The following is a 56509-nucleotide window of genomic DNA, read 5'->3' as shown; positions in this document are numbered from 1 at the left end:
GATTTTCTAAACAAACGTGTGGAACAGCAACAATTTTTATGAAAATGTAATAAAAGCTAAGGATGAACCACATGTGATAATGTCTTTTCATGCTGGTTCATCCTTAGCTTTTCCGTTTAGTTATTGGTAATTGAAAATCCATACTTCTCTAATTCGCTATAAACATTTTTGAGTTTTGGGTTTCCTTCACCTACAATGGTTCCATTAATGACGACAACTGGATAGAATAAGTCTTCCTCAATCACTCGATGAGAGAATTCTTGCTTATCTTTATCTTCCGGTGGATTATAAATATCAACGTACGTAACCTGAAAGGTTTCACCTGGAAACTTACGGCCTAAGGCAGCTTCTAGCCATTCATACGTATCTTTAGAAGAAGGTAAATTTACACAGCTTGCACAAATCACATCAGCTCCGTAAATACAAATTTCAACTTGTGGTGTATGCATTCCGATTCCCCCTTATTCTCATTATACATGAATGAATGAGTTTGAATAGAATCTATGAAAAGAATAAATGTTTTATCCTTGATCCTTGGCTTATCAGTGTTTTCAATTATGATAAAACAAAGAGGGTAACATTAACAGGGATAGATGAATAGATTTTTTTAGAAAGACAGTTTATAATAAATATAAAGAAAGGAGTCGAGATACATGTCAGAAATCGAAATGAAAGAACAAGTACAAGAAGTATTAGATAAACTTCGTCCATTCTTATTACGTGATGGTGGAGATTGTGAATTAGTAGATATCGAAGATGGGATTGTAAAATTACGCTTATTAGGTGCTTGTGGTAGTTGCCCAAGTTCAACAATTACGTTAAAAGCGGGTATTGAACGTGCACTCTTAGAAGAAGTGCCAGGCGTTGTAGAAGTAGAACAAGTATTCTAATTTAAACCATCATTTCGTTTTATAGAATAAAAGAGGCTCATCCTGTGGATAGCCTCTTTTTATTTATCCGTTATGATATTTGTACATCCAAAGAATACCAGATTTTAGTAGTCTAGCCACACGTCCTGTAATGGCTCTGTCGTTTACAAGTCCGAATCCATGTTTCTTACCAAGAGAGCCTAATACACCTTTTAATTTAATGGTTGGAAGTTCTTCAGGAAGAGGCTCATTGTTCCAGCGATTCATTAGAATCTGTACAATTTGTTCTGCTTGTCCTTCTGCTAATTGAGCACTTGGTGCATGTGGCAAACTTGCGCAGTCTCCTACTACATAGACATGCTCATCGTTTGGTAAATTGTGATGCTTTGTTAAAATAACACGCCCTTGAGCGTCTTTTTCAACATCTAAATCACGAACAATTTTATTTGGTTGAATCCCTGCGGTCCATACAATTACATCGCTATGAACGGGCTCATCATGATTATAAAGTATATTTTCTTCAACTCTTGTAATGTTTGCTTTATTAATTACTTCAATGCCGTGGGATGTAAACCAGCTTTGAACATAGTTACTTAAGCGTTCAGGGAAGGCTGATAAAATTAAGTTACCACGATCAAATAGTTTGACCTTTAGATCTGGACGGCTTTCATGTAGTTCGCTTGCTAGTTCTACACCACTTAACCCTGCACCAACAATCGAAACGGTTGCATGAGCAGGCAGATTATTTAGCATTTGATAAGTTCGTCTTGAAGCATCAATGGTTTGAATGCTATACGTATATTCTGGGGCACCTGGAACGTTGTGATATTTATCTTCACAACCTAGACCGATAACTAGGTCATCATACAGGATAGAGTCTTGGTTCTCTAGATGTACTCTCTTTTCAGCTAAATCAATATGTGTTACACAGCCATAACGAATGGATAATTGAGGGTGTTCAGGGAAAGCTACACGTACGTGCTGATCTGAAATAGTACCAGCCGCTAATGCATAGAATTCAGTTTTAAGAGAATGATAAGGAGCCTTATCGATAAGTGTTACTTGGATATCACTAGGTAATTGACTTGGAAAAAGTCTATGTAAGATACGCATTCCACCGTATCCACCGCCGAGAATAACAAGGTTCTTCATACTGGATTTCTCCTTTAGCTTCGTACTTTTATTTTTCTCTCTCGTTTTACAAATAGAAAGAACTTCATGTAGAGAAGCTTATGTTCTTATGTAAGCACTTTCTATGAAGTAGCATATTTTATTAAAATAGTATTTTATGATGACATGATTGGTGATTATGTACCTAAAAGTATAACTAAATTAGTGAGAAATCACAATATGTTTCAACATAATTTCGACATAAACTTATGAAAGCGTAGCCAATTTTTCTATTTGACGTTTATGATGAAACAAGTTAGATTAAACTTAAGTAGCGAGGTGAGAAATGTGATTAAGCCAATTATAGAGTTTTGTATTAGTAACTTAGCCAGTGGTTCACAAAAGGCATTAGAAGCATTAGAAAAAGATTCTAATTTAGATATTATTGAGTACGGATGTCTTGGTTATTGTGGTAAATGTGCGCAATCACTTTTTGCATTAGTCAATGGTGAAATTGTGATGGGAGAAACACCTGATGAGCTTGTCGATAACATTTATCTTCATTTAGAAGAAAATCCGATGTTTTAATATCGGCTCATTTTAGACAAGCCATTTTTATATGGATAAATAGATTGGTTATTTTATATGATAAATAAAGCGACTGAATAAAAGGAATCGTTCACTTTTACTTAGTCGCTTTTATTATGCTCTTTTTTTGTTTTGTTCTCTTATTTCGTACCAACGATCTCGAGTCATTGAAACAGTCTGTTGATCTTCATGTTTACTATATTTCTGAATAATTTCGGAAAAGTAAAGAGCAGCTTTTTGCTTATTACCTTGACACATAGAAAGTTCGCCAATTAAATAAAGGACTTTTACGATGCTCATTTTACTGTGAATAAAATCATCTGTACTATAAGAAGCTTCATAATAGTTAAGAGCATGTTCTAAAAAATGCATTTCTATTTGATGTTCATTATTCATACGGTAAAGCCAAGACAAACGAAGGAGTAATCCTGCAGTTGTTATGTGTTTTTCTTTTTTGATGAGTGCGCAAAAAAGAGCGAGCTTATATGTTTTGATTGCGTCCTCAATTGTACGTTCTTGTCCATAGTCTTGATGAACCCATTGTTCATGAACTTTTTCTTTCATCATTTGTGCTGTATTTAACGGAAAAGAGGGAGAGAAATCTTCAGTAGAAGAGTAACCACACATTGGGCATACATGAATATGATAAAGAAGTGGATTCAGCTGTTCATCAGCATAATGAGTGAAAAAATCAGTATCTATGTTTACAACTTTAATAAATCGTGACCTAACTTTCTTCGTTGTGTAAGTAGATGTGCACAATGAACAAGTTACCTTTTTATCATATAAAGGCGTTAAATGTTCCATTTTATATCTCCTTTCATGGAGTTTTGCTCTAAAATAAGGTCTTTGTAACTATATTATACATGATTTATAGTTATATTTTCACATTGGAGTCAAAATAAATATCTTGTATCTGTTCTTAGTTGCAAGAGAGCGGAGTTTGATAGGTAGTAGAAAATAAAAAAACTCCTCGATATAACGTAATCAAGGAGTCAAAAACGGGGGATGTTATCATTGTGTACTTCTGTAAATAAATTTATACTATACGTAATAAAATTTTAGAAAAAAGTTATAAAGTGAATAGGTGATAAAATGAGAAGCTTTCAATTTACCAAGATGCATGGTTTAGGAAATAGCTATATTTATGTAAATATGTTTAAAGAAGAGATTCAGGAAGAAGATTTGGCACCTTTAGCGGTGAAAGTTGCAACAATGTATACAGGTATCGGGTCAGATGGATTAATTTTAATTTGTCCGTCAGATACAGCTGATGTAAAGATGCGCGTATTTAATAATGATGGTTCTGAAGCGAAGAATTGTGGAAATGGTTTGAGATGTGTTGCGAAATATGCATATGAGCATAATCTAGTAAAAAATAAAACGTTTTCGATTGAAACATTGTCTGGAATTGTGCAAGCCGAAGTCCATATTGAGAGTGATACTGTTCATCAAGTAACAGTAGATATGGGGCAACCACATTTGTCACGTCATGCCCTTCCGATGATAGGAGAAGATCAAGAAAAGGTGATAGCAGAAAAAGCAGTATTCGCTGATGAAATCTATGAGATTACGACAGTTTCAATGGGAAACCCCCATGTCATCTTTTATGTGAATGATATTAAAGAAGCCCCTTTACTGACTCTCGGTCCAATTGTAGAGAAAGACCCACGTTTTCCAGAAGGTGTAAATGTAGAGTTTGTTGAAGTGGTAAATGAACAAGAGTTGCATTTTCGTGTGTGGGAAAGAGGGTCAGGTGTCACACAAGCATGTGGAACAGGAGCATGTGCAGCTGTTGTTGCGTCAGTTTTAAATGAGTATACAAAGCGTGATACACCAACAGTTGTTCATTTAGCTGGAGGCGATTTGAAGATTACGTGGAGAAGTGAAGGAAATGTGTTAATGACAGGTCCTGCCGAAACGATTTGTACAGGTGAATACTACTATTGATTGAAACACATTGTTTGTGACTTTTTTTATTTATGAGTATACTAAAATAATAAGAAGGAGGTTGATCATATGAGTGAAGCTATCCTAACGATTACAGAAGCGGCAAGCTTTCAAATAAAAGATATGATGAAAGAACATGGAGAAGAGCAAGCCTATCTTCGTGTAACAATTAAAGGGGGCGGCTGTAGTGGATTGTCTTATGGAATGGGCTTTGACCAAGAGGCAAAAGAAGAAGATACACTGTTTGAACAGCATGGAATTAAGGTTTTAGTTGATAAAGAGAGTGCTCCTATTTTACGGGGAGTAAAAATTGATTATAAACAATCGATGCTAGGTGGGGGTTTTACGATTGATAACCCAAACGCCATCGCTAACTGTGGATGTGGTTCTTCCTTCCGTACAGCAACAAATGCAGGAACACCGGAAGATTGTTAATAAATAATAAGCGGATGAGCTAGAAAGAGACGAAAAGATCTTATTTTACTCATCTTCTAGCATCCCTTGCCGGTCATCTGTTATGCTCAGATTTTATCGGCAAGGGATGTTGTATATAAACATTCTTTATTTCGTTTTACTCACGAATGTCCCAGTTTCTTTTTTCATTAAACATTATTGAAAGCGTTTTTATATAGTGGTAAAATTAGGAATAGAAAACGTTTACAGGGAGAGCTGATTGGATATGGCGGTTACCATTAAGGATGTAGCAAAGCAAGCAAGTGTATCTGTTGCAACGGTATCTCGAATTCTAAATAATCTGCCGGGCTATTCAGAAGAAACAAAGCAAAAGGTGGTTAAGGTAATCGATGAACTAGGCTATCAGCCAAATGCCATTGCACGAGGCCTTATTAACAAGAAAACAAAGACGATAGGTGTACTATTCCCACATGTTTCAGATTTGTTTGCAAGTGAAATTTTAGCAGGCATAGATGATGTGGCACATGAGCTTGATTACAGTGTCATCATTTGTAAGACAGATAAAGATGGAATTCGTACAATGAAATATTTACAAACACTACGCGAGAAACAAGTCGATGGCATCATCATTGTGAGTGAATATATGACAGACGAGTATTATGAACTGCTCAATAAGATGAACATTCCAGTTGTGCTTGTAGCTACAAAATCCAATTACGATATTCCGTATATTAAAGTAGATGATTATCAAGCAGCTTATGAAGCTGTTACATATCTTATTAACAAAGGTCACCAACATATCGGGATGATTTCTGGTACTGAAAATGACCACATGTCTACAATTCCTCGCGTGAATGGCTATGAGCAAGCATTACAAGATGCAGGTCTCCACGTATCAGACGGTGCAATCGCTTATGGAGATTTTGGATTTCAAAGTGGAATACATTGTATGGACACACTACTTCGTCAAAATCAATCATTGACCGCTGTTTTTTGTGCTAGTGATGAAATGGCGATTGGTGCTTTATCATGTTTGTATAAGTATGGTATTAAAGTGCCAGAAGAAATGTCTGTAGTTGGTTATGATAATACAGCTACAGCGAAAAAAGCGATTCCACCATTGACGACGATCGAACAACCATTATACAAAATGGGGAGACGAGCATTTGAAATGTTAGTAAAAGGGGAAGTGAAAATGAATACGATCTATCCACATCGTATCATTGAACGTCATACGGTTGCAGAGCAACGTCATGTAAGGTTGGTACACAAATAAAAAGAAGATTGGTCGAGGAATATCCCTTGTGACCAATCTTTTTTTAGTTAATTAAACATAGATGTACTATGCATTGGTTGTAATCGTGCTTTAGGATCAATGTAAGCTTTCGCGTTGTTAACGGCTGTTGGTCCTTCACCAAATCCTGCAACAATTAGTTTAACTTTTCCATCATATGTGCAAATGTCACCGGCAGCATAAATACCTGGTACATTTGTCTCTTGTTTTGTATTCACAACAATTGAGTTTTTCTCAATTTCAAGGCCCCATTCTTTAATCGGCCCTAACGATGATACGAACCCAAAATTGACTATGACATCATCTACTTCGATAATTTCTTTTTCCTCATCTTTCGTATTCTCTAACACCACTTGTGTAATCCGGTCTTCACCCACTAGTTCAACTGGGATGTATGGTGTTTTTATTTCAACAGAGGAGTTCTTTAAGTTTTCAACACTATGTTCGTGAGCGCGGAACTTATCTCGACGGTGTGTAATGATCACTTTTTCAGCAATTGGTTCAAGCATTAATGCCCAATCAACAGCTGAATCTCCACCACCACAGACTAGCACTTTTTTACCTTTGAATTTATTCATGTCATCTACAAAGTAGTGAAGATTTGATTTTTCAAACGAAGTGGCATTGTCTAGCTCCATCTTTCTTGGTTGAAATGCACCGTTTCCAGCGGTAATAATAATTGTTTTTGAATAATGAACTTCTTCGTTCGTTGTTAGTTTAAAGACACCATCAGCTTGTTTTTCAACTTTTTCTACAGCTTGCTCTAAAGATACAGTAGGGTTAAATTGCTTCATTTGTTCCTTTAAATTATCAACCAGTTCTTGAGCACGAATTTTTGGAAAACCTGCTACATCATAAATGTATTTCTCTGGATAAAGAGCAGAGAGCTGACCGCCAAGCTGTGGTAGACTTTCAATAATCTTAACGCTTGCTTGTCTCATCCCTCCATAAAAAGCTGTAAACAGCCCTGTAGGACCTCCTCCAATAATGGTAATATCATATACTTTTTTATCTTCTCTCAACATGATCACCTCTATAATTATGTATAGGATAGTTTATTACTTTATGATAGCATAAGGCAATTTAAACGTTTAGGATTCAAAATTGTTCTTCTCTTCATTAGGTTTTTCGATAAGGAATCATTTAACCCTGCAAGAAAACAAAGAAATTTTGTAATGTGAATGAAAATTTCAAACGTTTTAAATCCCGGAAATAGGGCTTGAAAAAGTTTGTAAAAAAGAATATGATGTTTGATAGACATATTGTTAATTTTTTATGACATTTTTCTAACAAAAGTATGTACTTTTATGGAAAAGTACGTGAAGTAGTTCACAAACTTGTTGTAGATAAATTTGTGTTATGCGATGGATAGGAGCATAAGTTCATGCTCACACTAAATAAAAAGATATTTCCGCAATTATTATTGTTTTTATACTTATAATCCTTCGCAACTATAAATTAAGAAAAGGTGGATGACATCGTAATGAGAAAGCCAAAGGTTGTTGTTCTTGGTGCTGGATACGGCGGCATCATGACTACTGTAAACTTACAAAAGAAACTAGGTGTAAGTGAAGCTGATATTACACTTGTAAATAAAAATGATTACCACTATGAAACAACATGGTTACATGAAGTTTCAGCAGGAACACTACATCACGATCGTTCTCGCGTTCCGGTAAAGAACCTAATTAACGCAAGTAAAGTTAATTTTGTACAAGATACGGTTGTTGACATTAAAACAGAAGAAAAGCGTGTTATTTTAGAAAATAGTGAATTAGAGTACGATTACTTAGTGGTTGCATTAGGGTATGAATCTGAAACATTTGGTATCAAAGGTTTAAAAGAGCATGCATTCTCTATCGCTAATATTAACTCTGCACGTCAAATTCGCGAGCATATTGATTATGTATTTGCAACGTATAACAACGAAACAGAAAAACGTGATGAGTTATTAACAATCGTTGTTGGTGGAGCTGGATTCACAGGTATCGAGCTTGTAGGTGAATTAGCAAACCGTGTTCCACAACTTTGCAAAGAGTTTGATATTCCTCGTGAAAAAGTACGCGTAATCTGTGTAGAAGCAGCTCCAACAGCATTACCTGGTTTTGATCCAGAGCTAGTTGAATATGCGGTTACACAACTTGAGCGTAAAGGAATTGAATTTAAAATTGGTACAGCAATTAAAGAAGCAACAGAAGAAGGAATTATTGTTGCGAAAGATGACCAAGTAGAAGAAATCAAATCAGCAACAGTCATTTGGGCTGCAGGTGTACGTGGAAGTCACTTGATTGAAAAAGCAGGATTTGAAAACATGCGCGGTCGTGTAAAAGTAGATCCTCAATTGCGTGCTCCAGGAATGGACAACGTGTTTATCGTTGGAGATTGCTCATTAATGATTAATCCAGAAACTGAGCGTCCATATCCACCAACAGCGCAAATTGCAATGCAACAAGGTGAAACATGTGCACATAACTTAGCAGTACTAGTACGTGGACAAGGTGAAATGCAAGAGTTTAAGCCAGACTTAAAAGGAACAGTATGTTCATTAGGTCATGACGATGCAATTGGTGTTGTATTTGGTCGCAAACTATTTGGATCAAGTGCATCATTCATGAAAAAAGTAGTCGATAACCGTGCACTTTACCTACAAGGTGGCGCAGGTCTAGTGATGAAAAAAGGGAAATTTAATTTCTTTTAATAAATAGTTAAAAGACAGCAGGAGAAATCCTGCTGTCTTTTTTTATGTTTTGGTTTAGTATGATATATTCGATATGAAGGGGATGAAAGAAGATGACAAACAAAAGAGGAAATGTATGGCTAGCAGTAGCTGGAATAGTGAAAGACTCAGCTAACCGTTATCTTGTTGTAAAAAAGAAATACGGGGGATTAAAGGGAAAGTGGTCGTTTCCAGCAGGGTTTGTAAATGAAGGTGAAACGATGGATGAGGCAGTGATAAGAGAAGTATATGAAGAAACAGGAATTACAGGGGAGGTTTTAGGTGTCGTAGGATTACGCTCCGGTGTGATTAAAGAAGAAGTTAGTGATAACATGGTGTTATTCTTAATAGAAGCTGTGACAGAAGAGGTTGTCATTCAAGAGAAAGAGTTATCTCACGTGACATTTATGAGTAAAGAAGAATTGAAGCAAGATCCGGACTCATCTTTACTGATACATCAAATGATCGATCATGAGTTAACGGTCTTACCTGTACATAACAATCTAGATCCTGGAAAGCACTTCGGTTATACATCGTATAAAGTGTTTTATTAACTAAAAAAAGGTTCGGGCATAGGTAATCACCTTAAAAGTAGAGCGTGTAGATAATAAAGCTTGCAAAGATAGCTTGCAAAGATAGCTTGTAAAGCGAATAAGCAATCCACTTATTTGTTCACTTGATTTATATTGACGGTTTTTTCCGCTTTCAGTACACTTAAAATTGTGTGTATATAGGGGGTGAAAGCCGTGCAAATGAGTGTACCTGTTTTATTAATCTCAATTCTATTGTTTTTCGTCTTGTTTTTTGGTATCGGTTTCTTATTGAATATGTTGTTGCGTATGTCGTGGATCATGGCCATTATTTATCCAATTATCTTTGTGTTTATCATTGATGACATAAGGTTTATTGAATATTTCACAAACCCATCATCGTCATTTTCTCACCTTGGAGATCGACTAGTCTCAATTGCAGCAGCAGATTTAATGATTTTGCTTTCTGGATTAGCAGGAGCTGTGATGTCTGGAATTGTCATCCGTTTGTTACGTGCAAGAGGATATCGTATGTTCTGAAAAAATATCTTGTTTGTAGTAAACAACTATTTTTTACTGAGCCTTCTATCGCTAAAATCCACTTCTACATGGGTGTTAGTGATGGGAGGCTTTTTCTCTCACGAATAATTTGCTTCATTGTTGGAAACAAATAGATTCGTGAGAGGAGTTGTTAAATCGCCAATGATAACTAAGGTGATAAAAAGAATCACAATGAGTATTTTGTTTGTTGGTGCTTTGTTAACGACATATGAATCCGTGTCAGGTGTAGAAGCAAAAACAGTGCTTTCATTCTTTTATAATCGATCTGTTCATTACTGGAATGGACTACCCATGCATGAAGTAGAACGTACAGCTACTGTTGCAGCTGTCGATGTAAATGAAAGTGTGACCACATTAGAAGAGGCTTATGATTGGTCAAAATACCCTGCTCATGACGTGTTAGCAACAGGTTATACGGCTGGATATGAGTCAACCGGAAAGAAGCCGGGCCATCCGGAATACGGGATTACGTATTCGGGAGTAAAAGTGAAACGAGACTTGTATTCAACGATTGCGGCAGATCTGAACGTTTTCCCAATTGGGACGATTCTATTTATTCCAGGCTACGGGTACGGTGTGGTAGCAGATAAAGGTGGAGCGATAAAAGGAAATCGTCTGGATTTATATTATGAAACCGTTCGTGATGTGTATGAAAGATGGGGCAAAAAAGAATTGAAAGTATATGTGGTGAAAAAAGGGAATGGCGCGTTAACAGAAGAAGAGTTAACGATGCTTAATGAAGACGAAGCTCAGCAAGTATTCCGTCAGCAGCTGAAATAAATATTCTTTTTATAAAAATTCGTGTGATTTAACAAAGAGAAGGTACACTGTGCTAAGTTGCACCATGTTCACACAGTTGTACCTTGCCTTGCATTTAACTATACCAAATGAAATGAACAAGAAAGGCCACAATGATTCCTGTTATGGCGCCAAAGAAAACTTCAATTGGTTGGTGCCCTAATAGCTCTTTTAGTTTTTCTTGTTTTTCTCGTTCTTCTTGTGTAGGCCACATTTTTGCTTCTTCGACAACTCGATTGAAGTCTTCAACTAATTGATTTAATACTGTTGCTTGCTCTCCTGCATGACGTCTCACACCGGTGGCATCAAACATAACGATCACAGCAAAAATCGTTGAGATGGCGAATAAAGGAGAAGATAGCCCTTCTACAAGTCCAATTCCAGTTGTGAGTGATGTAACAGCTGCGGAATGTGAACTTGGCATGCCTCCCGTACTAAAGACCAATCCCCAATTCGCTTTACGCGTCGCAATAAACTCAATGGGTACTTTGACGACTTGTGCAAATACAATTGCAAGTAACGCACTCCAAAGTGGAAAATTATGAAACAGTTCCATATTCTTTTACACCTCTTTATCTATATAAGCTCAACTAAACTAGTCGATAACCTCTAAAATGAAAAGAATTTTACAGAGCGATTTAAGATTTTTGATTTTACTTATAGGGGACTCATCTACATGGAGGGCGTCAATCACTTTACGAGGAGTTGTCTAGAAAAGAAGACATAACAGCGTACTTGTTATGTCTATTTTCTATGTCAGTTTATATATGTAAGATTATTCTAGAATTTGTTATGATAAATATATCCCCTTTTTTTAGCATATAGTGATTAACGGCGATTGTCTAGGAGGAAATCGACATGTCTTTGTATCCGCTCGAATATTATGAGTTTTTTGTGAAATTCAACGAAGGAGACTATTATACATGTCATGATTTATTAGAAGAAATATGGATGATAGACAAGCAAAATTTATTTTTAAAAGGGTTGCTTCAAATGACAGTGGCATTGTATCACTATGGATATGGAAACGTAAAGGGCGCACGTACGATGATGCAAGCAGCGATAGCATACTTAAAGCCTTATGAACCTATTCATTGGGGGATTAACATTGAAGAGCTACAATCATTTATGAAAAATTGCCTGCATCTGATACCATCACAGGTGGATCGAGTACCATATGAAGAGGTTTACACGCTACCGGATTTACCTAATCTTATTTTATATATCAAAGATTGAGGAGGACTTGTATGTTTTCAGTAATTACAAAATACGAAATGAATCAACCATCAGAAGCTTTAGTGTTAGGTGTTTTTAATGAAAATCAACCGTTAAATGGATTAATAGGTGAACTTGATCGTCAGTTTAATGGCCAGCTTCTATCTCTCATTAAAGAAGGAGATTTGTCTGTTAAACCAAAGAAAATATCAAAAATACATACATTTGGCAAAGTAGGAGCAAAACGCTTATATTTTGTAGGCTTAGGAAAGAAACAACAACTAACAGGAGAAGGTCTACAAGAAGCATTTGGTCAGCTATTTAAAACAATAAAAGAAGATAAATTAAAAGAAGTAACTGTTGCATTAGATACATTTCTAACAAAAGATATGAATGCTGAGCAAATCGCACATCTACTAGCCGAGGCACAACCACTCGCTACATACCAATTTGCAGATTATAAAAAGAAATCGAACGAACCAGAGAAGTGTCTCGAAAGTGTGCAAGTGTTCACACAAGAAAATGAGGAAACCATGTTAGAACATTTAACGACAGGATACATCTATGGTACAGCGACAAATTCAGCGCGCACATTGGTGAATTTACCTGGTAATATGTTAACGGCAACAGACATGGCTAATTATGCGGTAGAACTTGCGAAAAAGTATGAGTTTGAATATGAAATTCTAGACAAAGAAGAAATGGAGAAACTCGGAATGGGTGCTTTTTTAGCGGTCAATAAAGGGTCAGTTGAGCCTCCTAAAATGATTGTGCTAAAGTACCAAGGTAAAGAGCAATGGGAAGATGTTATCGGTCTAGTGGGAAAAGGGATTACATTTGATACAGGCGGATACTCTATTAAGCCAAAAGACGGCATTGTTGGAATGAAAACAGATATGGGAGGAGCTGCATCTGTACTTGGAGCAATGGAGATTATTGGTGAGCTCCGTCCAGCGCAAAATGTGATTGCAGTAATTCCATCTACAGACAATATGATTAGTGGGGATGCATTAAAGCCAGATGACGTGATTACAGCGATGAGTGGCAAGACAATTGAAGTGCTAAATACAGATGCAGAAGGGCGTTTAGCACTTGCTGATGCCATTACGTATGCAAAACATCATGGTGCACAGTACCTTGTTGATGTCGCAACATTAACAGGGGGAGTCATTATTGCTCTTGGTACACACACAACAGGGGCGATGACAAATCATGAGTCGCTTTTTGAACAACTATTAGAAGCGAGCCATGAAGCAGGAGAATCTATTTGGCGTTTACCAATTACAGAAAAAGATAAAAAGCGTGTTCGTAATAGTCAAGTAGCAGATTTAAATAATTCACCTGGTCGTGAAGGGCACGCAATTATGGCGGGTACGTTCATTGGAGAATTTGCAGAAGATACACCGTGGGTACACTTAGATATCGCGGGAACAGCAACGACTTCATCGGCTCATGAGTTGGGGCCAGCAGGAGCAACAGGTGTAATGGTTCGCACCTTAGCGGACTTTGTAAATAGATTTGAGAAGTAATTTTTGTGTAGGCTTTTATTAGATACATACACGTTAAAACATCCCTTGATCGAACGTGATGACAAGGGATGTTTTATTGTTATGAATTTAACGTTTCGTGACAACACGGTACCATCCACCCTTTTTTTCGTTAAAACCTTGAAAGCGAGCGGGTTGTAAATAGTGAAAGGTCGAATACTTTTGAGCTTCTTCTAAAATGACACGCTTTAACTCTTCATGAGGTGTCATACATGCATAATTAAAGGGTGAATCAATGACGTTATAGCTCATTTTGGTTTGTCCTATCTTTTTGAAGTTGTCCTGTTCTGCTCCCAATTTAATTACATCAATATGATTTATTTTGTGTGAGCTACGCTGGACTGCGGCAAGAATACCGATACGATGAAAAATGTCTAAACTTTTAGGTTGTAATAGTTCACCTTTATATGAATGAGACGTTCCTTTTAGCTGTTCAGCAACGCATACATCTATTCCACACTTAGCTAATTTTAGAGCAACAGTAAGTCCGCCAATTCCGCCACCGTTTATTAAGATATTTGTTTTCAAACAATCACCACCTATGTATTTTCCGCATTTTTTATCTTCAAACTTGTAAGCTCTCTTTTTAACAGGTATGTTACTTGGATTTACCATTGACATTTTTAGATTTCATACTATAATGAGTTTATTGATTTAATTCTCTAATGATTTAGCACAATAAAGTATTTTGGGGGTTTCATTATGAATGCAGTTGTCATCGCTGTGCTTGTCATGTTAGTGCTTAGCTTATTACGAGTGAATGTTGTCTTTTCACTTGCCATTGGCGCACTAGCAGGAGGGCTTACAGGTGGTTTAGGATTAGATAAGACAGTAGAAGTGTATACAAGTGGTTTAGGAAATAGCGCTTCGGTTGCGTTGAGCTATGCTTTGCTAGGCGGATTTGCTGTAGCTGTATCCAAAACAGGGCTACCTGATGCGGTAGTAAAGTTCGCTCTAAACATTGTACGTAAAAAAGGTGACACAAAGAGACAAGCATTATCAAAAGTACTTGTGATTTTAATTGTGTTAATTATTTCTTGTTTCTCTCAAAACTTAATTCCAGTTCATATTGCATTTATTCCATTATTAATTCCACCGTTATTAAAAGTATTTAATGAACTGCAATTTGATCGCCGTTTAATTGCTGTGGTTATTTCATTTGGACTTATTACACCTTATATGTTTCTACCATATGGGTTTGGAAGTATTTATCATGACATCGTACGAGGAAACATGGAACAAAATGGTTTAACTGTTTCGTCAAGTGATATTCCAGTAGCGATGGCTTTACCAGCATTAGGAATGTTAATTGGTTTATTAGTAGCCATTTTTATTTCATATCGAAAGCCTCGTGTATATGAAAACATTGAAATTGCAAATCAAGAAGAAGGACAAGACTATACAACGAGAGGTATCTTGTTTTCTTTAGCGGCAATCGTTGTAGCCCTTGTTGTTCAAATTCAATTAGATTCCATGATTTTTGGAGCATTGGCTGGTATTGTCGTTGTGTATTTTAGCGGCTCAATTAAATGGACTGAAGCAGATAGCCTCTTAACAGGTGGTATGCGAATGATGGCATTTATCGGGTTTGTAATGATTTCAGCAGCAGGTTTTGCGAGCGTTGTTCAAGAAACAGGTCATGTTGAGACATTAGTAGCAAATGCGGCTGATTTTATCGGTGGTAGCAAGTTATTAGGAGCACTTGCTATGTTATTAGTAGGGTTACTTATTACGATGGGGATCGGTTCGTCCTTTTCAACAATTCCAATTATCGCTACAATTTTCGTACCATTATGCATGCAATTAGGAATGAGTCCTTTAGCAACGATTGCAATTATCGGAACAGCAGGTGCACTAGGAGATGCAGGTTCGCCAGCATCAGATAGTACACTAGGGCCAACGTCAGGATTAAACGTAGATGGACAACACAATCATATTTGGGAAACGTGTGTGCCAACATTTTTACACTACAACATCCCATTAATTATTTTTGGCTGGTTAGCTGCAATTATTTTATAATCAAACATGGACTCTAGAAAGAATATTTTTTTCTAGAGTCCATGTTTTTATTTTTGTTCAAGACTATTCGCTGTGCCACTGCATTGACCTAATGCACTTTCAACAGCTTGCAACGATTGTTCAATTTGTTGGCGGTTTCCTTGCTCTTCTACTGTTTGTAATGCATTTTGTAAGCAAGACTTTGCTTCGTTTAATGCTGTACAAGAATCTTGAACGTAACCTCTAGCATTTTTTTGCATGGTAATTCCTCCTTTAATTAGTCGATTTTAGTATGGATTGTTCTCCATAAATTATGAGTAGAAGAAATAATAAATATATAAAACGCAAAAAAGGAACTGTTGAAGAAATAATCAGTTCCTTTTTATCCTAATTGTTGATAAGGAAGCACTTGTAATGCAGCTTCGACTTTTGTATCTAAGTCTTTTATCTTTTTTATCGCTAGTTCATGTTCAATTTGTCGATAGTGGTGGTTACCACCAGGCTCTTCGTCTGCTTCATCTGCTAATCTTACGACTGTTTGTAGAGGACGTTTTTGAAGTTCACCGTCAGGAAGATAAGAGTCTGTATGAAGTAAGATAGCTAAAGCAATTTCTTTTGCGTGTTGTGGGTTCTCACCAAGTCTAATTAATAACTTGTGAGCGCGCTCGGCACCTTTAATCGCATGAATATCATTTTTCTTGTATTTTTCGTAATCCCACTTTCCGTTTGTATACCATTCGTAGTGACCAATGTCGTGTAATAAAGCGGCTTTTGTAGCTAAATCTGGATTTACATTAAATTGCTTGGAGAGACGAAGGGCGTGGTATGCAACTGAAATAGCATGAGCTAAACCAGATCTTGTTAAATATTTTTGAGCAATTGGATGTGTGAAAATCTCAAATAATGTAACATTTCTCATCGTATATACCCTCCTATAAAAATAACGTAAAAGATATATTTCAAACAACACTATCATATTTGTACAGTAAAAACAACAAAGGTGTAACAAGTTTTTACATGATAATCAAATCTACCTAACTTATAGTATTCTTGAAAAGTAAAAAAGGACCGTCCAACTTTTTTAAACATCAACGCTTGTCAAAGGTTTGTTTCTTATAGAAGAGGACTTTTTTACAGGTTAATTTAACGTACATGTTAAGCTTACCATCTAATGGCCAATGTGATATGGCAGCAATCTAACTCGCCATTCTTATATACGAAGAGAATACGAATGTTATCTGGGGTAAAGGAAGCTTCTATGTCAGATTGTACGCCAGTTGATTTAATTAGTTTTTCAACTTCTTTTGTATTTGAATGTTGAGCTGCATCTTTTATCTTGTAAGCTAGACCTTGTTTTGTATTCATTTTGTTTATAAATAGTCTGACGTCATCTAATACTTGAGGCATCGTTGCCAGAGATTGTTTAAAAATAGATATGTCTACAGGAGGAAAAGGATTTCTAGTCGTGTACAAAAGAGAAGGGGGATAGCAATACAGAGGGTACGTATATGTAAAGGGGAAAGAAGGGTACGCGTGTTTTTTCATAGTGTTATGTGCTCCTTTTTATTAAAAATAGATTACTCTATGTATATCTAACTTACTCTTAATTATTCGGAGTTTGGTCAATTGTCTATGAAGGGATTTTGCACCAAAAAGAAGAACTAAAACTGGTAGTGAAAATAAGGAAACTTAAAGGAGGAAGGAAATGGAATTGAAAAATACATTAATGGAAGCGTTAGGGATTGAAGTGACGCATATGAGTAGTGAGCGAGTAGAGGCGACAATGCCAGTAGATGAGCGAACGAGGCAACCTTTTGGGTTACTGCATGGAGGAGCTTCCGTTGCACTAGCCGAAACTGTAGCTAGTATTGGTGGGGTTGCCTCTATTAATCAAGATTCTCAAGCATGTGTGGGTTTAGAGATTAACGCCAATCATCTTCGTGCTAAAAAAGATGGCTTTGTGACAGCTATTGCTACACCTCTGCACAAAGGAAAAAAAACAATGGTTTGGGAAGTAAAGATTGTAGATGAACAACAAAAGTTAGTTTGCATTTCTCGCTGTACATTAGCGGTTATAGATAAAGATAAATAAGTGTAAAAAGGGGACGCTCGTCTAGAAATAGGCTGTTTGATTTAGGTCATGACAACTGTTGGAGAAAAAATCGAATATCAATGGACAGATAGAAGAGGGATTGTATGTGTGAAGGACGCTAGCCTTCCACTTTAACGGTTTCCCTCTTTTTATAATGATACTGGAAGAAAAAATGGACTAAAAATTCAAAGAAAAATTTTAGAAGTAAGGCAATCATACCAAACATTTAGACACGCTTTTGAATAAAGTAGTATAAGAAAAAATTTTTATTGTATAATAAAAGAATATTTAGAATATTTTAATGTGTATGTAAAAAAGAGGCCTACAGTAGTAGATGTCATGATATAATAAAAGTAGTGAATACGTACGATTAAATAGGAAAGAGGTGAAAAAATGGACACCAATCAACAGTATTTGTTTATTGATTTTGAATTTACGATGCCCGAATCCAAGGGGAATCCAAAAGGTTTCTATCCTGAAATTATTGAAGTAGGACTTGTACTAGTTGTTAATCAAGAAATACGCGCTCGCTTTTCTTCCTTTGTAAAACCTACGCAATTTCCAACGTTAACTGAACGCTGCAAAACCTTTTTAAGCATCCAACAAGATCAAGTTGATGAAGGAATTACCTTTTTAGAATTAATGGAACAAATGTCTCAATATGAAAAGGAGACATCGAGTACCATTATTACATGGGGCAATATGGATATGAAAGTATTAAAACATAGCTGTCAAAAGAATAACGTTCCCTTTCCATTCGCAGGAAAACAAATTGACTTATCAATGGAATATAAACGATTCTTTGGCGATCAAAACCAAACAGGATTATGGAAAGCTGTTCAAGAGTATGGGAAGGAAGGAACAGGAAAGCACCATTGTGCATTAGATGATGCACTTACAACCTATAATATCTTTAAGTTAGTTGAAAATGACAAAAGATACTTAGCGAAGCCAGCTCCTACTACAATTGGAGATCGAATTGATTTCTCGAAAGTATTAAATAAATTTGCGTTATAAAAGCCAAATCACTAATGAGTGAATTTGGCTTTTGTATTTAAGACCGAAAATAGTCAGCTTTTAAGTTCTCTAATTGTTGTTTACTTTTTGCTGCATAATCACTTCCATCATCCTTCAATGAGTTATAAAGTGTTTCAAGCGATTCTTTTAAGGAAGTTTGATAATCAGGTACTGCTTCTGTATAAAGTTTAACCATTTGTTTCGGGATGTTTGCTTGCTCACGAAACGCTAACGCACGGCGTTCATGAAACAAAGGGACGTCTGTTTGCTTTGGGTTATGTAAGTCTCCTTGTTGAGGGTGCGTCAATACAGCTTTTACACGCACGACATAATGGTGATCACGAATATTTGTGATGTCTCCAACATACTTCCCCGTTTTATAGATTGCTGTCACACAATCTCCTATGTTTAATTCAAGTCTGTTCATTATCTTGTCACTCCTTCATTGTTCGATATAATGATAGTATAAAGGATATAGTAGGTTGTTCCATAATGAAAGGGTGTACAAGTTGATAAATATGTTTGTTTTACAGTTGTTTTTATACTTTCCGGAAGATAAGTCAGAGTATCTCCCTGCATCAATTACAATGGCTGTTTTTATTATAGCAGCGATCGTCACATGGAGATTAATCATTAACGTATCAAAAAAGGAAGCTCAAAAAGCGAAAGAATTCGAAGAACAATTAAAATTAAAGAATGAAAATCATAAGCTATAATCAATGGATTAAGCAGTTTTCTCAACGTTTAAAACGAGGTTTGCATGGACAACCTATGTTGAGAAAACTGTTTTTTTTGTTAGGAGTATAAAGAGAAATGAATGATAACAGGTTCAAAATAATGGAGGTTGCGATGAAAAGAATAGTCATCAGTAGTTGTATCCCTTTTTTATTTTTAACAGGGTGCATGGAGCAAGAGGTCACCAAGAAAGATGTTGAAATACATAATGATGTAGGAGATACGGTGGGCACTGTAACCGTAGAAGAAGAATCAGATGGGGTGAAGTTAGACTTTAAGATGGACGGATTACCACCAGGCGAACATAGTGTTCATATTCATGAAAAAGGAAACTGTGACTTTCCTGATTTTAAAACTGCAGGTAACCACTTTAATCCTGATAAGAAGCCACATGGTTTGCTTCATCCAGAGGGAGCTCATGCAGGGGATCTACCAAATATGATTGTGGAAGATGATGGAACGTTTGCTGGTAGTTTAACGGCTCCTGGCGTCACAATGAAAGAAGGAAAAATGACATTAATGAAACGTATGGAAGGTTCATCTATTGTTATAACAGAGAAAAAAGATGATGGAATGACACAGCCATCTGGAGATTCGGGTAAAAGAATTGCATGTGGTATTATCTCGAAAAACAAAGAAGAAGAGAAAAAAGAGGGCAAGTCTGGAAAAGAAGGACAAAATAAGCCAGGAAAAGAAGAGTGATAAATAACAAAAAGGTCGCTACGACAATGATTAATAAGTCGTAGCGATCTTTTTACTTGTTATTGCAAGGCAGTTTTTATACGATGTAAGCCATCAAGAAGCGTAGAACGTGGACAAGCGATGTTTAGACGAATAAAGCCACTACCGTTTTCTCCATACTTTGTACCTAGTTCTACCGCTACTTTTCCTTTTTTAAGAAGGAGATCATTCATTTGTTCATCTGTCAGGTTAAGATTTCGACAATCAATCCACATTAAATATGTTCCTTCAGGCTTAATGACGTCAAGGCTTGGCAGGTTTTCTTCTATAAATGTTTCAACTAGTGTAACATTTTCTTTTAAGTATAAAAGTAATTCATTCAACCAGGACTCTCCATACCGATAAGCAGCTTCCATTGCGACAATTCCAAAGGTGTTAAGGGTGAAGAAGCCTTGCTTTTGTTGTTGTTTATTATATGCCTCTCTCAGCTCTTCATTTGGAATAATGATAGCGGAGGCTTGCAAGCCAGGAATGTTAAAGGTTTTACTAGGTGCAACACAAGTAATGATACGATCAGACACCTCTTCACTCAAGGAAGAAATCGGTATATGTTGATAAGGTGGATAAATAAGGTCCGAGTGAATTTCATCAGATAGTAAAAGGACATTATGCTTTGTACAAAGCTTAGTGATCTTTGTCAATTCTTCTTTTGTCCATACTCGACCAACTGGGTTATGAGGATTGCAAAGAATCATCAATGTAACGTTGTTGGCGAGTTTTTGTTCTAAATCAGCAAAGTCTATTTCATAGTGCCCATCCTTTAAGAAAAGTGAGTTTTCAACAACTTGTCGTTCATTCAACTTTACCATCTCAAAAAAGGGAGTGTATACTGGAGATTGAATTAGAACTTGATCGCCTTGCTTAGTGAAAGCTTGAATAGCCATACTAATGGCAAATACAATTCCAGGGCTGTATATAATTGATTCCTCCTGAACTTTCCATTGATGCTTTTTATATAACCATTGAATGAGTGCATCTGATGTTTCAGAAGAGGCGGCTGTATAACCAAACACACCATGTTTTACACGTTCTTGCAGTGCATCAAGAACATGAGGTGGTGCTAGAAAGTCCATATCCGCTACCCATAAAGGGAGGACATCGGCTGAACCAAAAAATGTTTCTGTCTTGTCCCACTTTACCGATTGTGTTTGTTTTCTGTTAATAACCTCGTCAAACAAATAGTGTGTCATAAAAACATAAAGCCTCCTTTAAATAGATGGTGATGTATAATTAGAGTGCACGTTTGTGTCTGTAGTTGTCAATTAAATGAGTTAAGTGAAAATAGAGTAGGTGATAAAAGATGAATGAAGCTCAACAATCGAATGTGAAAATAATGGAAAATTTATTAAATTGGGACCCACTAGGCTATGGAAAGGGATCTTATGAAACAGAAGTAGTGGATGTGTTGCAAGCTGTACATGTGTATGATTCTGTTTCAGTATTAGCACAAAAAATTCAAGATATTTATGAGTTTTCCTTTGAAGAATTAATTCCCCTCTCAACATGTGAGAGAAAAGCACAAGAGCTGTTATTCATTAAAAATAGCGGAACTTGTGAAAGATAGACTGAAATAAAAAACAAAAAGGTTACGTCGAACAAAAGCAATAAGTTGTTTCGATGTAACCTTTTTTATTTGAGCAATATAAATGGAGACCGTGTAACGTTACGTTTGCTTAGCCGAATAAAAATTCTAACATATGATTAGAGATTACCTCTGGTTTTTCCTCTGGTAAGAGGTGACCCGTTTTTTCAAATGAAATAAGTTGAGATACTCGCAAATCTCGCTGTAATCTCTTGCCAACTTGTAATGGAACAACACGGTCTTCCTCACCCCATACAAGTAGACTTGGATGTTCAATTTTTCTTAAATCCTGGGAAGATAGATCTCCTTCGCGATCGCGAATCATTTTTGTTAAAGCCATAAAAATGGTGTCGTCTAAAAACGGCTGGGTATAGCCTTTTACCATCTCATCATCAATCAACTGGTGATCAAATACGACATTTTGTAGGTTTCCAGTAACCCCTTTGCGAGCGAGCCATGTTTTTACCCATAGATAGAAAAAGGGGACATAAGAAGACATAACCAATCCATAATGCGCTTTTTGTAAGTAACCAGAACTACATAAAAGAACAAGCTTCGTCACAAGTTCCGGTTTTTGTTTGGCGACATTTAGTGCAATCTGTCCTCCCATTGAATGTCCAACTACTATTACATCTTTTAATTTTAGTTGCTCGAGCAGGGACACCACAGTTTTAGCCAAGTTGTGATAAGAATAAAGAAAAGTGAGTGACTTTTCGCTTTGACCAAAAGGAGGTAAGTCAATAACGATTACTTGAAATTCTGTACATAACAACGGTACTAAACGACGGTAGCTAAAGCTTGATGATAAAAATCCGTGAAGCAGTACCATTGTTGGCTTAGTAGGATTGGATGAGTACAGTTCATAATAAACATTAATGTCGTTAATGTTACAAACGTTAGATGTTTTATTGATCATCATTTTCACTCCAGCTTTGTTTTTTTGTAGTGTGCCCGTCGATGTCTTAAACTGCTCATTTTTCTTTTGCCAATTTTTTCGATAAATCATAAGGCGGATTGGTCAGGTACTTATCGTCTGATATAATAGAAAAGTCTAAAAAGATTGAATATAGGAGGTAATGTGTGTGTTTTTAGAGGAAAAGGAATTAGAGATTCTCGAAATTCTTGAAAAGAATAGCCGTATCTCAATAGATAGTGTTGCGAAAATGGTTGATTTAAGTGTGAAAGAAACAGAAGAGATCGTAAAGAAATTAGAAAAAGAAAAAGTCATTGTACAATATTCAACGGATATTAACTGGAGACGAGTAGATGGACACGAAGGTGTAACAGCTATGATCGATGTAAAAGTAGCTCCCAAAAGAGGAGTAGGGTTTGATGAGATTGCAGAGCGTATTTATCGCTTTCCGGAAGTGAAATCAGTGTACTTAATGTCTGGAGCGTATGACTTATCAGTGATTGTACAAGGACATTCAATGTCTGAAGTTGCCTATTTTGTTTCTGAAAAATTATCAACGCTCGATTCAGTTTTATCAACGACTACACACTTTATCTTAAAGAAATATAAACATGATGGAACCATTTACGAACAAGGCGATGAAGATCGTAGAATCGTGGTGTCACCGTAATGAAAGAACGGTTATCATCCAAAGTACAGCAATTGAAACCATCAGGTATTCGCCGCTTTTTTGATTTAGCAGCTAGTATGGATGATGTCATTTCTTTAGGGGTAGGAGAACCGGATTTTGTTACTTCTTGGGCGGTTCGAGAAGCTAGTATTTTATCTTTAGAACGTGGATATACCTCTTATACTGCAAACGCTGGACTGTTAGAATTACGTCGTGAAATTGCTAAGTATATGAAAACTCATTTTTCGGTTTCCTATCGTCCAGAAGATGAAATTATTGTAACCGTTGGAGCTAGTCAGGCGTTGGATTTAGCGATGAGAGCAATCTTGAATCCAGGTGAAGAAGTGATTGTAGTAGAGCCCAACTTTGTTTCTTACAGTCCATTAATCGAGCTTGCTGGTGGAAAGCCTATCGCAATTGAAACGACAGAGGAGACTGAATTTAAGCTTCAGCCAGAGCAAATTAAAAAGGTAATCACCAATCAAACAAAAGCTATTTTATTATGTTCACCTAATAACCCGACAGGAAGTTCATTAACAAAAGAAGAGCTTGAAGCAGTTGCGGAGATTGTAGAAGCTTATGATCTTCTTGTCATTGCAGATGAAATTTATGCGGAACTAACGTATGATGATGCATTTACATCAATTGCTTCACTACAAGGAATGAGAGAAAGAACCATTATCGTATCTGGATTTTCGAAAGGGTTCGCTATGACAGGGTGGCGACTCGGTTATCTTTGTGCCCCAAATGAAATAGCAGAGGCGATGCTGAAAATTCATCAATACACGATGATGTGTGCTCCAACGATGGCTCAATACGGAGCTATTGAAGCATTAAGAAATGGACAACAAGATGTGGACGAAATGAGAAAAAGTTATCGACGTCGCAGGAACTATATGGTGAAATCATTAAACGAAGCTGGTTTGCATTGTCATCTTCCTGGTGGTGCTTTTTATGTATTTCCATCGATTAAAAGCACGGGACTTACATCGGAACAATTCGCAGAAAGATTGTTAATAGAAGAGCGTGTGGCTGTTGTTCCAGGAAATGTATTTGGAAAGGGTGGAGAAGGTCATATTCGTTGTTCATATGCTTCTTCGATGGAATCACTGGAAGAAGCGATGAAACGTATCAACCGATTTGTGTACCAATTTCAGTAATAGAAAGACAAAAAAGAAGAGCCCTGCAACGGGCTCTTCAAACATATAAAAAGGGGGGAATACTAGAAAGCTTATATGATTACTATATCCAAACATTTGGGGAGTTAAACATTTATTTTAAATCAGGTGCATTTATTTCTTCATACTTATTTGTGTAGACCATTTTCATAAAATCACGATACTGTTCATCATTAAGTTCTTTTACTTTTCGTAAAACAACTTTTGCTTTTTCTACACCCATTTCTGTAATCAACACGTGCAACTCTTCGTCTATTGAAACAGCGTGTTGTTTTTCATCTGTATTCATTAACTCACTAGCTGGAATGTCAAGCACAGTCGAGATGCGTAATAATATTTGAGTATCAGGTAATTGTTCACCTCGTTCATACTTCTGAATAGTAGACAAACCTACACGTACTTTTAACGCCAAATCTTGTTGGCTCATCTTTTTTAGCTCTCGGTATAATTGAATGTTTCTCCCAATTGATTTCATTACATAACCCCCAATACATTAATAAGGTGCTTTCTTTTATCATATCATTGAATGGTCTTTTTGTTTGTGAATATTCTGAACAAATCATGACACTTTTACTTTCTGTAAACGAAAGTAACCTACTTTTAGTCAATTAAAAAAAGCTGCTGAGAAGAATCTTCCCAACAGCTTAAAGTGTCGTCGTTTCAACACCCTTTAAAAGATGCCCATGATTTGTAGAAAGATAAGGATAATACCAATTGGTACAACAAAACGAATGCAATAATACCAAATAGTAAAGGTAGAAGCTAACGTTTTTGAGCCAATTGAAAATTCCTCTTTTAACACCTCTTTTGGTATCTTTAATGAAATAAAGATTGAAATAAGAAACGCACCTAAAGGTAATGCGATATTAGCTGTAATATAGTCAGCAAAATCAAAAATAGTTTTATTAAAAATGGTCACATCTGCTAGAACTCCAAAAGAGAGAGCAGACGGGATACCAATGATGAATGTAATAAGGCCTGCAGCCCATGTTGCTTGCTTTCTCTTTTCCTGTTTGCCTTTTACAGAAACGGATACGAGAATTTCTAAAATCGAAAACACAGACGTTAACGTAGCAAATAATAATAAGATTAAAAATAAACTTAAAAATAAAGAGCCAAAGATCATCTTATCAAACACAGCTGGTAAGACTACAAAGATAAGTCCAGGTCCTGCATCTGGGGAAAAGCCTAATGCAAACACAGCTGGGAAAATCACCAGTCCTGCCATAATAGAAATGAAGATATTCAACACGACAACAGATGAAGCTGATTTTACAAGGCTTTCTTCTTTCGATAAATAAGAGCTATAAGTCACCATAATGGATAATCCGACTGTTAAAGCAAAGAAGGCTTGTCCTAATGCTGTGATGAATGTATCTGGCGTAACTTGATCAAATTTAGGTTGAAATAAAAACTTCACGCCTTCAAGTGCTCCATCTAAGCTCAATGAGCGAATGACTAGTACAATGAATAATAAAAAGAGTGACGGCATCATAATACGGCTCGCGCGCTCAATCCCTTTTTGGACGCCTCCTTGTACAACCAGAATGGCCATGACCATAAAGATAAATTGAGCAATGACGACTTCATAGGGGTTGGCAATGATTGAATTAAAAAGTTCTTCGTATTGATTATTTGAAAGGCCAATCATTTGCCCAGTAATACTTCGATAAAGATAAGATAAAATCCAACCACCAATTACGCTGTAAAAAGATAAAATAACCCCTGCGGAGATAGCCCCCAAATACCCAATATAGTGCCATTTACCATCAGGTGCAATTTTTTGATAAGCTCTTACTGCATCACGCTGTGTATGGCGACCTACAATGAATTCTCCTAATAGCATTGGAGCTCCAATTAATACAGTGAAAAGAATAAATAAAAGTAAAAAGACGCCTCCGCCATTTGTCCCGGTCATATAAGGGAACTTCCAAATTGCTCCTAGCCCGATTGCTGATCCTGCAGCGGCTAAAATGAATCCAAGCTTAGATGTCCACTGTTCATGTTTTTTCATCTATGACTAACTCCTAACTTAACGATTATGTAAAAAGTCGAACCAATCCGACATATTTCTACATAATACTACGTGAAGTTTTGAATGTACACACTTTTCTTGCAATTTATAATATGAAGTTTTATTCATTATCCATAGAGTTGAAAAGAAACAAAAATGTGTAAAAAGATCTGTAAATATCCATTAGTATGGCCTAATCTACTCTTTTTACTAAATGATTTCAAAAGTAGTCGTTGGAATGTTTTTTATAGATGTGGAAATATTATGTATAATTGAGAGCGAATTGATTAAGTAAGTACGAAGGTGTATGATAAAAAGAAGAATAAAAAAAGAGAATAAAAATATCCTAAAAAGTGTAAAAGATAAAAATGGATAAAGACCTTTTTTGATTCATTGCGAAAACTGTGGTATAATTTTATATTGCCTGTAAATATGAAAATAAATCGTTAATTAGGAGTGTTTATATGTCAAAGTTTGAAATTGGTAGTGTATTAAAAGGAAAAGTAACGGGTATCCAACCTTATGGTGCGTTTGTAGCATTAGATGAAGAAACTCAAGGTTTAGTTCACATCTCTGAAGTAAAACATGGTTTCGTAAAAGACATCAACGAGCATTTAACTGTAGGTGACGAAGTAAATGTAAAAGTTCTATCAGTAGATGATAAAACAGGAAAGATTGGTTTATCAATTCGTGCAACTGAGCCAGCTCCAGAAAAGCCAGCAGCTGCACCGAAAAAGCCAGCAAACAAAAAGCGTCAAGGTCAAGCAACTGTGCAAAACTACACAGAAGCTCCACAAGGTTTCAACACATTAAAAGAGAAACTAGAAGAGTGGATTGATCAATCAAACCGCAACGACTTAATCAAAAAATAATGCTACTAAAAGCATAATAGTAAAACATTGGTTCTTCGTGAGAGGAGCCGATGTTTTTTTTATGCATGTCAATGAAAGTATATGAAAAACCCTTGATTCTCTTTACTTTTTTGCAAAATTCGTTCAATATAAAAATGAAAGAATAATGACAATTTAAACAATTTAGACGCAGGGGGATATGTCATGGCAACAGTAACAAACAACATTATTGAGCAAACTGAAAAGTACGGTGCTAATAACTATCATCCGCTACCAATCGTAATCTCAAAAGCAGAAGGTGTATGGGTACAAGATCCAGAGGGAAATAAATATATGGACATGCTTAGTGCATATTCAGCAGTAAATCAAGGACATCGTCATCCTAAAATCATTCAAGCACTAAAAGATCAAGCTGATCGTGTAACGCTCACATCACGTGCGTTCCATAATGATCAACTTGGGCCTTGGTATGAAAAGATTTGTCAATTAACTGGTAAAGATATGGCGTTGCCAATGAATACAGGTGCTGAAGCAGTTGAAACGGCTGTAAAAGCAGTTCGCCGCTGGGGATATGAAGTTAAAGGTATTGCTGCTAACCAAGCTGAGATTATTGCTTGTGAAGGGAATTTTCATGGGCGTACAATGACAGCGGTGTCTTTATCATCAGAAGCTGAGTATCAACGTGGATTTGGCCCAATGTTACCCGGAATTAAATTAATTCCATATGGTGACATCGAAGCGTTAAAAGCAGCGATTACACCGAATACAGCAGGGTTTATGCTTGAGCCTATTCAAGGAGAAGCAGGAATTGTTTTACCACCCGAGGGTTTCTTAAAAGAAGCATATGATGTATGTAAAGAAAATAATGTTTTATTTGTAGCTGATGAAATTCAAGTTGGATTAGCACGTACAGGTAAATTATTTGCTTATGAGTGGGAAGGCATTACACCTGACTTACTTATTTTAGGTAAAGCATTAGGTGGAGGGGTATTCCCAATCTCATGCGTAGTGGCAAATAAGGACGTTTTAGGTGTCTTTAATCCAGGATCTCATGGATCTACTTTTGGAGGGAATCCGTTAGCTTGTGCAGTTTCTTTAGCTTCTCTTGAAGTCATTGAAGACGAAAAGTTAGTGGAACGTTCATTAGAGCTTGGGGACTATTTAAAACAAAAGCTAAGTGAAATTAACAGCCCACTTATTAAAGAAGTGCGGGGACGAGGGTTGTTTATTGGAGTAGAGTTACATGAAGCTGCTCGTCCATATTGCGAAGAGTTAAAGGGTAAAGGTCTTCTTTGTAAGGAAACTCATGATACCGTTATTCGCTTTGCGCCACCTCTTATTATTTCAAAAGAAGAGTTGGATTGGGCAATTGAGCGTATTGAGCAAGTTTTAACAAAATAAAAGCATTCATTTTTAATGAAAGCGTCCTTACATTGTACTGTAAGGACGCTTTTTGTCCAACTTAATGAGTTGTTTTCGGTTCTGTGCGTTCTACTTCTGCAGAAGGCTTAAATAATAATCCAAGGTTGATGAGACCAGCAATTCCCACTAAACCGTAAATGATGCGTGAAAGAGCAGATGCTTGACCGCCGAAGATAGCAGCCACTAAGTCAAATTGAAAGAATCCAATAAGCCCCCAGTTAATCGCTCCGATAATTGTAAGAACAAGTGCAATACGTTGAATACCACTCATAATGGAAATCCTCCTTATCATAATGTTTCACTAATAGGTTGTTTTATTTTGGTGAAAATATGCATGTTGTTGTGAAAATTGGTTATCACTTTATAAGTAAGCTATTTTCTTTACAATGTGTTTTTGGTTGTTCATAATGTGGCGTATAAGGAGGTTGGATCACATGAATAATTTCACATTTTATAATCCGACAAAGCTTATTTTTGGTAAGGGACAATTAGAACAATTAAAGAATGAACTAGAGTATTACGGTAAAAAGGTACTGCTTGTATATGGTGGAGGCAGTATTAAACGTAATGGTCTTTATGACAAAGTTGTAGCGACGTTAGCCGAAGTAAATGCTGAGGTGCATGAACTTGCTGGAGTAGAGCCTAATCCGCGCTTAACGACGGTTAAAAGAGGAATTGATATTTGCAAAGAGCACAACATAGAGTTTTTATTAGCTGTTGGTGGAGGCAGTGTTATTGATTGTACAAAAGCCGTTGCAGCGGGTGCAAAATACGATGGTGACGTATGGGATATTATCACGAAAAAGTCACCGGCAACAGAAGCATTACCTTTTGGTACGGTGTTAACTCTTGCAGCAACAGGATCTGAGATGAATGCAGGGTCTGTTATTACGAATTGGGAAACCAATGAAAAGTATGGATGGGGAAGCCCGGCGACATTTCCTCAATTCTCAATTTTAGATCCAGAAAACACATATACAGTTCCAAAAGACCAAACAATTTATGGAATTGTTGATATGATGAGCCACGTATTTGAACAATATTTCCATCATGTGTCAAATACACCTCTTCAAGATCGCATGTGTGAATCAGTTTTAAGAACTGTAATTGAAGCAGGTCCAAAGCTAGTGAATGATTTAGAAAACTATGAGTTACGTGAAACGATTCTTTATAGCGGTACGATTGCATTAAATGGCATGCTACAAATGGGTTACCAAGGTGATTGGGCAACTCATAACATTGAACATGCGGTATCAGCTGTGTACGATATTCCACATGCTGGTGGGCTAGCTATTCTATTCCCTAATTGGATGGAATACACAATGGATGAGAATGTGTCACGTGTTGCACAATTAGCTGAACGTGTATTTGATGTAGATCCTAGTGGTAAGTCAGAGAAAGAGGTAGCTCTAGAAGGAATTCAAAAGCTTCGTGAATTCTGGACAGGCTTAGGTGCACCAACACGATTAGCAGACTATGACATCACAGATGAAAAAATTGATCTCATGGCAGATAAAGCAATGGCTAACGGTGAGTTTGGTAAATTTAAAGTGCTAAAGAAAGACGATGTCGTTGCGATCTTAAAAGCTTCTCTATAATACAAAAAACATGCCCTTTTTACAGGGCATGTTTTTTTAACGATTATGAGCAAAATCTTTTTCGTTGTTTGTTTTTTTGTTTTTATCTTTTAAGTCGTCTCGTACTGTTTTCTCCCATAGAGGAACCTTGTCATAATAAGCAGCACGGCTAATTAAATGACCAGCTACAGGAGACGTAATAAACACAAACACAATCCCTAGAATCAAGCGAGCACTAACATAGCCTTCTTCCATCCAGAAGAACAGAAGACACCCAATTAAAACAAGCATAACACCTAACGTCGCGCTTTTTGAAGCAGCGTGACTGCGAGTATATACATCAGGGAGACGAATAAAACCAATCATTGTCACGAGTGTAAGAAGAGACCCTAATAAGATAATGATCCCAATGATAATACTACTGATTTCGGTCATACTCAATGATCTCTCCTCTCTGTAAGAACTTAGAAAAAGCAATCGTACCGACGAATGCGATAATTCCAAGTAACAGAATAACTTCTAAAAACGCTTCTGTACGTAAGATAATCGACATGATGGCTGTGATGGCAATCAAGTTAATACCGATTGCATCAAGGGCGATTACACGATCTGCTGTCGAAGGCCCTTTAATGACACGGTACACAAACCCAATTGTTGCAACCGATATAATGACAAGTGAAATATTTAAGAGCATTTCTAACATTTTATCGGCTCACCTCCATAATGGCTTTTTCAAATGTATTTCGAATATCTTCAATTGTTTCATCGATGTCCCCAGCATTCATCGCATGAATATACAGTGTTGAATTATCATCGGATACATCCATGACAAGCGTACCAGGTGTTAATGTAATTAATAGCGATAATGTAGTAATTTCCCAATCTTTCTCTACCTGAATCGGTAAAGCGAAGATAGCGGGTTTAATATCTAATTTCGGACGCAATACATCCCGAATTACGGCAATATTCGATTTGAATAACTCGCGTAAAAAGATAAGCAGGAGCTTTACAATGGCATAGACTTTTTCCATATAGTAACGCTGAGGAAAAAATCGTCGTAATGCTAAAATAATAATGGCTCCCCAGAAAAAACCAACGAGAAAGCTAGTACCTGTCCACTCATTCTTTAAAAACATCCAAGTGAACGCAATTAGAAAGTTTAATAATAATTGAAATGACATAGTGATCTACTCCTTTAACACTGATTGGATGTACACAGAAGGATCCATTAGTGTCTCAGCCGCCATTGAAATATAAGGATAAACAAATTCAGCTCCTACTCCTAAGAAAACAGAAATGGCTAATAAAATAGCCGAAGGGTAGAGAAGTCCTTTTGTCGTTCCTTTTTCTTCTTGTGCAGTCAGCTTTGGTTCTCTCCAGAAACAATTCATAAAAATCTTCATTGCTGAATACAACACAAGCAAACTAGAAACGAGTAATACAGCTACAAATGTATAGCTTTCAGACTCTAACCCACCTTGAACAAGAAGGAACTTACCAATAAACCCACTTAGCGGTGGAATACCAGCTAATGAGACGGTAGCAATGAAGAACATCCATCCTAACTGTGGATGATTTTTAATTAGACCACCCATATTTTTAATATTAGACGTACCTGTAATCACAATAATGGCACCTGCTAGTAAGAATAAAGCACCTTTAATGACCATATCGTGAATGAGGTAATAGATAGATCCTGCTAATCCTTCTGGAGTAGTAAGTGTTACGCCGTAAACAATCACACCTACTGCAATAATGATGTTGTAAATGATAATTTTATTAACATCCCAATAAGCAATTGCACCGATTGAGCCAACGACAATGGTAAGCAGAGCTACCCAGCCGATAATCTCATGAGTGAATTGCGGCTCGTGATAGAAAATAAGCGTGAATAGACGGAAGATGGAGTATACCCCTACTTTTGTGAGTAATGCTCCAAATAATGCTAATACAGCCGTTGGAGGAGCACTATATGATCCTGGTAGCCAAAAGAACATTGGGAATAAGGCAGCTTTTAAACCGAACACAACAAAGAATAAAAGTCCGATGCCTGTTAATAGGCCTGGCTGACCTGCTTCACTCACACGAGCAGATAAATCTGCCATATTTAATGTTCCGGTCACAGCATACAAATAAGCAACAGCAATTACAAAGAGAGCAGAAGAGATAATATTTACAAGAATATACTTTAGTGATTCTCTCAACTGTATCTTTGTTCCACCGAGTACAATCAATACATAAGATGCCATTAAAAATACTTCAAAGAATACAAACAGGTTAAAGATATCTCCTGTTAAAAAAGCACCAATGACACCTGTAATTAAAAATTGAACGGCTCCGTAGAAATAAAACTTCTCACGGTCTTCGCCGATCGAGCGAAACGCATAGAGTACACAGCATAAACTAACAACATTTGTCGTTAAGACAAGTAATGCTGAGAACATGTCGGCTACTAGGACAATTCCAAATGGAGGTGTCCAGCCACCAAGTTCGTGTGTTTGAATACCATTTTCAAACACAATTTGAACCAAATAAAGTGATAAACCAATATTTACAATTAATGATAGAGCGCTGATTATCTTTTGAAGGCCAATTTGATTCTTCAATATTAACAGTGTAATAGCTGTTAACAAAGGGATAAGCAGCGGAAAAATTACAAAGTTAGTCATTGTTTTCATTACCCCTTAACTTGTCCATATCGTCTGTACCAAGTTCTTGATAAGCGCGATACGCTAATACAAGAAAGAAAGATGTGATTGCAAAACTAATAACAATCGCTGTTAAAATTAATGCTTGTGGAAGTGGGTCTGTATAAGACGCAGCTTCTTCACCAAGCAGTGGAACTGTTCCTCTTTTAAGTCCTCCCATTGTAAGGAGAAGAAGGTGTGCTCCGTGACTTAAAAGCCCAGTTCCGATAATAATCCGTAAAATACTGCGTGATAACATAAGATAAACAGCAATGGTAACTAATATACCTGCTACAATTGACATTAAAATTTCCATTATTCACTCTCTCCAATCGTTTGAATAACGGTCATCGTAAAACCGACTACAACAAGAAATACACCAATCTCAAATAGTGTAACAGTAGCTAAGGCTGTTTCTCCAATAATCGGAAGATCAAAGTATCCAAACGTATGTGTTAAGAAAGGAACTCCGAAGAAGAATGAGAATAATCCAGGTACAACAGCAATTAGCATACCAATTGACACAATGGTTCTAAAATTAACAGGGATTACCGTTTGAACCGTTTTTATATCAAAAGCAAGTAACAACAATACAAGAGCGGCAGATGCCATTAATCCTCCAATAAATCCTCCACCGGGCGTATAATGCCCAGCGAAGAATAAATAAACGGCGAAGATTGCGACGATAAAGGCAACCACCTTCGTTACCGTTTGAAGAATGAGGTCATTGGGTTTCATTAGTCATTCCTCCTTACACGTAAACGAATCATTGCATAAACACCAAAGGCTGCAATTCCAAGTACGACGACTTCAAACATCGTATCAAATCCACGGAAATCTGCTAAAATAACGTTTACCATATTTTTACCACCGGCTTCTTTGTAACTCGCTTCTACAAAGAATTCTGAAATGGAATCGAATAGTCGTGTACTATTTGCTGCAATACCAAATAGTGTGACGGTTGTACCTGTTAAAAGTGCGATAATAAAATTCGTTAGACGGAATTTTAAGCGTTTCGGCTTCTTCTTTAATTCTGGTAAGTAGTAGAAGCATAGTAAGAATAACGCGACAGATACAGTCTCAACGACTAATTGTGTTAAAGCTAGGTCAGGTGCTCGGAATAATACAAAGAATAGAGATAGTGTATACCCGACAACTCCTAACGAAATAATGGCCGTTAATCGTGACTTCGCAAACAACGTTGTAATTGCACCTGTCACCATTACAATTGATAAGATTACTTCGTACACCCCAATTGGAGCTGTATCGTTAAAATCCATGACAAATGCATCTTGTACAAACAATGTACCGAGCATTAGTGCTGCAAAAAATGCGAAAATAATGACAAGGTAGTCGCGGATAAAGCCAGTCATAAACAAGCCCATTAGTTTGTTTGAACCTCGGTCCATCCCAACAATTCCTTTATCGTAAAAATTGTTGAGTGCAAGCTCTTTTGGAAACGCATTGTAGATGCCCGTCCATTTTTGTAATGTTAAAAATAGTAGTACACCTAAAGCGATCACACCAATTGTCATAAACAATTCTGTGTTGAATCCATGCCAATGGTAGATATGAACATAAAATTGTTCTCCAGCTCCTAATAAACTAGGAGCAATTGATGCCATGGCAGGCTCTATAATGCTATGTGATAGGATATTTGGGAATAAACCAAATATCACAACTAATGATGCTAGAATAATTGGTGAGATAAGCATACCAATTGGTGCTTCATGTGGTTTCTTTTCTAGCTTTTCAGGTTGATATTTACCTGTGAACGTCTTAAATACAATAATCATGCTATAAACAAACGTGAATACACTAGCAATCCACGCAAGTACAGGGAATAATAACCCCCATGTTTCTAAATTATAGATATCCATCTTCGTGACATTCACCATGCCAGTAAAGAACATTTCCTTACTTAAGAAACCGTTAAATGGCGGAAGACCAGCCATTGAGAAACATCCAATAATCGCTAAAGTGAAAGTAATAGGCATCAAGCTCATTAACCCACCGAGTTTACGAATATCACGTGTACCTGTTTCATGATCAACAATCCCAACGACCATGAACAAGCTTCCTTTAAATGTGGCGTGGTTAATAAGGTGGAAAACCGCTGCGGTAATGGCTACCACATAGATGTTGTCATCTAAAAAGTCATAATATAATGCCGCACTTCCAACGCCGAGTAAGGACATAATCAGTCCAAGCTGACTGATTGTAGAGAATGCAAGAATACCTTTTAAGTCGGTTTGTTTCACTGCTGAGAATGAACCCCAGAAAAGTGTAATTATTCCGACTGAAGACACAGCAACAAACCACACAGCGTGATCGGCAAAGATAGGACTTAATCGAGCTAATAAGTAAATACCTGCTTTAACCATTGTTGCTGAATGTAAGTAAGCACTAACAGGTGTTGGTGCTTCCATCGCATCTGGTAACCAAATGTGAAATGGAAATTGTGCTGATTTTGTGAATGCTCCGAGCAAAATCAAAATCATAGCCGGGATAAATAATTCACTAGATGTAATCGCATCTAAGTTTCCTATTAACTCTCTAACACTGAATGTTCCTCCCATCAAATAAAGAAGAACGACACCAGCTAGCATTGCGAGACCACCTGAAACGGTAATTAACATCGATTTTTGAGCACCGTATCGTGACTTTTCACGTTGATACCAATACCCAATTAATAAGAAAGAAGACAAACTTGTTAATTCCCAGAAACTATACAGGACAATCAGGTTGTCTGATAATACTACTCCGAGCATTGCACCCATGAATAAAAGCAAGTAAACATAGAATGAATGTAATGCTTCTTTTGTTTTTGACAAATAATAAATGGAGTAAAGAACCACTAATGATCCAATACCTGTAATTAATAAAGCAAATAGTAATCCTAGGCCGTCTACATAAACATCAAAGTTGATTCCTAAACTAGGTATCCACTTAAACGAATATAAATACGCATTTCCATTTGAAACGCCACTAAAAAATTGTGTGAAATACACGAAAAGAATAACGGGAAGTGGCAATACAAACCATCCTGTGTGGATGTTACGGAATGACTTGTAGAAAAATGGAATAAAAATTGCCAATATAAACGGTGACAAAATCACCAAGTGTAACAACGACAAAAGACAAACCTCCTTATGCAAAGCTGTGAATAATTTTCTAGAAACGATTATATAATAAATTTTTTTTGCTTGCATCCATGCTACTTAGTAGTATCAACCATTTTCACTTTACTTATTAAATAAATAGAAACTCGTCTTTTTATATAAAAAAATTTTTTGTTATTTGAATAAAAATTGCCGAACTAAACCACCCTATAAAGAAGGTGGTGATTTTTATGTATCAAAAACATATAGCAGTAAGTGCATCTATTTTTACTACCTTGTTAATCGGTGCATATCTTTTAAATGAAGAAACAAAGCGAGATTATAACGACGAATACGTTCTCCCCTTTGCTCAGTATGAAAATGTATCGACATCTTCTGATTCTGATACAACCATTGTCAAGCGCCCTCTTTCACTCCCTCCGTTTAAACCGAGAGAGTATGTAAGGGTTGGAACGACAACATATGTCATTTCAGAGGCAGAGCCAGCTCTTCAACTTTCTAATTAAGCTCATGAGCAGGATTGAGTCAAAAGGAGAGACAAAGCATCTCATTCGACTCACCGTGTAACATCCCTTGCCGACAGAATCCAGTTATACAATGGATAGACGGTCAAGGGATGTTGCATGTAGACTTTCTTTTTACAATGTTTTCTTTAAATGAGGAAGAAAGATTGTACCTGTTCTAAACGAGTCTGTCTATGATGAATATAATTTTTAAAAGCAGAAGGGCGAATAATATAGAAAAAACAAGGTGTAAATATATATGTAGCTGTTTTGCTATACAAAAATATACGTTACTAAATTAATAGATTCTCTTCTAGAAACGATTCCCTTAGTAGCGTTTTCGAAACACCGTCTTCTTAATTAAATGTCTAGAATACGCCATGTTTTTTCTGAAAATAGAGAGTGAAATCACTTGTATTCGCTTACATATAGCGATTAACTTGAATTCGTTTTCTAGTTCCGATAAAGTGTAAAGGGATAAAACATTTTTAACTAATGGAGGAACAAATTATGACACATGTTCTTTTTGATTATTCAAAAGCATTATCATTTTTTGGTGAACATGAACTTACATATTTACGTGATGCTGTAAAAGTAGCACATCATTCAATTCATGAAAAGACGGGTGCAGGTAACGACTTCTTAGGATGGGTAGACCTTCCAGTTGATTATGACAAGGAAGAGTTCGCGCGCATTCAAAAGAGTGCAGAAAAGATTAAATCGGATTCTGATATTTTATTAGTTGTTGGAATCGGTGGCTCTTATTTAGGCGCTCGTGCAGCAATTGAAATGTTACAACACTCATTCTATAATGCACTACCAAAAGAAAAGCGTCAAACACCACAAGTTTTGTTTGTGGGTAATAACATTAGCTCAACGTATATGAGAGATCTTATGGACTTACTTGAAGGAAAAGATTTCTCTATTAATGTGATCTCAAAGTCTGGTACAACAACGGAGCCTGCCATTGCATTCCGCATTTTCCGCAAGTTGTTAGAAGAAAAATACGGGCAAGAAGAAGCGCGTAAACGCATTTATGCAACAACGGATAAAGAGCGTGGTGCATTAAAAACGTTAGCAGACGAAGAAGGCTACGAAACATTTGTCATTCCTGATGACGTTGGTGGACGTTACTCTGTGTTAACAGCTGTAGGGTTATTACCAATTGCTGTGAGTGGTTCGAACATTGAAGAGATGATGAAAGGAGCAGCCGCAGCTCGTGAAGACTTCTCGAAATCTGAATTAGAAGAGAATCTAGCGTATCAATATGCAGCTGTACGTAATGTTCTTTATAATAAAGGTAAAACAATTGAAATGCTGATTAACTATGAGCCAGGTCTTCAATACTTTGCTGAGTGGTGGAAACAATTATTCGGTGAAAGTGAAGGGAAAGATCAAAAAGGAATTTATCCGTCGTCTGCTAATTTCTCAACGGACCTTCATTCATTAGGTCAGTACGTACAAGAAGGGCGTCGTGACTTATTTGAAACGATTATTAAAGTAAACACGCCTCGTCATGAGCTAACGATTGAAGAAGCAGAAAACGATTTAGATGGGTTGAACTACTTAGCGGGTGAAACAGTTGATTTCGTTAACAACAAAGCGTTCCAAGGAACAATGCTTGCTCATACAGATGGGGGAGTACCAAACTTAGTTGTTGAAATTCCTGCGATGGACGCTTACACATTTGGTTATCTTGCATACTTCTTTGAAAAAGCATGTGCAATGAGCGGATACTTATTAGGTGTAAATCCGTTCGATCAACCTGGTGTAGAAGCTTACAAAGTAAATATGTTTGCATTATTAGGTAAACCAGGATTTGAAGAGAAAAAAGCAGAATTAGAAAAACGTTTAAAATAATGAAGCTGCCAAAAGACATGAAAGAGGACTTCTCTTTCATGTCTTTTTTTGTTGTATGGAAGCAGTGATAAAATAGGTAGAAAAGGAGATGATAAAGAAAAAAGGGGGTTGATGACATGATTGAATTATCATCAAAACTTGAAGGAGAGTCATTTACACTTTATCAATTAGAAAATCAATTAAAACCATTAGGGTACAGTATCGGAGGGAATTGGGATTATGACCATGGTTACTTTGATTATAAAATTGATGATGAAGTAGGCTATCAGTTTTTACGTGTTCCATTTCAAGCGATAGACGGTCAGCTTGATTCTCACGGTACGACGGTACGAATTGGTACACCATATTTACTATCTCATAAATATCAAATTGGTTTAGACGATAACGTTCACGTTGGAAATGCCAATGCATCTTTTGATCAATTTTCGGAGCCGCAAGATCCAGATGCTTCATTTCCTGACAAGTACATTGCAGTTGGAAAAGAATTGGTGGCAGAGTTAGAATCAACATTGCTAACTTAGGTCCATGTTTTTAAAATGGTTGCTTTTAAATTGGTCATCACCTCTTCAATCAATGAAGAAAAAAGGGAGATAGGTGAAACTTTAGGAGGAGGAGCGTATATACTAGGCGGGAAGTGAGCAATTTTCACTACGTTAAATAGTGATAGCGTTTATGCAAACAGTCTTATGTTCAAATTAAAAAAACAACAGGAAAAAGAGTGTTCTTAGTCGGTACTCTTTTTTTCTGCTGTTTTTTTCGTGAAAATCTCATGATACATCATTTTACTAATTAACTCATTTGTCTTAATAATCTCATTTGCTCCAACGAAATTGGCGTTGTTCATTTGCTGTTCGGTTAAAATTTCTACCATACTATAAATAGAAGGATTGATCCCTTTTACAGCAACTAATGTTAAGATGGCTTGCATATCTGAATATTCCTCACCTTTATGTTGATCAGCTGTAATTAAAATTTTATAGGCTTGTTTGACGTTTGCAAGTTCAAGGATGTGAGAATGTGAAGCACTCCCTTTTACAAAGTGAACTCGGTCACAAACCATTGGATTCGTTGTAAGGGTTTCATCAATTAAAACAATTTCCTCTTCATGAAAGGCAGTCTTATATTCTTCAATAACAAGTTTTGCACGCTCATTCCATCCTACAATAATGAGGTGGTTTGCTCCGTAAAACTTAAAATTTCCTTCCATATAAGCATTTTCCTTTGATACAGCAATGGTAGCTAATGTAACAAAGTAAGTGGTAATAAAGCCTGTACCTACTAGAATTAATAAGATTGCGACAGCTTTTCCAATGGTTGTTTGAGGGACAAAATCACCATATCCAATAGTAGAGATTGTGACGACAACCCACCAAATTCCATCAAAGACGGTATTGAAATTTGTTGGCTCAATAAAGTGAATCATTGTACCGAATAAAACAATGATTGTAGTAATAATCATGAGTAAACGTATTAAGATGGAACGGCGAAAAAAGCGAAATAAAAGCTTTTCAAGCATAAAAAACCTCCAACACTAGAATCGTACCATAAGTATTTCCATTAAATGTTAGAGGTATAAGGGTTATTTTACTTTCGGCTCAAAATATTCAATCCACTCTCCATCTGGACCATAAAAAAATAGATATTGTGCGCCATTTGGTAACGTTGTAATGGCTTCATCAACGAATTGAACATGTAATGATTTTAAACGCTCACGTTCTGATGCAAGATTATCAACCGTAAAAGCAATATGATGTACTTTTCCTTCTGCTGGTAAATTCGGGTTATATCCTTCGATCAATTCTACAATAATGTCGCCATTTAATCCTAAAAAAGCCAACTGTAATGTGTCATCTGTGTGTGGGAATCGATCCATTAATTCTAGTCCTACTATATCTTGATAGAATTGAATAGAAGTTTCAATGTCTTTTACTTGTACGCCTACGTGTTCTAATTTTTTAATTGTCATGACTTTCACCTGCTTTATTTATTTTGTATATGAATTGTATTTTAATTCTGAAAACAAAAGGCGTCAAATAAAAAAGAGAGATAACCCCTTGGTTACCTCTCATGACTAACAGTTAGGATAAGCTTTTTGCTTTTGAGTTGCTCCAGCATTCAACATCCTCAATGCCTTCAATATTGTCTTTATAAAAGACAGGATTTTTCCCCGCTTTTTTCTGTTTCATATAATCATTAAGAGCTGCAAATGCAATTTTTCCAAGCATAAAGATAGCAATTAAGTTGACAATAGCCATAAGGCCCATAAATAAATCCGCCATATCCCACACAATTTTCACTTGCGCAACAGAACCGAAAATGACCATTCCAACAACTGCTATACGATATAAGAATAAGAAAGACTTGTTTGTATTTAAAAATTCAATGTTTGTTTCACCGTAATAATAGTTTCCAATGAGTGAACTAAAAGCAAATAATAAGATCGTAATTGCCACTAATTGTGTCGCCCATCCACCAATATGTGAACTTAAAGCAGCTTGTGTAATTTGAATACCGTCAAGGCCAGGTTGAGTATAAGCGTCAGATAATAAAATGATAAATGCTGTACAACTACAAATAATGAGTGTGTCTGTAAACACACCTAATGATTGAATTAATCCTTGCTTAACAGGATGACTGACTGTTGCAGTAGCTGCTGCATTCGGTGCGCTTCCCATTCCCGCTTCATTGGAGAACAGTCCGCGTTTAATGCCCATCATCAACGCAGCTCCCATCGTTCCACCAATTGCTTCTTCAAGACCAAATGCGCTTTTTACGATAAGAACGATTACCCCAGGAATCTCTGTAATGTTCATCAAGATGACAATTAAAGCAATTCCAATATAGATAAGAGCCATAATAACGACGATAATTTCTGAAATTCGTGCGATACGTCGAATTCCTCCGAAAATAATGGCTGCAAACGAAATGGCAAGAATGATACCTAAAACGAGGTGATCCGTTCCAAATGCAGCATTAAATGCGGCTGTAATTGTATTCGCTTGAACGGCATTAAAAACGAGTCCAAAACAGATTGTGATTAAAACGGCGAATAAGACACCCATCCAACGCATGTTTAATCCTTTTTCCATATAATAAGCTGGACCGCCACGAAAATTATCATTGTCTTTTACTTTGTAGATTTGAGCTAATGTACTTTCTACAAACGCAGAAGCTGCTCCAATTAATGCAATGAGCCACATCCAAAAGATTGCACCTGGTCCACCTGTAGAGATGGCTAGAGCTACACCTGCTAAGTTACCAGTTCCAACACGAGAAGCGGTACTAATCGCGAATGCTTGAAAAGAGGTTACCCCTTTTTTTCGTTCGTCCGTTGCAGTTGCTCCCTCTCCTAAAAGTCGTGCCATTTCTTTTATAAGGCGAAATTGAACAAAGTTTGTTCGAACGGTAAAATACACACCTAGAATAATAAGCATTGCAATTAAAATACGACTCCATAGTAGATTGTTCATCCAATCTACAAAGGATTGTAAAACTTCCATTTATGTAATCACTCCTATAATGTTTAGTAAAACCTCTCCAGTTACTTTTTAGTTGTTTTAAATCACATGTGAGGTTTTTTTACATTGAAATATTATATCGGTTTCAATTTATATCTGGCAATACATGAAATAATCTTTTTTTATTCATAAATAAATAGTGAGAGTGTCAATTAAACGTATTTTTGCTAGAGTGAATGGGGTATAAGCTTCCATCTAGCCCGAATGAAATGCGTCCTGTTTCCTCCGATACAACGAGCACAAGAGCATCCGATTGTTCTGACATTCCAATGGCAGCTCGATGTCTTGTGCCTATTTTTTTATTTTTAATAGACTGAGCAGAAAGGGGTAATACATTAGAAGCTGATACAATTTCGTTTCCTCTTATTAAAACAGCTCCATCATGTAGAGGATTTCCAGGATAAAAAATGGTTTCTAACAAAGTAGCAGACAATGTTGCTCCTACCGGAACCCCTCGTTGAATCAGCGAATCAACTACTTGTTTCCTTTCAATTACCATCAACGCGCCATGTCTTTTTTCCGATAGATGATGTACAGCGAGTGAAAGTGCAATGTAGTTTTGGGTATATGGTGATAAATAACGTTGTAAGTAATACGATGCTGCAACCGATTGAATTTCTTGGAATGTTTTTTGTAAGTCTTCAAAATCGCACAATATACAATGTTCTTCACAGTCTAATCGCTTCATGATCTTCTCAGATTCAATCGAAATGGTATGTAAATGAGTTTTTAAGTGTTCTTTAATCGATGAACTAAAAGGTAAAAATTGAGTGTCCATTGTTTGTTATGCCCCCATTATTACTACGAGTCTTACCTGTAATATTTGCTAATCTGTTATAACTATTCGTTTATCAGTCGTTAAGACAGGTCTAAAAGAAGTTTTAATTAGTGAGACTTTTTTTATATTGACAAAAATTCTAAATATGCTAAAATTTTTAGAAAATACTCACTTATCCAGAGAGGTGGAGGGAACTGGCCCTGTGAACCCCGGCAACCTGCGTAGCTAGCAAGGTGCTAATTCCAGCAAAATGTAAACCATTTTGAAAGATAAGGTAAAAACGTTACCTAACAGTCTTTCTATGGGAAAGACTTTTTATTTTGTTGTCAAAAAATGATGGTAGGTGAATATACTGTTTGTAGATTGAGGGGGGACTGTGATGGTACAAAAGGAAGAGTTAGATGTCGTCTTTAAAAATGTAGAAAAAATGCTGGAAGCCATGAGATACGGTTCAATTACGATAGTCGTTCAAGATGGTAAGGTTGTCCAGCTTGAAAAAAACGAAAAGGTACGAATTAAATAGACGTTCGCTGACTAGACAAACTAGAGGCGGTTTAACTTTTTATTGAGTTAAAACCGTCTTTTTTTATCGGATAACAAAGTTTTAGAGGAGGATTATATGAGTTCTTTATTGACGTATGAAAACTGGGAAGAGGCCTTTCCGTCCTTTTCGAATAATGATGAAACAAAAGGAGCGTTATCTGTTTTAGAGTGGGCCTACCAACATTATGGTGATTCACTTGTTTATGCATCAAGCTTTGGAATTGAAAGTATTGTACTCATTGATTTAATTGCAAAAGTGAAAAAAGATGCAACACTTGTGTTTTTAGATACGAGTCTTCACTTTAAAGAAACGTATGAAGTTATTGAACGTATTCAAGAACGGTTTCCAGACTTAATTATTCGTTTAGAAAAGCCAGAATACTCATTAGAAGAGCAAGAAAAGCTCCACGGTGCAGAGTTATGGAAAACGAATCCTAATCTTTGCTGTCAGTTGCGTAAAATTGAACCACTAAAGAAAGCGCTAGGTGGATATGAAGCATGGATATCAGGCCTTCGTAGAGAACAGTCTCCTACAAGAAGTCAAACGCAATTTTTTAATAAAGATGAAAAGTTTCACAAAGTAAAAGTGTGCCCAATCATTCATTGGACATGGAAGGAAGTATGGCGATATGTATATAAACATAACTTGCCTTATAACAAACTTCACGACCAAGGCTATCCAAGTATAGGGTGTATGCCTTGTACACAGCCCACTCATAATGTAGATGATCTGAGAGCAGGGCGTTGGGCTGGAACGAAAAAAGTAGAGTGTGGATTACATGAATCCTAACAGAAAGAGCTGAGTGGTAGATGCTTATATATCTTGCTTTTGCAATTGCGTTCTTTTTTGCTATGAATATCGGGGCAAGTGGAGCAGCCGCTTCCATGGGTGTATCGTATGGATCAGGTGCAATAAAAAATAGAAGGATTGCATTATTTATTTGTGCAATCGGTGTGTTTTTAGGGGCTGTCTTAGGTGGAGGGGAAGTCGTTAAAACAATTGGATCAGGGATTATCCCTCAAACGATTTTAACCGTTGAAATTGTTGTCATCATTTTAGCTTCCGCCACATTGTCGCTTTTCATTGCAAATGTGATAGGGATTCCTTTATCAACAAGTGAAGTAACAGTTGGAGCGGTTGTTGGGGTGGGAATTGCTTATCAATCTGTATATGCTCAAAAATTATTAGTTATTGTTTCTTTTTGGGTGATTGTCCCCATCGTTGCTTTTGTCATTGCTTTTGTAGTGGGGCTACTTATGAAAAAGTTTCGCAGTGGACGTTATGAAAAAAGCTCAAAGTGGAAGTCGTTTTTGACGTTTTTAGTAATTGCTACAGGGTTTTTCGAAGCTTTTTCAGCGGGAATGAACAATGTTGCGAATGCGATTGGCCCGCTTGTTGGAGCGGGATTGATTGGAACTTCAAACGGTATTTTATATGGTGCGATATTTGTAGCGCTCGGTGCTCTATTTTTAGGTGAGAAAGTGATTGAAACAAATGGAAAGAGAATTACAAAGTTTTCACTCGGTGAAGGAGTCGTCATTTCTGGGACTGGTGCATCTCTTGTAACAACCGCATCTATATTTGGTTTACCCGTACCGCTTACACAAGTAACCACTTCATCAATTATTGGCATAGGTGCCGCTAAAGATGGATTTTATATATGGCAACAGAAAGTAATTGTACAGATGTTAAAAGTCTGGATTGTTTCACCAGTTTTTTCGCTGGTCATTTCCTATGGATTAGTCAAATTATTATTAGAAAGTGATCTTTATTCTCTTGTGGTATTACTGAGTGGTTGTATTGCCACAGTAGGAATCCTTAGTTTGATGAAAACGGCTAGAAAGAAGAAGCCAAGCTTTTCAAAAGAGGAGAACGTTGCTCCTTAAGCCGACTAAATTGATATGAATAATAAATGAGGGGGATTTTAAAATGAGTTCAATTCAAGCGCATGGTGGAAGTTTAGTGAATTTATATGAGCCTAACTATGATTATGAATCATTAACGAAAGAGATTGAGTTAGATAATACGGCGTTGAGTGACTTAGAACTAATTGGAATCGGTGGATACAGCCCTATTAAAGGGTTTTTAAATCAAGCAGATTATAACGCTGTTGTGGAAAAGATGAAGTTAGCTGATGGTACAGTGTGGAGCATCCCGATTACGTTAGCAGTTGATGAAGAAAAAGCAGAATCTTTAACAGTAGGAGAAGAAGTCAAACTTGTTCAAAATGAGACTGTATATGGTGTATTAACTATCGAAGAAATTTATGTGCCAGATAAAGCAAAAGAAGCTCAACTCGTTTATCAAACGATTGAACTTGCACACCCAGGTGTCCGTAAAGTATTTGAACGTTCAAACGTGTATGTTGCAGGTCCTATTAAGTTAATTAAGCGAACAGAAAAAGGGCGATTTTCAAGTTACCACCTAGACCCTGTAGAGACAAGGGAGGTTTTTAAGCAACGTGGCTGGAAAACAATCGTTGGGTTTCAAACCCGCAATCCAGTACACCGAGCGCATGAATATATCCAAAAGACTGCGTTAGAAATTGTAGATGGTCTACTGTTAAATCCACTTGTTGGAGAAACGAAGTCGGATGACATTCCCGCAGATATTCGAATGGAAAGTTACGAAGTATTATTAGAAAATTACTATCCGAATGACCGAACATTTTTAGCGGTATTTCCAGCGGCGATGCGTTATGCGGGTCCAAGAGAAGCAATTTTCCACGCTCTCGTTCGAAAGAATTACGGCTGTACGCATTTTATCGTAGGTCGTGATCATGCGGGGGTAGGAGATTATTACGGTACGTACGATGCTCAGAAGATTTTTTCTCACTTTACATCAGATGAGTTAGGAATCACGCCATTGTTCTTTGAACATAGCTTTTATTGTGAAAAGTGTGAAGGGATGGCATCTACAAAAACATGCCCGCATAACAAAGAACATCACGTTATTTTATCTGGTACAAAAGTGAGAGAAATGTTACGAAACGGAGAAATTCCTCCGAGCACATTTAGTCGAAAAGAAGTGATTGAAGTGCTGATTCGAGGATTACAGAAACAACCAGTTTCTAAACATTAAGGAGGAAACACTGTGAGTCAATCAACCAACATTACATGGCATGAATCAGGTATTAATAAAGAACAACGTCGACAACAAAATAAGCATCATAGCTTTGTATTGTGGTTTACTGGATTATCTGGATCAGGTAAATCCACCGTTGCAAATGCTGTTGCCAAAAAACTATATGATCAAGATATTCGTAACTACGTATTAGATGGAGATAACATTCGATTTGGACTAAATAAAAACTTAGGCTTTTCTGCAGAAGATCGTACTGAAAATATTCGTCGCATCGGAGAAGTGTCAAAACTATTTGTTGATAGTGGTCAAGTTGTTTTAACAGCTTTTATTTCACCTTTTCAAGAAGATCGCGATCAAGTAAGGCATATCTTAGAAGAGAATGAGTTTATTGAAGTATATGTGGATTGTCCTCTTGATGAGTGTGAAAAAAGAGATCCAAAAGGACTTTATAAAAAAGCAAGAAGCGGTGAAATTAAGGAGTTCACAGGAATTGATTCTCCTTATGAACGTCCACAAAACCCAGAATTAACGATTAGAACCGGTCAAAAAAGTGTTGAAGAATGTGCAAACGACGTAGTTGTTTACTTACGCAATAAGAATTTTATTTAAGGAGTGACCTCATTTGACTTATGCAAAAACGTGGGAAACGAACGAAAAGATTAATGTAACAGAAAAGAAAAAATTAGAAAAAGACGGATTAGAAATTTTTAATGATATTCCGAATTATGCGCAGAATGGCTTTTCATCAATTCCTAAAGATGAGTGGGATTTATTTAAATGGGCTGGGTTATATCTGCAAAGACCGAAAGAAGACGGTTATTTTATGATGCGTGTCAATGTTCCTTCTGGTATTCTAACGAATGAGCAAACGGTAACACTAGCTAACATTGCCAAAGACTATGGACGTGGTGTTTTTGATATTACAACACGTCAAGCCATTCAGTTTCATTGGTTAGAAATTGAGCAAATTCCAGATATCTTTAACCGTCTTGAAGCAGTAGGATTATCATCTGCTGGTGCTTGCGGAGATATTACGAGAACGATTGTTGGGAATCCATTAGCCGGAATTGATCCAGATGAATTGTTTGATACGTCAGACATCGTAAAGGATGTATATGAATTCTTTCAACATAATTCAGATTTCTCTAATTTACCTCGTAAATATAAAATGTCAATTAGTTCTAATGTACGAAATGCATCAAATGCTGAGATTAACTGTATTTCCTTTACACCGGCTGTAAAAGAAATTGATGGAGAGAAAGTGGTTGGGTTTCATCTGAAAATAGGTGGAGGTTTATCATCAAAACCTTTCTTAGCTCAAACATTAGATGTATTTGTGAAGCCTGAGCAAGTCAAAGAGGTGGCGATTGCTGTAACAACGATTTTCCGTGACTATGGATATCGTGAAAAGCGTCATCTAGCTCGTCTGAAGTTTTTAATGGCAGACTGGGGTGTAGACAAATTTAAAGAAAAAATCGAAGAGATTACAGGTCCATTGTTGTCTAAAGGTGAAGAGCCAACGAAGGAATGGAATGCTGGATACTTTTACGGGGTACAAAAGCAAAAACAAGACGGGTTAAGTTACTTAGGTTTTAACGTACCAGTAGGTCGTTTAGATGCAGATGAAGTATTAGAATTAGCTCGCATTTCAAACGAGTATGGAAACGGTGAGATTCGTACGTGTAACTCTCAAAACCTCATTATTCCAAATGTACCAAACGAAAAAACCGATGAGTTATTAAAAGAGAAGATTTTTGAACGTATTACCATCAACCCAAATTCATTTATTGGATACTCAGTATCTTGTACAGGGATTGAATATTGTAATCTAGCTCTTGTTGAAACGAAGGAGCGCATGAGACGCATCGCAGAAGAATTAGATCAAACCATTACATTAGATGTTCCAGTTCGTTTTCATATGGTTGGGTGTCCAAATTCCTGTGGCCAACGTCAAATTGCTGATATTGGTTTACAAGGAATTAAAATGCGCACAAAAGATAAACAAATGATAGAAGCATTTGAAATTTATGTGGGTGGAACATTAAATGCAGGTGGAAAATTCAATGAAAAATTAAAAGGAAAAGTGAATGCAGAACAGTTGATTGATGTTTTAACAGATTTACTGACACATTTCAAAGATGAAAAATTATTAGGTGAAACATTCCATGAGTACTTTAATCGAGTAGGATTAGAATCATTTCAATCTAAATTAGATGAAATCCTCGAGCAATTAGATGAGAAAGTATCGTAAGTAAAGGAAGGGAACAACATGCATTTGTATCGCTTTGAAGTAACAATTGAAGAGCAAGTCATTTACGTTGTAATCGTAGCTAACAGCGATGAGCATGCATTTGAGTTAGTCGATATTGAATTAGAAAAGCACTATTTAAAAATGCCAAACGTTAAAGAAACGGTTCTATATGAAAAGAAGAGAATACGAGGTGGTACAGGTTTCGTTCTCGGCAACTAGTTGAAAGGATGAGATAATCATGGGGAAAGTCTATTTGGTAGGAGCAGGACCTGGTGACCCGGATTTAATTACTGTAAAAGGATTAAGGTGTATACAAGAAGCGGACGTTATTTTATATGACCGATTAGTAAATAAGAAATTACTCGAACATGCAAAAGCGGGTGCAGATCTTATTTACTGTGGCAAGCTACCGAATTATCATACGTTAAAACAGGAAACAATTAACAGCTTTCTTGTTAAGTTCGCTAAAAAAGGCAAAGTGGTCACCCGTTTAAAAGGTGGAGACCCGTTCATCTTCGGAAGGGGCGGGGAAGAAGCTGAAGCACTTGTTAAAAATGGTGTGTCATTTGAAGTAGTTCCTGGCATTACATCTGGAGTAGCTGCTCCTGCTTATGCTGGTATTCCAGTGACTCATCGTGATTATAGCGCTAGCTTTGCTGTCGTAACAGGGCACCGAAAAGATGCAGAAGAGGAAGAAATTCGATGGGAGAGCCTTTCTAAAGGAGTAGATACACTAGCTATTTACATGGGAGTACGTAATTTACCTTATATTTGTGAAAAACTTCTCAGTCATGGTAAAAGTCCTGACACTCCTATTGCGCTTATCCATTGGGGAACGTGTGAAAATCAACGAACAGTAACAGGGACGTTAAGTACCATTGTAGAAATTGTCCAAAGGGAAAAGGTTGAAAATCCTAGTATGATTATTATTGGAGAGGTTGTAAAACTCCATGATAAGCTTAGTTGGTTCCAAAAGTCAGCGCAACCATACTATTCCTACGCAAAAGAGGCTTATTAAAGAGGAGGATAGACATGGACGCAGTTATGTATATTTGTCATGGTAGTCGTGTGGAAGACGGTTGTCTTGAAGCACTGAAGTTTGTAGAGAGATGCAAAGAGAAAATATCGGTTCCAATTCAAGAAGCAGCATTTTTAGAATTAGCACATCCAACAATTGAAGAATCCTTTGAACGATGTGTGCAGCAAGGAGCTACTCGTATTATTGCAATCCCTGTTCTTTTACTTACTGCTGCTCATGCAAAAATAGACATTCCAAATATGTTGAATCCTTTAGTAGAAAAACATTCTCATATTGAATTAGTCTACGGTCAACCGTTTGGGGTTCAAGATAAAATCATTGATATTTTATTTGAGAAAGTTAATGAAACAAATCAACAAGTCAAAGAGAATGCGATGGCGTTGTTAGTAGGAAGAGGAAGTAGTGATCAAGAAGCATTGATGCAGTTTCAACAGATTGCGAAACGAGTTGAGCATAGAAGTACATTTCGGCGAGTTGACACATGCTATTTGGCCGCAGCTACTCCAAAGTTTAAAGAAGGATTACTTCATGCGGCCACATTACAGTATGAACAAGTCTTTGTGATTCCGTACTTATTATTTACAGGCATTTTAATGGGTGAAGTAATCGAAGAAGTGGAAAAGATGAGTTCCTCTTCTCAACAATTTATTTTAACGAACTATTTAGGGTACCATACTCATCTAATTGATTTGTTGGTTCAACAAGTTCATCAACTACGTGACACGTTAACGGTGACATGATATGTATGCAGTGATGCTAGATATGAAAGATAAGCATGTTGTGATTGTAGGTGGCGGAAAGGTAGCTACGCGTAAGGCGAATTCCTTGTCAAAACAAGAAGCATACATTCAAGTTGTGGCGCCAGAGTTTACAGCAGAACTTTATGAACTAGAGAAAGAAGAAAAGGTTCACTTAGTTCAAAAACAAGTGGAAAGAAAAGACATTGAATCTGCTTTTTTAATTATCGTAGCGACAAATAATAATCAAGTAAATCGATCAGTGGTTCAATATGCTTCTCCTCATCAGTTAGTCAACGTTGTAGACAATCCTGATAGTGGCAATCTAACGTTTCCGGCACAGTTTTGTCGAGGGAAGTTAGCTATTGCCATTTCAACCGGTGGGGCAAGTCCTTTGTTAGCGAAAGAGTTAATCGAGGATTTTAAACAGAGATATGATAACTCGTATGAAGAGTATGTGGACTTTTTATACGAATGTCGTATGCTTATAAAAGCAAGTTCATTTGATGTAACGAAAAAACGTGAACTTTTACAAGAAGTGTTACAAGAAGATTATCGGTATTCCTTTACATTGCAAAATAAATTTCTTCAAAAGTTACAACAAGCATCCTTTTTATAAAGGGGGGGGCTTGTTGTTTTTTTATATCACATCAAGATGAGCAGATGTACTGATTTGGTGGAATTCGTAGTAGGATAGTAAGAAACAATCATAAAAGTAAAAAAAGTAAGTAAAACGTGACTTGAAAGGAGGAAAAGTGATGGAAGACATGCTAGAGATGGTCGTTTACAACGACGTCCTCCTGAAGCTTAGTTTTGCTGCAATGACAGGGGTTATTATTGGACTAGAAAGAGAGTTAAAAGGAAAACCTCTTGGATTGAAGACGTGTTTAATTGTATCTGTTATTGCTTGTTTATTGACTATTGTTTCGTATGAGTCTGCATTCTTATATTCAAAAGAATACTCCCGTCCGATGGATCCTGGTCGAATTCCTTCTTATGTAATTAGCGGAATAGGATTTTTAGGAGCAGGTGTTATCTTAAGAAGAAGCAATGAAGCTATTTCAGGATTAACGACAGCTGCACTTGTATTAGCATCTGCAGCAATGGGAATTACAATTGGAGCTGGTTTTTATATAGAAGCTTTATTAGGTGTATTATTCATTATATTTGGCATCAAAGTTCTACCTCCTGTGTTTGAAAGGATTGGTCCGAAAAAACTGAAAGAACGCGAAATTAAGGTGAGGCTATGGATAGAAAAAAAGGTTGATCTTACAAATCTCCTCATTGATATCAAAAGTAAAGACTTGGGTATAAGAGGAGTAAAAGTAAAGGAAGAAACGAATGATATCCTCATTAACTGTATCGTCATCACAAAAAAAGGAATCTACACAACGGATGTTTACTACAAAGTAAAATCGTTACCCGGGGTAATCAAAGCAGAAGTTGAGAGCCTTGAATAATGTTGACCGAGCATATGTGCCTTTCCATATAAAATAAAGGCTCTGACTAAAATAGTCAGAGCCTTTATTTTATATGGAAAGACTTTTTGTTAGTTCCACAGCTTGTTCTCTTAACTTATATTTTTGTATCTTCCCAGAAGCTGTCATTGGGAAAGCAGAAACAAACATAATATATTCTGGAATTTTATAGTGAGATAGCTTTCCTTTACAGAAGTTCTTCACACCTTCTTCAGTTAACGTCGCATCTTCTTTTAACTTGATACAAGCTGCTACTTTCTCTCCATATTTTTGATCAGGAACGCCAACTACTTGTACATCTAAAATATCAGGGTGACGGTAAAGGAACTCTTCGATTTCACGCGGATAAATATTCTCTCCACCGCGAATAATCATATCCTTTAATCGTCCTGTAATGACGACATAGCCGTCTTTGTCCATGGTTGCCAAATCTCCGGTATGTAGCCAACCGTCTTGATCAATTGCTTCTTGAGTGGCTTCTGGCATTTTATAATACCCTTTCATGACAAGATAGCCTCTTGTACATAATTCACCTTGCGTACCGTGCTCTACTTCTAATCCTGTTATAGGATCAATAATCTTCACTTCAACGTGAGGGTGAGCTTTACCAACTGTTTCTACTTTTCTTGTAAGAGAGTCGGTTGTTATCGTTTGAGTAATAACAGGTGAAGATTCTGTTTGTCCATAAGCAATTGTAATTTCAGACATATTCATTTCATTCATGACTCGTTTCATGACTTCAATTGGACACGTGGAGCCAGCCATGATCCCTGTACGTAGGAGTGATAAGTCGTATTTTGAGAAATTAGGGTGGTTGAGTTCAGCAATGAACATGGTTGGAACTCCGTGTAACCCTGTGCATTTTTCTTTCTCAACGGTTTCTAATACAAGCTCAGGGTTAAATTCGATAATTGGGACCATTGTTGCTCCTACAGACACACAAGCAAGAACACCTAACACACAACCGAAGCAATGAAAGTATGGTACTGGAATGCATAAGCGATCATGGTTTGTTAGCTTCATTGATTGTGCGACGAGGTACCCGTTATTTACAATGTTAAAGTGAGTTAACATTACACCTTTAGGGAATCCGGTAGTACCTGACGTATATTGCATATTAATAACGTCATCATAGTGAAGAGATCTTTCGCGCTCTATTAGTTCGCTATCACTAATACTCGCACCACGTTCCATAAACATCGACCACGTTGTCATTGATGAGTCAGAGCAAGAATCTCCTAAATAAATTAAATTTTTCAGTATTGGTAAACGCGAGTATGTGATTTCTTGTGAAGTAGAGTGTATGGTTTTTTCTTGAGTTAGTTGCTGGATAATTGATAGATAAGATGTACCCTTAAAGCCATCGATGAAGAATAAAGTAGTTGAATCAGATTGTTTTAATAAATATTCGAGCTCGCTTTCTTGATAGCTTGTGTTTACAGTTACAAGGACTGCACCAATTCGTGCTGAAGCAAATTGTAGTAAAAGCCATTCGGGAACATTTGTAGCCCATGCAGCGATGTGCTCGCCCTTTTTTACACCTAGGCCGAGTAACGCTTTTGCTACTTTTGTTGTTTCATCATAAAATTCCTTGTACGTATAGCGTATACCCTCTTTAGAATATACAACTGCTTCCTGTGAACCAAACTGATTTACGGTGTCTAAAAGTAGTTCACCTAATGTTACCTTTTTTAATTCTGACATAGTTCGCCCCCTGAAAAAATTTTATCTACTATATTCAAAAAATTGATATGATAGATACAAACTAGTATATCAGAATTTTTTGAATACGCTTACAAATATCTTAACAAACGAAGATAAAACATTTCAAAAATAACTCTTCGACAAAATTTTTACGTGGAGGTGATAAAGTGTATTCGCTTCTTATTCGTTGTTATCTAGTCATTGGGGTAGCTGTCTTTTTTATTTCAACATCGGCTATTCTTGTGAAGTTGTCTCAATCACCTGCTAGTGTCATTGCTTTTTATAGGCTATTGTTCTCAGTGCTCATCATGGCTCCGTTGTTTGTTTTTACGAGGCGAAGAGAAGAGGGTAAACCAACAAAAGAAAGTTGGTTCTATTCTATATTAGCAGGGGTATTACTAGCGTTTCATTTTATTTTATGGTTTGAATCTCTACGTTTCACTTCTGTTACTAGCTCAACGGTTATGGTTACACTACAACCTATTTTTGCGGTGGTAGGTGCATATCTTTTCTTTAAGGAAAAGGTAAGTCTAGTAGAAGGTATCTGTATTCTCCTAGCCATAGCAGGAAGCTTTGTAATTGGTTGGGGGGATTTACTTATCAGTGGACAAGCTTTACTTGGAGATGCTTTAGCATTATTGGCATGTTTATTCATTACAGTTTACTTATTGTGTGGACAAAGAGTGAGGGATTCAATTAGTTTAATCACTTACACATTTATTGTGTATAGTGTTAGTACCATTACATTGTTTTTATATGTACTTCTTACAAAAGAATCATTGATACCGTCCTACCAACATGAATGGACTTATTTTATTTTGTTGGCGATCTTTCCGACATTGTTAGGTCATTCGCTACTTAATTGGAGTTTGAAGTTTGTGAGCACAACTGTTATATCTATGGCGATCTTATTTGAGCCCATTGGCGCAGCAACTCTTGCTTATTTGTTACTAAATGAGAAAGTTTCGATCATGCAAGTCATTGGTAGTTGTATTATCTTTTTAGGTGTTTCTCTTTATTTATTACAAAAAAGAAAAAATACCCTTTCAAAACATAAGGGTATCTCACTATCAAATAAGTTTATGAAAGTATGAAGCAAATAAAGAAAAAATAAAACCGCAAGTAGTGAAAAAGATAAAAGAAGCGCCTTTTACTCTTCCTGGTGTATTACATATTTGGATCGCTTCCCAATAAGCGGAGAAAATTAATAGAATAGACATTAAAAAGGAAATAAACATTGCCAACTCTGCCGGACTTTTCACGAATGTTCCCTCCATCAAAAGAATCGTTTACTAGACAATATGATAGAGTAAAGGAAGTTATGCACCTGATTTTAAGAGAGTCTGCAGTTTGGTGAGCTAAGAGTGAGGGAGTTAAAATAAGTAAAAGAGCACGAAGAAAGTAACTTGGCTTTCTTCGTGCTCTTTTTTCAGTCTAATAAGGTTTTGTTAAAAAACGTTGTTTGGTTGTGTTAAGGATAAAATAACAAATAAGTGCGCTGATGATAAAAGCCGGTAGCATATATGTACCGTTATAGATGGCAGAGAATAGTAATGCTTGAGCTTTCGTTGAGCCAGCTTCAGCGAAAAATACAAATCCTGCTATCGTGTGCGTAATATATCTTGCTAAGCTAGCAATGAATGCTCCTAGAAAAACAAAAGATAAAAGCCGCTTTTTCTGGGTGATGATGTCTAATTTTTGAATAGATTGATGAACAACACCGGCTAACCCTACCACTGTAAATGCAACAAAGTAATCTAAGAATGCTTGTACGGGGTGAACAACATAAGCAGGTCCTAGTGTGATCTGTAAAAGACCTAATAAAAAGCCAGTGAATAATCCGCCCTTTAGTCCCCACCTAAAAGACATAATAAAAATCGGTACCATAGCAATTGAGATTGAACCACCTTGTGGCCATAACCTTAATGAGAGAAAACTTGCTAATAAATCTAATAAATAAGCAAGTCCAGTCATCATCCCTACTTCTACTATAAAAAGAGTCTTACTGCGTTTCATGTAAAAAAAATCTCCCTTCGTATTGGTTTGTATGAGTAAACGAGACACCCAAGAAAATAAAAAAGCAATGTAGGGCTTGTTAAGGTAACCTACATTGCATACCATACGAAGCCACATTCCTACGTTAGTACTAACTAACAGGTTCAAAGGGTTAGAACTCTATCGATCACTCTCAGCCATCAGGCTCCCCTTGTGGATGTTTTATTTACATTGCTTTTTTAGATAATGTTTAATATACAGCAAAAAATATCGCTCGACAACCGTTACAGTGATAAAATATAGCTCGTATTCTAAAAGGTTTCATCTCTACATAAGTGTTTTTCCTATTAAATCGTTTATCTAATCAATGATAAGGATAAGCTTATTGTTATTGGGTTTTTGTATGAATGGAATGAAAATGGTATAAGAGTGTTGCGTTCCCTTCTATAGATGTTATTGAAATTAGGTAATCCTTTAAATAGAGTAAATCATATTATTACTGAACTTAACTAAGAGTAAGTAATAAAAAAGCTGTTGTTAATAATTCTTTAACATTTTTAAAAAAACTTTAAAAAAATGTTGCATCTGTAAAATTATCGTGGTATATTTAATTTCGTCGCCAAGAGGTAAGACAAAGCGACAAAGAAAAATAAAAAAGTTGTTGACGATCATCGAGCAACTTGATATGATAGTAAAGTCGCTTCTGAGCGGCGGTTGAACTTTGAAAACTGAACAAAGCGACAAACGTCAACGTTAATTAGATTTTAAATTATTTTATGAGCAAGTCAAACATTTCTTCGGAGAGTTTGATCCTGGCTCAGGACGAA

Annotated in this window: 65 protein-coding genes and 2 riboswitches; of the genes, 37 read left to right on the top strand and 28 right to left on the bottom strand. The window is 36.6% G+C overall.

The window, feature by feature from the left end:
- Positions 1–116: 116 nt before the first annotated feature.
- Positions 117–449 (bottom strand): YuzD family protein, encoded by a 333-nt coding sequence (locus DIS06_RS13440; RefSeq protein ID WP_110113762.1) that lies wholly within the window; start codon positions 447–449, stop codon positions 117–119.
- 204 nt (positions 450–653) lie between these two features.
- On the opposite strand from DIS06_RS13440, the gene DIS06_RS13435 reads away from it, so the two are divergent.
- Positions 654–890 carry a NifU family protein gene (locus DIS06_RS13435; protein ID WP_110113761.1) on the top strand — a complete coding sequence of 79 codons (237 nt, stop codon included), beginning with the start codon at positions 654–656 and terminating at the stop codon, positions 888–890.
- 63 nt (positions 891–953) lie between these two features.
- Here the strand turns inward: DIS06_RS13435 and DIS06_RS13430 are convergent, their stop codons facing one another.
- The gene (locus DIS06_RS13430) at positions 954–2021 is read right to left on the bottom strand and encodes an NAD(P)/FAD-dependent oxidoreductase (RefSeq protein WP_110113760.1); all 1068 of its coding nucleotides are present in this window, start codon (positions 2019–2021) and stop codon (positions 954–956) included.
- A 306-nt stretch (positions 2022–2327) separates the two neighbouring features.
- Here DIS06_RS13430 and DIS06_RS13425 point away from each other — a divergent pair, with 306 nt between their 5' ends.
- On the top strand, positions 2328–2567 hold the full coding sequence (locus DIS06_RS13425) for a YuzB family protein (protein ID WP_110113759.1): 240 nt from the start codon (positions 2328–2330) through the stop codon (positions 2565–2567).
- Positions 2568–2681: 114 nt separating this feature from the next.
- On the opposite strand, the gene DIS06_RS13420 is transcribed toward DIS06_RS13425, so the two are convergent.
- Positions 2682–3374: a DUF2225 domain-containing protein gene (locus tag DIS06_RS13420; protein ID WP_110113758.1), complete on the bottom strand. Its 693-nt coding sequence runs from the start codon at positions 3372–3374 to the stop codon at positions 2682–2684.
- 288 nt (positions 3375–3662) lie between these two features.
- On the opposite strand from DIS06_RS13420, the gene dapF reads away from it, so the two are divergent.
- The 3 genes from dapF (at position 3663) to DIS06_RS13405 (ending at position 6207) form a co-directional block, all read left to right on the top strand.
- Positions 3663–4517, top strand: a complete 855-nt coding sequence (gene dapF / locus DIS06_RS13415; RefSeq protein WP_110113757.1) for a diaminopimelate epimerase — start codon at positions 3663–3665, stop codon at positions 4515–4517.
- Between the two features lie 69 nt (positions 4518–4586).
- Positions 4587–4952 carry a HesB/IscA family protein gene (locus DIS06_RS13410; protein ID WP_110113756.1) on the top strand — a complete coding sequence of 122 codons (366 nt, stop codon included), beginning with the start codon at positions 4587–4589 and terminating at the stop codon, positions 4950–4952.
- Positions 4953–5196: 244 nt separating this feature from the next.
- On the top strand, positions 5197–6207 hold the full coding sequence (locus DIS06_RS13405) for a LacI family DNA-binding transcriptional regulator (protein ID WP_110113755.1): 1011 nt from the start codon (positions 5197–5199) through the stop codon (positions 6205–6207).
- A gap of 47 nt (positions 6208–6254) precedes the next feature.
- Here the strand turns inward: DIS06_RS13405 and DIS06_RS13400 are convergent, their stop codons facing one another.
- A complete protein-coding gene (locus DIS06_RS13400; protein ID WP_162595975.1) occupies positions 6255–7247 on the bottom strand; it encodes an NAD(P)/FAD-dependent oxidoreductase in 993 nt (330 codons plus the stop codon).
- Positions 7248–7708: 461 nt separating this feature from the next.
- On the opposite strand from DIS06_RS13400, the gene DIS06_RS13395 reads away from it, so the two are divergent.
- From DIS06_RS13395 to DIS06_RS13380, 4 genes are all read left to right on the top strand, one after another.
- Entirely contained in the window at positions 7709–8923 is a 1215-nt protein-coding gene (locus tag DIS06_RS13395; protein WP_110113754.1) for an NAD(P)/FAD-dependent oxidoreductase, read from the top strand.
- 92 nt (positions 8924–9015) lie between these two features.
- Complete coding sequence (locus DIS06_RS13390; protein WP_110113753.1) at positions 9016–9495, top strand: NUDIX domain-containing protein; 480 nt, start codon at positions 9016–9018, stop codon at positions 9493–9495.
- Between the two features lie 192 nt (positions 9496–9687).
- Positions 9688–10011, top strand: a complete 324-nt coding sequence (locus tag DIS06_RS13385) for a YuiB family protein (protein WP_110113752.1) — start codon at positions 9688–9690, stop codon at positions 10009–10011.
- A 192-nt stretch (positions 10012–10203) separates the two neighbouring features.
- Complete coding sequence (locus DIS06_RS13380; protein WP_481746865.1) at positions 10204–10812, top strand: 3D domain-containing protein; 609 nt, start codon at positions 10204–10206, stop codon at positions 10810–10812.
- A 94-nt stretch (positions 10813–10906) separates the two neighbouring features.
- On the opposite strand, the gene DIS06_RS13375 is transcribed toward DIS06_RS13380, so the two are convergent.
- A complete protein-coding gene (locus DIS06_RS13375; RefSeq protein ID WP_110113750.1) occupies positions 10907–11386 on the bottom strand; it encodes a divergent PAP2 family protein in 480 nt (159 codons plus the stop codon).
- 302 nt (positions 11387–11688) lie between these two features.
- Here DIS06_RS13375 and DIS06_RS13370 point away from each other — a divergent pair, with 302 nt between their 5' ends.
- Complete coding sequence (locus DIS06_RS13370) at positions 11689–12066, top strand: DUF309 domain-containing protein (RefSeq protein ID WP_110113749.1); 378 nt, start codon at positions 11689–11691, stop codon at positions 12064–12066.
- Between the two features lie 11 nt (positions 12067–12077).
- Positions 12078–13574, top strand: a complete 1497-nt coding sequence (locus DIS06_RS13365; RefSeq protein ID WP_110113748.1) for a leucyl aminopeptidase — start codon at positions 12078–12080, stop codon at positions 13572–13574.
- 87 nt (positions 13575–13661) lie between these two features.
- On the opposite strand, the gene DIS06_RS13360 is transcribed toward DIS06_RS13365, so the two are convergent.
- On the bottom strand, positions 13662–14120 hold the full coding sequence (locus tag DIS06_RS13360; RefSeq protein WP_162595974.1) for an FAD-dependent oxidoreductase: 459 nt from the start codon (positions 14118–14120) through the stop codon (positions 13662–13664).
- A 174-nt stretch (positions 14121–14294) separates the two neighbouring features.
- On the opposite strand from DIS06_RS13360, the gene DIS06_RS13355 reads away from it, so the two are divergent.
- Positions 14295–15611, top strand: a complete 1317-nt coding sequence (locus DIS06_RS13355) for a Na+/H+ antiporter family protein (RefSeq protein WP_110113746.1) — start codon at positions 14295–14297, stop codon at positions 15609–15611.
- Positions 15612–15658: 47 nt separating this feature from the next.
- Here DIS06_RS13355 and DIS06_RS13350 read toward each other — a convergent pair whose 3' ends face one another.
- The 3 genes from DIS06_RS13350 to DIS06_RS13340 form a co-directional block, all read right to left on the bottom strand.
- Complete coding sequence (locus DIS06_RS13350) at positions 15659–15850, bottom strand: hypothetical protein (RefSeq protein ID WP_110113745.1); 192 nt, start codon at positions 15848–15850, stop codon at positions 15659–15661.
- Positions 15851–15972: 122 nt separating this feature from the next.
- Positions 15973–16509, bottom strand: a complete 537-nt coding sequence (locus DIS06_RS13345) for an HD domain-containing protein (protein WP_110113744.1) — start codon at positions 16507–16509, stop codon at positions 15973–15975.
- Between the two features lie 242 nt (positions 16510–16751).
- Positions 16752–17135 carry a YuzC family spore coat inner layer protein gene (locus DIS06_RS13340; RefSeq protein WP_110113743.1) on the bottom strand — a complete coding sequence of 128 codons (384 nt, stop codon included), beginning with the start codon at positions 17133–17135 and terminating at the stop codon, positions 16752–16754.
- A 160-nt stretch (positions 17136–17295) separates the two neighbouring features.
- On the opposite strand from DIS06_RS13340, the gene DIS06_RS13335 reads away from it, so the two are divergent.
- Together DIS06_RS13335 and kapD are read left to right on the top strand one after the other, a co-directional pair.
- On the top strand, positions 17296–17682 hold the full coding sequence (locus tag DIS06_RS13335; RefSeq protein WP_110113742.1) for a hotdog fold thioesterase: 387 nt from the start codon (positions 17296–17298) through the stop codon (positions 17680–17682).
- A gap of 393 nt (positions 17683–18075) precedes the next feature.
- Complete coding sequence (gene kapD / locus DIS06_RS13330) at positions 18076–18699, top strand: 3'-5' exonuclease KapD (RefSeq protein WP_110113741.1); 624 nt, start codon at positions 18076–18078, stop codon at positions 18697–18699.
- Positions 18700–18736: 37 nt separating this feature from the next.
- Here the strand turns inward: kapD and kapB are convergent, their stop codons facing one another.
- On the bottom strand, positions 18737–19126 hold the full coding sequence (kapB, locus tag DIS06_RS13325; protein ID WP_110113740.1) for a kinase-associated lipoprotein KapB: 390 nt from the start codon (positions 19124–19126) through the stop codon (positions 18737–18739).
- A gap of 91 nt (positions 19127–19217) precedes the next feature.
- On the opposite strand from kapB, the gene DIS06_RS13320 reads away from it, so the two are divergent.
- Together DIS06_RS13320 and DIS06_RS13315 are read left to right on the top strand one after the other, a co-directional pair.
- Positions 19218–19415, top strand: coding sequence for a hypothetical protein (locus DIS06_RS13320; protein ID WP_204166800.1), 198 nt, complete (start codon positions 19218–19220; stop codon positions 19413–19415).
- 133 nt (positions 19416–19548) lie between these two features.
- On the top strand, positions 19549–20136 hold the full coding sequence (locus DIS06_RS13315; RefSeq protein ID WP_110113738.1) for a superoxide dismutase family protein: 588 nt from the start codon (positions 19549–19551) through the stop codon (positions 20134–20136).
- Positions 20137–20195: 59 nt separating this feature from the next.
- On the opposite strand, the gene DIS06_RS13310 is transcribed toward DIS06_RS13315, so the two are convergent.
- The gene (locus DIS06_RS13310) at positions 20196–21365 is read right to left on the bottom strand and encodes a MalY/PatB family protein (protein ID WP_110113737.1); all 1170 of its coding nucleotides are present in this window, start codon (positions 21363–21365) and stop codon (positions 20196–20198) included.
- A 110-nt stretch (positions 21366–21475) separates the two neighbouring features.
- On the opposite strand from DIS06_RS13310, the gene DIS06_RS13305 reads away from it, so the two are divergent.
- Positions 21476–21739: a DUF1871 family protein gene (locus DIS06_RS13305; protein ID WP_110113736.1), complete on the top strand. Its 264-nt coding sequence runs from the start codon at positions 21476–21478 to the stop codon at positions 21737–21739.
- A 109-nt stretch (positions 21740–21848) separates the two neighbouring features.
- Here DIS06_RS13305 and DIS06_RS13300 read toward each other — a convergent pair whose 3' ends face one another.
- Positions 21849–22676 (bottom strand): alpha/beta fold hydrolase, encoded by an 828-nt coding sequence (locus tag DIS06_RS13300; protein ID WP_110113735.1) that lies wholly within the window; start codon positions 22674–22676, stop codon positions 21849–21851.
- A 163-nt stretch (positions 22677–22839) separates the two neighbouring features.
- Between DIS06_RS13300 and DIS06_RS13295 the strand changes: the two genes are divergently transcribed.
- Both DIS06_RS13295 and DIS06_RS13290 read left to right on the top strand, forming a co-directional pair.
- Entirely contained in the window at positions 22840–23340 is a 501-nt protein-coding gene (locus tag DIS06_RS13295; RefSeq protein WP_110113734.1) for an Lrp/AsnC family transcriptional regulator, read from the top strand.
- Positions 23340–24500: an aminotransferase gene (locus tag DIS06_RS13290; protein ID WP_110113733.1), complete on the top strand. Its 1161-nt coding sequence runs from the start codon at positions 23340–23342 to the stop codon at positions 24498–24500. The genes DIS06_RS13295 and DIS06_RS13290 overlap by 1 nt, the downstream gene beginning before the upstream one ends.
- Positions 24501–24612: 112 nt before the next feature.
- Here the strand turns inward: DIS06_RS13290 and DIS06_RS13285 are convergent, their stop codons facing one another.
- Positions 24613–24993: a helix-turn-helix domain-containing protein gene (locus DIS06_RS13285; protein WP_110113732.1), complete on the bottom strand. Its 381-nt coding sequence runs from the start codon at positions 24991–24993 to the stop codon at positions 24613–24615.
- Positions 24994–25188: 195 nt separating this feature from the next.
- Positions 25189–26532 carry a sodium-dependent transporter gene (locus tag DIS06_RS13280; RefSeq protein WP_110113731.1) on the bottom strand — a complete coding sequence of 448 codons (1344 nt, stop codon included), beginning with the start codon at positions 26530–26532 and terminating at the stop codon, positions 25189–25191.
- A 464-nt stretch (positions 26533–26996) separates the two neighbouring features.
- Here DIS06_RS13280 and yugI point away from each other — a divergent pair, with 464 nt between their 5' ends.
- Together yugI and DIS06_RS13270 are read left to right on the top strand one after the other, a co-directional pair.
- The gene (yugI, locus tag DIS06_RS13275; RefSeq protein WP_110113730.1) at positions 26997–27404 is read left to right on the top strand and encodes a S1 domain-containing post-transcriptional regulator GSP13; all 408 of its coding nucleotides are present in this window, start codon (positions 26997–26999) and stop codon (positions 27402–27404) included.
- Between the two features lie 183 nt (positions 27405–27587).
- On the top strand, positions 27588–28784 hold the full coding sequence (locus DIS06_RS13270) for an ornithine--oxo-acid transaminase (RefSeq protein WP_110113729.1): 1197 nt from the start codon (positions 27588–27590) through the stop codon (positions 28782–28784).
- A gap of 61 nt (positions 28785–28845) precedes the next feature.
- On the opposite strand, the gene DIS06_RS13265 is transcribed toward DIS06_RS13270, so the two are convergent.
- Positions 28846–29076: a DUF378 domain-containing protein gene (locus tag DIS06_RS13265; RefSeq protein ID WP_110113728.1), complete on the bottom strand. Its 231-nt coding sequence runs from the start codon at positions 29074–29076 to the stop codon at positions 28846–28848.
- A 163-nt stretch (positions 29077–29239) separates the two neighbouring features.
- Here DIS06_RS13265 and DIS06_RS13260 point away from each other — a divergent pair, with 163 nt between their 5' ends.
- On the top strand, positions 29240–30403 hold the full coding sequence (locus tag DIS06_RS13260) for an iron-containing alcohol dehydrogenase (RefSeq protein WP_110113727.1): 1164 nt from the start codon (positions 29240–29242) through the stop codon (positions 30401–30403).
- A gap of 36 nt (positions 30404–30439) precedes the next feature.
- On the opposite strand, the gene mnhG is transcribed toward DIS06_RS13260, so the two are convergent.
- Genes mnhG through DIS06_RS13225 form a run of 7 tightly spaced genes read right to left on the bottom strand, consistent with a single transcriptional unit; the run spans position 30440 to position 36206 of the window.
- Positions 30440–30817, bottom strand: coding sequence for a monovalent cation/H(+) antiporter subunit G (gene mnhG / locus DIS06_RS13255; RefSeq protein ID WP_110113726.1), 378 nt, complete (start codon positions 30815–30817; stop codon positions 30440–30442).
- Complete coding sequence (locus tag DIS06_RS13250; RefSeq protein ID WP_110113725.1) at positions 30801–31085, bottom strand: Na(+)/H(+) antiporter subunit F1; 285 nt, start codon at positions 31083–31085, stop codon at positions 30801–30803. Before DIS06_RS13250 ends, mnhG begins: the two co-directional genes overlap by 17 nt.
- Position 31086: 1 nt before the next feature.
- On the bottom strand, positions 31087–31563 hold the full coding sequence (locus DIS06_RS13245; protein WP_110113724.1) for a Na+/H+ antiporter subunit E: 477 nt from the start codon (positions 31561–31563) through the stop codon (positions 31087–31089).
- Positions 31564–31569: 6 nt separating this feature from the next.
- The gene (locus DIS06_RS13240; protein WP_110113723.1) at positions 31570–33051 is read right to left on the bottom strand and encodes a Na+/H+ antiporter subunit D; all 1482 of its coding nucleotides are present in this window, start codon (positions 33049–33051) and stop codon (positions 31570–31572) included.
- Positions 33044–33385 (bottom strand): Na(+)/H(+) antiporter subunit C, encoded by a 342-nt coding sequence (locus DIS06_RS13235; RefSeq protein WP_110113722.1) that lies wholly within the window; start codon positions 33383–33385, stop codon positions 33044–33046. The genes DIS06_RS13240 and DIS06_RS13235 overlap by 8 nt, the downstream gene beginning before the upstream one ends.
- Entirely contained in the window at positions 33385–33807 is a 423-nt protein-coding gene (locus DIS06_RS13230) for a Na(+)/H(+) antiporter subunit B (RefSeq protein ID WP_110113721.1), read from the bottom strand. The genes DIS06_RS13235 and DIS06_RS13230 overlap by 1 nt, the downstream gene beginning before the upstream one ends.
- Complete coding sequence (locus tag DIS06_RS13225; protein ID WP_110113720.1) at positions 33807–36206, bottom strand: Na+/H+ antiporter subunit A; 2400 nt, start codon at positions 36204–36206, stop codon at positions 33807–33809. The genes DIS06_RS13230 and DIS06_RS13225 overlap by 1 nt, the downstream gene beginning before the upstream one ends.
- 215 nt (positions 36207–36421) lie before the next feature.
- On the opposite strand from DIS06_RS13225, the gene DIS06_RS13220 reads away from it, so the two are divergent.
- The 3 genes from DIS06_RS13220 (at position 36422) to DIS06_RS13210 (ending at position 39075) form a co-directional block, all read left to right on the top strand.
- Positions 36422–36697 (top strand): hypothetical protein, encoded by a 276-nt coding sequence (locus tag DIS06_RS13220; protein WP_110113719.1) that lies wholly within the window; start codon positions 36422–36424, stop codon positions 36695–36697.
- Positions 36698–37204: 507 nt separating this feature from the next.
- Positions 37205–38554 (top strand): glucose-6-phosphate isomerase, encoded by a 1350-nt coding sequence (locus tag DIS06_RS13215; RefSeq protein ID WP_110113718.1) that lies wholly within the window; start codon positions 37205–37207, stop codon positions 38552–38554.
- Between the two features lie 116 nt (positions 38555–38670).
- Positions 38671–39075 (top strand): YugN-like family protein, encoded by a 405-nt coding sequence (locus tag DIS06_RS13210; protein WP_110113717.1) that lies wholly within the window; start codon positions 38671–38673, stop codon positions 39073–39075.
- A 203-nt stretch (positions 39076–39278) separates the two neighbouring features.
- Here the strand turns inward: DIS06_RS13210 and DIS06_RS13205 are convergent, their stop codons facing one another.
- From DIS06_RS13205 to cdaS, 4 genes are all read right to left on the bottom strand, one after another.
- On the bottom strand, positions 39279–40070 hold the full coding sequence (locus tag DIS06_RS13205; RefSeq protein WP_110113716.1) for a potassium channel family protein: 792 nt from the start codon (positions 40068–40070) through the stop codon (positions 39279–39281).
- A 63-nt stretch (positions 40071–40133) separates the two neighbouring features.
- Positions 40134–40520, bottom strand: coding sequence for a VOC family protein (locus DIS06_RS13200; protein ID WP_110113715.1), 387 nt, complete (start codon positions 40518–40520; stop codon positions 40134–40136).
- Between the two features lie 112 nt (positions 40521–40632).
- Positions 40633–42054 carry an alanine/glycine:cation symporter family protein gene (locus DIS06_RS13195; RefSeq protein ID WP_110113714.1) on the bottom strand — a complete coding sequence of 474 codons (1422 nt, stop codon included), beginning with the start codon at positions 42052–42054 and terminating at the stop codon, positions 40633–40635.
- A 166-nt stretch (positions 42055–42220) separates the two neighbouring features.
- On the bottom strand, positions 42221–42850 hold the full coding sequence (gene cdaS / locus DIS06_RS13190) for a sporulation-specific diadenylate cyclase CdaS (protein WP_110113713.1): 630 nt from the start codon (positions 42848–42850) through the stop codon (positions 42221–42223).
- A 169-nt stretch (positions 42851–43019) separates the two neighbouring features.
- Positions 43020–43126: riboswitch (SAM riboswitch) on the top strand.
- A gap of 103 nt (positions 43127–43229) precedes the next feature.
- Here cdaS and DIS06_RS13185 point away from each other — a divergent pair.
- The 11 genes from DIS06_RS13185 (at position 43230) to DIS06_RS13135 (ending at position 51965) form a co-directional block, all read left to right on the top strand.
- Positions 43230–43373, top strand: a complete 144-nt coding sequence (locus tag DIS06_RS13185) for a YezD family protein (RefSeq protein WP_110113712.1) — start codon at positions 43230–43232, stop codon at positions 43371–43373.
- Between the two features lie 96 nt (positions 43374–43469).
- On the top strand, positions 43470–44183 hold the full coding sequence (locus DIS06_RS13180; RefSeq protein ID WP_110113711.1) for a phosphoadenylyl-sulfate reductase: 714 nt from the start codon (positions 43470–43472) through the stop codon (positions 44181–44183).
- A gap of 20 nt (positions 44184–44203) precedes the next feature.
- Positions 44204–45280 (top strand): sulfate permease, encoded by a 1077-nt coding sequence (locus DIS06_RS13175; protein WP_110113710.1) that lies wholly within the window; start codon positions 44204–44206, stop codon positions 45278–45280.
- A 43-nt stretch (positions 45281–45323) separates the two neighbouring features.
- Entirely contained in the window at positions 45324–46475 is a 1152-nt protein-coding gene (sat, locus tag DIS06_RS13170) for a sulfate adenylyltransferase (protein ID WP_110113709.1), read from the top strand.
- 12 nt (positions 46476–46487) lie between these two features.
- A complete protein-coding gene (gene cysC, locus DIS06_RS13165; protein ID WP_110113708.1) occupies positions 46488–47087 on the top strand; it encodes an adenylyl-sulfate kinase in 600 nt (199 codons plus the stop codon).
- A 13-nt stretch (positions 47088–47100) separates the two neighbouring features.
- Positions 47101–48729, top strand: coding sequence for a nitrite/sulfite reductase (locus DIS06_RS13160; protein WP_110113707.1), 1629 nt, complete (start codon positions 47101–47103; stop codon positions 48727–48729).
- Between the two features lie 18 nt (positions 48730–48747).
- A complete protein-coding gene (locus tag DIS06_RS13155; protein WP_110113706.1) occupies positions 48748–48948 on the top strand; it encodes a DUF3906 family protein in 201 nt (66 codons plus the stop codon).
- A gap of 19 nt (positions 48949–48967) precedes the next feature.
- Entirely contained in the window at positions 48968–49747 is a 780-nt protein-coding gene (gene cobA, locus DIS06_RS13150) for a uroporphyrinogen-III C-methyltransferase (protein WP_110113705.1), read from the top strand.
- A 14-nt stretch (positions 49748–49761) separates the two neighbouring features.
- Positions 49762–50508, top strand: coding sequence for a sirohydrochlorin chelatase (locus tag DIS06_RS13145; RefSeq protein WP_110113704.1), 747 nt, complete (start codon positions 49762–49764; stop codon positions 50506–50508).
- 1 nt (position 50509) lies between these two features.
- Positions 50510–51124, top strand: coding sequence for an NAD(P)-binding protein (locus DIS06_RS13140; protein ID WP_110113703.1), 615 nt, complete (start codon positions 50510–50512; stop codon positions 51122–51124).
- A gap of 139 nt (positions 51125–51263) precedes the next feature.
- Positions 51264–51965 carry an MgtC/SapB family protein gene (locus DIS06_RS13135; RefSeq protein ID WP_110113702.1) on the top strand — a complete coding sequence of 234 codons (702 nt, stop codon included), beginning with the start codon at positions 51264–51266 and terminating at the stop codon, positions 51963–51965.
- 69 nt (positions 51966–52034) lie between these two features.
- Here the strand turns inward: DIS06_RS13135 and DIS06_RS13130 are convergent, their stop codons facing one another.
- Positions 52035–53687, bottom strand: coding sequence for an AMP-binding protein (locus DIS06_RS13130; protein WP_110113701.1), 1653 nt, complete (start codon positions 53685–53687; stop codon positions 52035–52037).
- Positions 53688–53854: 167 nt separating this feature from the next.
- Here DIS06_RS13130 and DIS06_RS13125 point away from each other — a divergent pair, with 167 nt between their 5' ends.
- Positions 53855–54781: a DMT family transporter gene (locus DIS06_RS13125; protein ID WP_110113700.1), complete on the top strand. Its 927-nt coding sequence runs from the start codon at positions 53855–53857 to the stop codon at positions 54779–54781.
- Between the two features lie 340 nt (positions 54782–55121).
- Here DIS06_RS13125 and thiT read toward each other — a convergent pair whose 3' ends face one another.
- Entirely contained in the window at positions 55122–55703 is a 582-nt protein-coding gene (gene thiT / locus DIS06_RS13115; protein ID WP_110113698.1) for an energy-coupled thiamine transporter ThiT, read from the bottom strand.
- A 99-nt stretch (positions 55704–55802) separates the two neighbouring features.
- Positions 55803–55904: riboswitch (TPP riboswitch) on the bottom strand.
- Between the last annotated feature and the right edge of the window lie 605 nt (positions 55905–56509).

Source organism: Bacillus sp. CGMCC 1.16541 (genome assembly GCF_003184905.1).
Lineage (GTDB): Bacteria > Bacillota > Bacilli > Bacillales > Bacillaceae_H > Priestia.
Note: the sequence above shows the minus strand (reverse complement) of the source record. Positions and strands in the feature narration are given on the sequence as shown.

Excerpts from the sequence above, each read along its gene's own strand:
- DIS06_RS13380 (WP_481746865.1), top strand. The coding sequence starts at position 10,204 with ATGAGTATTTTGTTTGTTGGTGCTTTGTTAACGACATATGAATCCGTG.
- DIS06_RS13345 (WP_110113744.1), bottom strand. The coding sequence starts at position 16,509 with ATGAGAAATGTTACATTATTTGAGATTTTCACACATCCAATTGCTCAA.
- DIS06_RS13155 (WP_110113706.1), top strand. The coding sequence starts at position 48,748 with ATGCATTTGTATCGCTTTGAAGTAACAATTGAAGAGCAAGTCATTTAC.
- DIS06_RS13145 (WP_110113704.1), top strand. The coding sequence starts at position 49,762 with ATGGACGCAGTTATGTATATTTGTCATGGTAGTCGTGTGGAAGACGGT.
- DIS06_RS13430 (WP_110113760.1), bottom strand. The coding sequence starts at position 2,021 with ATGAAGAACCTTGTTATTCTCGGCGGTGGATACGGTGGAATGCGTATC.
- DIS06_RS13140 (WP_110113703.1), top strand. The coding sequence starts at position 50,510 with ATGTATGCAGTGATGCTAGATATGAAAGATAAGCATGTTGTGATTGTA.
- DIS06_RS13320 (WP_204166800.1), top strand. The coding sequence starts at position 19,218 with ATGTTTGTTTTACAGTTGTTTTTATACTTTCCGGAAGATAAGTCAGAG.
- DIS06_RS13350 (WP_110113745.1), bottom strand. The coding sequence starts at position 15,850 with ATGCAAAAAAATGCTAGAGGTTACGTTCAAGATTCTTGTACAGCATTA.
- DIS06_RS13195 (WP_110113714.1), bottom strand. The coding sequence starts at position 42,054 with ATGGAAGTTTTACAATCCTTTGTAGATTGGATGAACAATCTACTATGG.
- thiT (WP_110113698.1), bottom strand. The coding sequence starts at position 55,703 with ATGAAACGCAGTAAGACTCTTTTTATAGTAGAAGTAGGGATGATGACT.
- dapF (WP_110113757.1), top strand. The coding sequence starts at position 3,663 with ATGAGAAGCTTTCAATTTACCAAGATGCATGGTTTAGGAAATAGCTAT.
- DIS06_RS13370 (WP_110113749.1), top strand. The coding sequence starts at position 11,689 with ATGTCTTTGTATCCGCTCGAATATTATGAGTTTTTTGTGAAATTCAAC.
- DIS06_RS13240 (WP_110113723.1), bottom strand. The coding sequence starts at position 33,051 with ATGACTAACTTTGTAATTTTTCCGCTGCTTATCCCTTTGTTAACAGCT.
- yugI (WP_110113730.1), top strand. The coding sequence starts at position 26,997 with ATGTCAAAGTTTGAAATTGGTAGTGTATTAAAAGGAAAAGTAACGGGT.
- DIS06_RS13340 (WP_110113743.1), bottom strand. The coding sequence starts at position 17,135 with ATGAAAAAACACGCGTACCCTTCTTTCCCCTTTACATATACGTACCCT.
- DIS06_RS13220 (WP_110113719.1), top strand. The coding sequence starts at position 36,422 with ATGTATCAAAAACATATAGCAGTAAGTGCATCTATTTTTACTACCTTG.
- DIS06_RS13130 (WP_110113701.1), bottom strand. The coding sequence starts at position 53,687 with ATGTCAGAATTAAAAAAGGTAACATTAGGTGAACTACTTTTAGACACC.
- DIS06_RS13180 (WP_110113711.1), top strand. The coding sequence starts at position 43,470 with ATGAGTTCTTTATTGACGTATGAAAACTGGGAAGAGGCCTTTCCGTCC.
- DIS06_RS13200 (WP_110113715.1), bottom strand. The coding sequence starts at position 40,520 with ATGACAATTAAAAAATTAGAACACGTAGGCGTACAAGTAAAAGACATT.
- DIS06_RS13235 (WP_110113722.1), bottom strand. The coding sequence starts at position 33,385 with ATGGAAATTTTAATGTCAATTGTAGCAGGTATATTAGTTACCATTGCT.
- DIS06_RS13245 (WP_110113724.1), bottom strand. The coding sequence starts at position 31,563 with ATGTCATTTCAATTATTATTAAACTTTCTAATTGCGTTCACTTGGATG.
- DIS06_RS13210 (WP_110113717.1), top strand. The coding sequence starts at position 38,671 with ATGATTGAATTATCATCAAAACTTGAAGGAGAGTCATTTACACTTTAT.
- kapD (WP_110113741.1), top strand. The coding sequence starts at position 18,076 with ATGGACACCAATCAACAGTATTTGTTTATTGATTTTGAATTTACGATG.
- DIS06_RS13290 (WP_110113733.1), top strand. The coding sequence starts at position 23,340 with ATGAAAGAACGGTTATCATCCAAAGTACAGCAATTGAAACCATCAGGT.
- DIS06_RS13355 (WP_110113746.1), top strand. The coding sequence starts at position 14,295 with ATGAATGCAGTTGTCATCGCTGTGCTTGTCATGTTAGTGCTTAGCTTA.
- DIS06_RS13250 (WP_110113725.1), bottom strand. The coding sequence starts at position 31,085 with ATGTTAGAAATGCTCTTAAATATTTCACTTGTCATTATATCGGTTGCA.
- DIS06_RS13280 (WP_110113731.1), bottom strand. The coding sequence starts at position 26,532 with ATGAAAAAACATGAACAGTGGACATCTAAGCTTGGATTCATTTTAGCC.
- DIS06_RS13205 (WP_110113716.1), bottom strand. The coding sequence starts at position 40,070 with ATGCTTGAAAAGCTTTTATTTCGCTTTTTTCGCCGTTCCATCTTAATA.
- DIS06_RS13440 (WP_110113762.1), bottom strand. The coding sequence starts at position 449 with ATGCATACACCACAAGTTGAAATTTGTATTTACGGAGCTGATGTGATT.
- DIS06_RS13375 (WP_110113750.1), bottom strand. The coding sequence starts at position 11,386 with ATGGAACTGTTTCATAATTTTCCACTTTGGAGTGCGTTACTTGCAATT.
- DIS06_RS13185 (WP_110113712.1), top strand. The coding sequence starts at position 43,230 with ATGGTACAAAAGGAAGAGTTAGATGTCGTCTTTAAAAATGTAGAAAAA.
- DIS06_RS13135 (WP_110113702.1), top strand. The coding sequence starts at position 51,264 with ATGGAAGACATGCTAGAGATGGTCGTTTACAACGACGTCCTCCTGAAG.
- DIS06_RS13260 (WP_110113727.1), top strand. The coding sequence starts at position 29,240 with ATGAATAATTTCACATTTTATAATCCGACAAAGCTTATTTTTGGTAAG.
- DIS06_RS13285 (WP_110113732.1), bottom strand. The coding sequence starts at position 24,993 with ATGAAATCAATTGGGAGAAACATTCAATTATACCGAGAGCTAAAAAAG.
- DIS06_RS13315 (WP_110113738.1), top strand. The coding sequence starts at position 19,549 with ATGAAAAGAATAGTCATCAGTAGTTGTATCCCTTTTTTATTTTTAACA.
- DIS06_RS13310 (WP_110113737.1), bottom strand. The coding sequence starts at position 21,365 with ATGACACACTATTTGTTTGACGAGGTTATTAACAGAAAACAAACACAA.
- sat (WP_110113709.1), top strand. The coding sequence starts at position 45,324 with ATGAGTTCAATTCAAGCGCATGGTGGAAGTTTAGTGAATTTATATGAG.
- DIS06_RS13270 (WP_110113729.1), top strand. The coding sequence starts at position 27,588 with ATGGCAACAGTAACAAACAACATTATTGAGCAAACTGAAAAGTACGGT.
- mnhG (WP_110113726.1), bottom strand. The coding sequence starts at position 30,817 with ATGACCGAAATCAGTAGTATTATCATTGGGATCATTATCTTATTAGGG.
- DIS06_RS13175 (WP_110113710.1), top strand. The coding sequence starts at position 44,204 with ATGCTTATATATCTTGCTTTTGCAATTGCGTTCTTTTTTGCTATGAAT.
- cobA (WP_110113705.1), top strand. The coding sequence starts at position 48,968 with ATGGGGAAAGTCTATTTGGTAGGAGCAGGACCTGGTGACCCGGATTTA.
- DIS06_RS13215 (WP_110113718.1), top strand. The coding sequence starts at position 37,205 with ATGACACATGTTCTTTTTGATTATTCAAAAGCATTATCATTTTTTGGT.
- DIS06_RS13420 (WP_110113758.1), bottom strand. The coding sequence starts at position 3,374 with ATGGAACATTTAACGCCTTTATATGATAAAAAGGTAACTTGTTCATTG.
- DIS06_RS13365 (WP_110113748.1), top strand. The coding sequence starts at position 12,078 with ATGTTTTCAGTAATTACAAAATACGAAATGAATCAACCATCAGAAGCT.
- DIS06_RS13390 (WP_110113753.1), top strand. The coding sequence starts at position 9,016 with ATGACAAACAAAAGAGGAAATGTATGGCTAGCAGTAGCTGGAATAGTG.
- DIS06_RS13305 (WP_110113736.1), top strand. The coding sequence starts at position 21,476 with ATGAATGAAGCTCAACAATCGAATGTGAAAATAATGGAAAATTTATTA.
- cdaS (WP_110113713.1), bottom strand. The coding sequence starts at position 42,850 with ATGGACACTCAATTTTTACCTTTTAGTTCATCGATTAAAGAACACTTA.
- DIS06_RS13230 (WP_110113721.1), bottom strand. The coding sequence starts at position 33,807 with ATGAAACCCAATGACCTCATTCTTCAAACGGTAACGAAGGTGGTTGCC.
- DIS06_RS13435 (WP_110113761.1), top strand. The coding sequence starts at position 654 with ATGTCAGAAATCGAAATGAAAGAACAAGTACAAGAAGTATTAGATAAA.
- DIS06_RS13410 (WP_110113756.1), top strand. The coding sequence starts at position 4,587 with ATGAGTGAAGCTATCCTAACGATTACAGAAGCGGCAAGCTTTCAAATA.
- DIS06_RS13405 (WP_110113755.1), top strand. The coding sequence starts at position 5,197 with ATGGCGGTTACCATTAAGGATGTAGCAAAGCAAGCAAGTGTATCTGTT.
- DIS06_RS13265 (WP_110113728.1), bottom strand. The coding sequence starts at position 29,076 with ATGAGTGGTATTCAACGTATTGCACTTGTTCTTACAATTATCGGAGCG.
- kapB (WP_110113740.1), bottom strand. The coding sequence starts at position 19,126 with ATGAACAGACTTGAATTAAACATAGGAGATTGTGTGACAGCAATCTAT.
- DIS06_RS13395 (WP_110113754.1), top strand. The coding sequence starts at position 7,709 with ATGAGAAAGCCAAAGGTTGTTGTTCTTGGTGCTGGATACGGCGGCATC.
- DIS06_RS13300 (WP_110113735.1), bottom strand. The coding sequence starts at position 22,676 with ATGATGATCAATAAAACATCTAACGTTTGTAACATTAACGACATTAAT.
- DIS06_RS13335 (WP_110113742.1), top strand. The coding sequence starts at position 17,296 with ATGGAATTGAAAAATACATTAATGGAAGCGTTAGGGATTGAAGTGACG.